Below are 57,671 nucleotides of genomic sequence, written 5' to 3' on the forward strand. Positions count from 1 at the left end.
GCGTCCGCTCGGAACGGAAATCAACGGCATTGAAGGAAATCGGGCTATTCCAGTGATTTCCCGTATTCATTTGTTAGTCTTTTCATTAAAAAAACTCCAAACAATACTAAATTGTTTAGAGTTTATTTTTTAAAAAAGGTATTGCATTAAATCGTTACGTTTAATATCTGATTGCGTTGGATTCTAATCCCGAAAGCACACGGCCGTAATTTTCTTTCGTGATTGATGGAGATAGTGACCTGTGTGAATATAGCGTCATGAAATCACGGAAAATCCTTTGCAACGGATGACCTTCATAGACATAGCCTGACCCACTGCCAAGCAGCAAGAGATCCAGTGCTTCTTTACACATCTGATTGGCATAGCCGATGTCTGCCAAAGCTCTTACCCTAGCATGGCGATCCATATACACTCCGCTTGCAGCCCATGTATCCAAGTCTTCAGCTACACGATAATAGTGCATAGAAGCGCTATCAATTTTCAATGACGCGTCCGCAATCAGTGCATGCGTGCTAGCCGCATCACGAAGATTTTCGACACCGATATGAGCAGCTTTCCGATTGGGCAATACTTCTTGGAAAAATTCAAGTGCGTGCTTCACTAATCCGAGGCCTGGCAATCCCAGCGACAAAATCAAAGCAGGAAAGAGTGCTGTATTGTATAAAGGGCTATTACGAAGATGTGTAGATTCAAAATCTCCGTCCAATGCTTTAACAAACGACGTACATCGATGATCCGGGATGAAAACATTATTCATTTTCACACTATTGCTGCCTGTCCCTTTCAATCCCATCGTATGCCAGTCATCCATGATTTCCATTTCACTGAATGGCAATGTCATCAATATTTGATCTACAATTGCGCCCTGTTCATCCAGGATTGGCATGCCGAAATATCCCCATGTTGCATGAAGTGACCCCGAGCAAAACATCCAGAATCCTTCTTCAACAAGATATCCGCCTTCTACTTTGTGTGCAATGCACTTCCTAGGTTCGTACACCCCTGCAAAAAGTACATCATCTGCGCTGCTGCCGAAAATCTCTTGATGTGTTTTTTCGGAAAATGATTCCGCTACCATCAGTTCGCGAATCGCGCATAATGCCACAATCCAGCCAGTCGAACCACAGCCACGGGAAATTTCAACAATAATATCTGCGTAGGTTTTCATATTTGTTTCATAGCCGCCGTATCTCTCAGGGCGTAGTAATTTGAAAAGACCTGCTTCTTTTAATTCATTCATCGTCGCTTCTGGGATACGACGAATTTCTTCAGTTTCTTTGGCTCTTTCTCGTAATCTTGGAATAAAAGAGCTGGCTTCATCTACTAGTAAACGTTCCTTCTGTGCGACCTTACTCATATGAACATCCCCTTTAATCTTTTGAGTAGATATGTTGAAATAAAGAATGCTACCAACAACGCTTGGCGCTAGGGGATGCCTCCCGCAATTTGCCGGACAGAAAATCACTGTCAGTCTTATTGCTTCGGTTACCCCAGTAGACGCCTGCGCTGGAGATTATATAGATACTAATTTCTATGATTTCACCAAAGTCCGCTGTTTACTAAACAGCGCTGCATTTTCGCCCGCAATCTTGCCAAAAACTGAGCCTGCCATTAAACCAGCTCCGCCAGGATAGTTGAAGTAGAATAGTCCCCCTACAAGTTCCCCCGCTGCATACAGCCCTGGAATGGATTGTGACAATACATTTTGGACCTCTGTTTTCGTACTGATTTTCAATCCACCGAATGTAAAAGTAATTCCGCATGTGACCGCATATGCTTCAAATGGACCTTCATCCAAAGTATTAGCCCAATTGGATTTTGGAACAGCCAATCCTTCAGTACTACGTCCATCCTTTATAGTAGGATTGAAGGAAATGTCCTTTCGGATCGCTGCATTGTATTGCTTGATCTCATTTAAAAATTCTTCACTATTCACACCATCAAGTTTTTCAGCCAATTCTTCTATTGTATTTGCTTTTACTTTTGTAACTTGCCTGCCTTTGTATTCTTCCCGCAATAAATGCGCAACCTTTTGATCAAAAACTTGCCAAGCAAATTGGCCTGTTTGTTCAAGAATCGTCCTGCCATACTTTGCATACGTGTAGTTGCGGAAGTCAGCACCCTCATCTAGGAAACGTTTCCCTTCCGCGTTTACTATGATGCCAAAAGGATAACTTAACTTTTGAAATCCTTCCGAGAAATCTGGCAAGTAGCGATCTCCACCTACAGAATGGGCACCTGACCAATTACCATGCGAAAGCGCACCAATGTTTAAAGCCATTCGAATGCCTTCTCCAGTGTTAAAACGACTTCCCCTTGCATGAGCGAGATCCCATTTCGGTCCTAGGTACTGCGTTCGCATTTCTGGATTTGCGTGGAAGCCACCTGAGGCTAGAATGACAGATTTTGCACGGACTTCTATTGTTTTACCTTTGTAGTTAACAAGTACTCCGTGTACACCATCGTCATCATGAATGAGTTCAGTAGCCATCGCTTCGAATAAAACCTGGATGTCTAACCTTTTTGCCTCTTCATGTAAAGTCTCTACCAATCCTGGTCCGCCACCAGCCGTTTCAGCAATCATCCCGCCCCAAAACTTGAATTTCCCATCAACTTTAAAGGCCTGGCGTCCGTAGATCGGAACAAATCTGACTCTATGTGATTGCAACCATTTCATCGTAGCAAAGCTTTCATCTGTAAGAATCGAAGCCAACTCTTGGTCTGTTCGATAATCCGTTAAACGGCACATATCTTCAAAAAAGTCTGCCTCCGTATAGGTACCGAAATCCGTATTCTCAATGTCTTCCGGCGTCAAATCAGGCATAATTTCTTTTAAATCTTCCACACTGTTATAAGCAAAGCGAACGGAACCATGGGTGAAAGTGGTATTTCCCCCTTTTTCAGCTTCAGGCGCTTTCTCGAGTACAATGACATTTGCGCCATTTTCCCGAGCCGCAAGCGCAGCACTCATGGCGGCATTACCTGCCCCTACGACCACTACATCTGTTTCATAGATTATCCTTTCACTCACATCGATTTGCCTCACTTTCAAAAATTAGCTTCACCAATGAACGAATATCCTCAAGCTTCAATTGTTTCTTTATTTAGTTCCTTGTCCATCACGGAATCGCCCCAGTAAGTGTTACCAGTCGCATGATCCTCTTCCGTCCACTCAACAGGCTCCCAATCCGGTTCGAAAATTAGGTAGGACCCGCTAAACAATTCAACGCGGCAACCGCTGCCCGGATCAATCACATAGATATACATGGCCTGACTAATTCCATGCTTACCAGGACCGATGAACTTGATGCCTTGCTCTGATAAAATATCGGCTGCCCGCAAGATATCTTGGGCATTATCGAGCCAATAAGAGATATGATGAAGTTGGTTCGGTGTTTTTGCATGTGGTCTCGTAGTGACGGCAATATCATGTACAAGTGGCGTTACACTCATCCATCCTGCAACTACTTTTTCTTGATTGTGTTTGACGTATTCACGCAGCTTAAATCCTAATTGACTACCTAAATAATCAAGAACTTCTCCCACATCCATTGAAGTAGCGATATTCACATGGTCAAATCGTCTTGGCGATACTCCGCGATTCCAAGCTTTATAGGTTTGATTTTTCAATACAGAACGTCTTTTTTCATCAGCTTTTGGTTTTTCTACATCATAATAAATTTCAAATGTATGCTCGCTTGGCAGTTGAAAACGAATCGCTTTCCCTTGTCCTGTCTCTTCTCCTGCTTCGATCCAATTGACCGGTGTTCCCGCTTTTTCCAACAACTGTGCAAATCCTTCCACGTCTTCAGGACGTTTCGTTCTCCATCCAATATGGTCCACGTAACCTCTATCTCCGGCTGTTAGCGAAAGGGAATGGTGCTCAAACTCTCCCCATGCCCGTAAATATACTGTTCCATTTTGTTCTTCGGTCACTTCTAGGCCAATGACGTCCCGGAAAAACCACAGTGACTTTTCAAGATCTGGAGTAACAAGTGCGACATGACCTAACTTAGCGATTTCTGGTAGTAACATTTCCTTTTCCCCCTTAGTAATAATGATATTAAATGCTGTTAGAAAAATATTGCTGTATCAAATTGTTGAAGCTTTCATGTTTTTCAATTTGTGTCCAATGCCCACATTTTGCATAGACATGCAGTTGGGCATTCGGCAAATGAGACAGTAAGTAATAGCTAGACTCAACAGAACAAACTCTGTCATCACGACCATGAACGAGTAATATAGGATTCTGTATCCGATTAAGCGCTGTTGTAGGTACGGGTACAGCAGCTGTCGCAAAAATGGAATCATTCGAACGTTGGACTTCAGGTCGCATAGCTGTTTCAAAACGAACATCCGTTAAAGCATCAATTTCTGATGCCATTTCTTCCGCATCGTACACAAACCAACTCATAATTTGACGTAATTTCTTAGGTGACGGATTATCGTAAAATCCTTTGGCACGTGCAAGCTCTGGACTCAATTTTGTATTTGGCGTTCCTCCAGGACCCATTAAGACAACCTTTTCAAATCGTTCCGGATATTCCAGCAATAATTCCAAAGCAATGGAACATCCCAATGAATTCCCGACAACATGAACCTTTTGAATACCCAGTTCGTCCAACAGTTCAATGAGTTGGTTGACCCATAAATCCATCCATCCTTGTCTACTTTTCGGAAGTGTTTCAGGGTGCCCGCTATCCCCAAAACCAAGCAAATCTGGAGCAAGGCAATCGTACGTTTCACCACAAGCTTTTAGGGCATAACGCCAATTCGCAAAAGCGGTAACACCTGGTCCGGATCCGTGTAGAAATAGAATTACTTCAGAATTCCCCTCACCTGACCGATTTAAATATGTTTTAAAGTTTTTAGTATTAACTACTTTTTGTGCATTGTTTGTCATTGTTCAATATTCCTCCTTCTATAAATTCACTTTTCATGAAAGCCCTTACATACATTTGTATAAAACTACTTATTGAACAAAACTTAAAACCTGGCTACTACTTAAAGTTTAGAATAGGTAGCATTCAATTCCCAGAGTAAAAACTATTTGAATACCTGTAATTTTCCAATAGTTTATTGCAGTCATTTATAAACTAGTTGTGTTCCTCCGCTCTTTCAGACTATTAAATCGTTTAAAATGGCATTGAAATTCAATTTGAAACTTCAATCGGTTGCTCTATGATTTGTTCGCTCTGACGATTCTTCTCCAGTTTCAATGTGAAAAGTGTGATCAGACTGACAAGCATGAAGCCAGCAATCACGAACATGCCTTCTCTTAACTCAACAACACCCAACAACATCGGTCCTATGAAACCACCAATTGCGGAAAGTGAGCTTACTAAAGCGATGCCTGCAGGTGCTGTGGATTGCGTAAAGAAGAATGTTAAATACGCATAGAATGAACCGGATATTCCATACAATCCTGCAGAAGTAATTGATAACATTAAGACCATTAATGGTGCAGTCGGTACTAATGCACAACCAATGAGCCCAAGCATGGCAATTGAAATACATCCATAAAGGTGCTTTTTATAGGAATTTGTTCGGTCTGCATTCCATCCTACAAACAGAATTGCCGGAATGGCGATGAGTGATGGAATCATGGCCAACCAGCCAATTTGCATGTTTGTCGTTGAAGATGAAGATAAGGATTTAAGAATCGTTGGCATCCAGTAAGCCAAGCCGTTGACAGCGACGAAGCCCGCCATATTAACAAGCGATAACTTCCAAACCTTCGAATCTTTCAACATGGCAAGATGTGAAGATTTATTGACCATGGAACTCAGTTTTCTTTCTTTTTCTAATTCGCTTTCAAGCCATGTTTTCTCTTCGATCGTTAACCACTTGGCATCTGCAGGTTTATTTGTCATGTAAAACAGAACGACAAATCCTAATAGAACAGCTGGTATACCTTCTAAAATGAACATCCATCTCCAACCGGCTAAACCACTCCATGAAATCGTATCGATGATCCAAGTTGACAGCGGCGCACCTATCAATGCACTGAGTGGCAAAGCAACGAAAAAGACAGCGGTTGCTTTCCCTCTTTCCCGTGCTCTGAACCAATACGTTAGGTAAAGAATGATACCCGGTGTAAAACCTGCTTCAGCCACGCCAAGTAAAAAGCGTAAGATATATAAATGTGTAGCAGATTGTGCAAATCCAGTTAATACGACGATAATCCCCCAGGTAACCATAATCCGAGAAATCCATAGTTTTGCACCAAACTTTTTTAACATCAAATTACTTGGAACTTCAAACAGGAAATAACCGATAAAGAACAAACCTGATAACAAACCGAATACTTCAGCCGTTAAGGCTAAATCTGCATTCATCTCCAAAGCAGCAAAACCAAGATTGATTCTGTCCAAAAAGGCAACTGCATATAAAAGTAAAATAAACGGTAAAATCCTTCTCATCGTTTTCTTAACCGTTCTTTTTTCAATGGCGGTAATTGAGTGTGTTTGATCCATTTCTTTCCCTCCGTTTCAAATTGAATATCGGATTGTGCGCATGTGCCTTTTCAAACATATCACCATAGACCTGCAAAGTTTTTTGTTGAAAACATCAGATTCACATGGAGTTTTACCCTTTTTCTGTATTTTGCATGGAGAACTACCCCCGAATCTTATTCAATGACCAAAACCCCTTGCAATAATGTATCTGCTTTCAAATATCTCTTCACAGAGATTTTCCAGACTAGAATACAACTGTTATTTCCAGCAAGAGATTTCGTATAATTCATTGCATCTGATTAAGAACCACTACATGGATTAGAATGAAAAACATGAAATATCTCCGCCTCCTTTATCTTTTTCTTTAATTCCTCAATGCATCCATATTCCAACTATTCAACAAATTCAAACTATAGTAATACTTTACGAGGTTAGCTACTCAAGTTCTAGAGTGTTAATTGGTAGTTTTTCATCGAAAACTCCGTAACTATTTTACAGTTTTTTCCGCAAAGGTGTCTTAAAGCCTGAAATTCCATAGGATTTTCTAAATTAAATAAAATGACCTTAAAACACTAATGTGTTTAAGGTCATTTTCCAAGGCCATATTGTTTTGGTGTATTGGAAGTGCCATTCTTCTACCTAGATAGATAAATTGAACTAGAGAATCCCATTAAATCCGCTACGGCGCTCGCTTAGTTTATATGGTTTTTCAATCGTTCAACATTGATAGTAATTAGAAAAAACCTTCCCTAACAAGTGAATTACAATTGCTCAACTATTTATTTCCCATAAGGCTTTAAACCGCTTTTTTTAACTTCGATTCGCCAAACCTCATTTTTAGACGACTCCGTCACATACAAATAACCTTTATGAAAAACGAGGTTGGTAGTGAATGTTCCCGTCTCTTCAGGTAGACGGATTACACCATATTTAAAACCACTCGCATCTAGTACGACAATTTCACCTGCTTGGAAATGCGCTACATACAGATTCCCCTCAGTATCGACAGCTAAGCCATCTGGTCCTATCCCACCTTCAAACTGACCAAAAACATACGGTACTTCACGTGCGTCTTTTGCAATCGCAGATGGTGCTGCGATAATTCGATTTTTGGTAAAATCGGAAATATAGACACGTTGCCCGTCAGCCGAAACGGCAATTCCATTCGGATAGGCAAGATTACTCTGAAAAAGCTGCAGTTCTGAATCCTTGCCCGGTGGTAAATAGAAAACCCGGCCAGTAGGGTTCGTTGCACTCGAATCTCCTGGTTCAGTAAAATAGAGTCCGCCCGCTTTATCGAAGACTAGATCATTAAGCCCTTTTAAAGGAGCACCTTCAAACGAATCTACAATGGTTGTCCGCTCTGATGTCTTAGTATTGAATGCATAGAGTTCTCCAGCATTATCAGTGACTATCAGGCGTCCATCCTTGTGGAACTTTGCCCCTACAGGAATGCTATACGGTTTACCAATTACAGTAACTTTATCCCCTTCAGCCTTCATGATTTCCCCGGTAGGCGGACTGACCATCCACATACCACCTTTCCGATCAAAATTAATACCTTCCATGAATCCGTGACCCGTGACAACCTTCTCCCATTCGCTTTCAGGATCTACAATTTCCGAAATCGTATGCCTTTCCTGAGGCGGCTGTGGGAATGTATGAGACACTGCCGCTACGACTGACCCTGCTACCAATATGAGAAAAAATAATACTGCTACGATTTTGGTTTTCATTCTATAACTCCCCCAGTTATTAGTTAATTGGTAATAATTAGTGTGAATCGTACAATTCTTTTAGACTAGATTTTCTTAGAAAAACACTGTGAAATCATTTGGTTAAAACTATCTTCTCTTTCGATTTGCACCCAAATAACATTTTCAATACTACAAGACTCCTACAGTAAAATACCGAGGAGTCCAAATAGATGTTACCCTTATTTACTGGCGGCAAAACTTTGTGCGACATCATAAATGAGATCCTCTTGCCCGCCAACCGCTTTCATCCGTCCTAGCTCAACCAATATATCTCTCTCATCAATACCGAACTTTTGGGCTGCAGCCTGTGTGTGTAGTAAAAAGCTGGAATAGACGCCCGAATAGCCCATTATTAAACCTGAACCTGTTACTTCCTGTGGACGCTGCATATATTTCGCGACTACATCATTTGCTACATCCATCGTTTTATACAGATCAATGCCTGTTTGATACCCTAAACGCTCTAGGACCGCAACCATTACCTCAGTCTGCGTATTGCCGCTTCCAGCACCTAACGCACGCAGACTACCGTCAATATAAGTCGCTCCAGCCTCAACAGCCGCCAACGTATTGGCCATCGCCATCGATAAATTATTATGGCCATGGAAACCGATTTCACACGATAAAGCATTCTTTAAAGCTTCTATCCGTTCCTTAACCTCGTTTGGTAGCATGTAACCAGCCGAATCTGTCACATATACAATCTCCGCACCGTAGCTTTCAAATAACTTTGCTTGCTCTACTAATTTCTCAATGGGTGCCATATGGGCCATCATTAAAAAGCCTACTGTTTTCAAGCCAAGTTCACGACCTAATCCGATATGCTGCGCAGCAACGTCTGCTTCCGTTACATGCGTCGCAACACGAACCATTTTCGCCCCTACTTTAACGGCATCCTGCAAATCCTCTTTAATGCCGATTCCGGGAATTAACAGCACGGAAACTTCTGCCGTTTTACACTCATCTGCCGCCGCTTCAATTAGCTTTAATTCACTTACCTTTGAAAATCCATATTGTAAAGATGATCCTCCTAAGCCATCGCCATGTGTCACTTCAAAATAGCGAACACCAGCCTGATCCAGACCCCGAGCCGTTGCACGTACTTGTTCCTCTGTAAAGGAATGTTGCATCGCATGACTTCCGTCTCGTAGAGTAACATCTAAAATTTCAATTGAGCGATTCGTCATTTTCATTCCTCCCTAAACATTTGCTGCTACCATTTTCTTTGCATATTCATTTGCAACCTTCGCTGCGGCTGCCGTCATAATGTCCAAATTCCCAGAGTAAGGAGGGAAGAAATCACCAGCACCTTCAACTTCTAGAAATACAGAAACTTTTTTACCGTCAAATTGTGGCACACCTCTTAAACGATAGCCAGGCACATATTCCTGTACCTCTTTTACGATTTGCTCAATTGACTGTTTAATTTCTTCTTCCTTACCTTCTTCTTCAACAAGTACAAGTACAGTATCACGCATAATCACTGGCGGCTCGGCAGGATTCAAAATGATAATCGCCTTCCCTTTTTTAGCGCCCCCAACTTGCTCAATTGCTTTTGCAGTGGTGCGTGTAAACTCATCAATATTTGCACGAGTACCAGGACCAGCACTTAAACTTGATACTGTTGCGATAATTTCAGCATATTCGACTTGACTCACACGATTAATGGCATGGACAATCGGAATTGTCGCTTGCCCACCGCATGTGACCATATTTAGATTCTGTTCGTTATGATACTCACTTAAATTCACGACTGGTACTGTAAAAGGTCCAATGGCAGCTGGCGTTAAATCGATCACTTTTTTTCCTGCTGCAATTAACTTCGCACTATGCCATTCATGTGCTTTGGCAGTAGTCGCGTCAAACACAATATCCACGAGCTCCAACTTTTCCAATAAGCCGTCAATACCATTGTCAATTACTTCATAACCACGGTCACTTGCTCTTTTTAACCCTTCCGAGCTCGGGTCAATCCCAACCATTACACTCATTTCAAGGGCATCACATCGTTCAATTTTATACATTAAATCCGTTCCGATATTTCCCGAACCGATAATCCCCACTTTAAGTCTTGTCATCTTCTATTCTCCACCCTCTGAAAATGAAATCGACACCGATCCTAGCCCTTCAAAATCCACCTTAAAATGATCTCCAGCTTCAAAAGTGACGGCTTTTGTCAATGCTCCCGCTAAAATCACTTCTCCAGCAAGTAAAGAGATGCCATACTCAGCAACTTCATTCGCAAGCCATGCAACTGCAGTAGCTGGATTTCCCATGACAGCTTCTCCCTTTGCCCCGTCTAAATACGCTCCGTTTTTATAAGCTTTCATCTCGACTGCAGCTAAATCTAGGCCATCAGCAGAAGTCTTCTGTTTTCCAATAACAGCACCAGCAGAAGAGCCATTGTCCGCAACTGTATCTTCAAATTTAAACTTCCAATCTTCAATGCGGCTATCAATAATTTCAATTGCAGGCACTACATAATCCGTCGCAGCAATGACATCCGCAGCTGTAACGTTCGGGCCTTTTAATCCTTCTTTTAAAACGAAAGCAATCTCAAACTCCACTTTTGGTTGTATGAATCGATCGATTGAGACTGTACTTCCGTCTTCATAAATCATATTATCCAATAAATGCCCATAATCAGGTGTTGTGACATTAAACATGTCTTGCATGACTTTACTCGTCAACCCAATTTTCTTCCCTTTGATCTTCGCGCCATTTTCAACCTTTTTGTTAATTTGATAGAGTTGAATTTGATAAGCTTCCTGAACGGAAATCGAATCCTTTGAAGATGTAAATGGTGCAATCGGCTTTTTATCCGTTTCTGCTTGTAACAATGCTTCAGCTGCTTTTTGAATCACCATATTTATCATCTCCTTACGAATTAACTAGCGCATCTTCAACTAAATTACGATACTTACCATTAAAGAAAATGAGTGGTTCTCCTTCTTCCAGCTTAATATCATTCACTTTGCCTATGAATAATGTGTGGTCGCCTTCTACATATTCGGAAACAACCGTACAGCTGACTTGTGCGAGTGCACCCGGCAATACAGGTACACCTGCTAACTGATCAAATACCACTTCGACGCCGTCTTTAATTTGTCCGGCAAATAGCTTGGAGAAATCTTGTTGATGATCCGCTAAAATATTCACTGCAAACTTTTGACTTTCTTTAATTCTTTCGAGTAAGCGCGCTTTATGGCCGATTGAAATTACCACAAGTTTCGGATCCATCGAGACAGACATGAAAGCATTCGCGGTCATTCCATAGTTTTCGCCTTGAAGTTCTGTCGTTATTACCGTTACACCCGTAGCGAATTTCCCCATTGCATTTCTAAATAGTCGATCATCCATTATAATTCCTCCTCTTATTTTTCCGTTTTAAGCTTTAATCGTCGGGTTATTTTCAGCATTTGCATCCATCTGATCTCCCCAATATGTGAATCCAACGTCCATTTCGTCTAATGTCCATACGATTGGTTCCCAGTCCGGTTCAAAAATCAAGTAACCATTCGTGAAAATTTCTACACGAAGTCCACTACCCGGGTCAATTGCATAAATGTACATGGCCTGTGAAATACCATGTTTACCTGGACCTTTGAATTCGATACCATGCTCTGTTAAAATATCTGCTGCACGAAGTAAATCTGACGAGTTATCTAACCAATACGAAACATGGTGAATTTGATTTGGCGTTGGAGATTGCGGGTCATAACTAACAGCGATGTCATGAACCAACGGCGTCACGCTTAACCATGCTCCCACCAAGCTTTTATCAGGTGCTTCTATACATTCACGCATTTTGAATCCTAATTTCTCCTGTAAGAAATCTGCAATGACATCTGCTTTAAGCGACGACAGTAAATTGACATGATCAATTCGTCGAGGTGAAACACCACGTGCCCATGATTTATATGTCTGGTTTTTTAATACAGAACGTTTAGATGGCTCTGCCAAAGTCTTCTCCATGTCATAATAGATTTCTAATGTATGCTCGCTCGGCAATTTAAATCGGATTGCACGACCTTGACCCGCTTCAGTACCTGCTTCGACCCATGTAACTGGTGTTCCTGATTCTTCAAGTAATGTTGCAAATCCTTCTACATCTTCGGGACGCTTCGTCCGCCATGCGATATGATCGAGTCGGGCTTCATCTCCAGCTTGAAGTGACATCGTATGGTGTTCAAAATCTCCCCACGCACGTAAATACACGACGCCATCAACGGTTTCTGTTTCTTCAAGCCCTATAATTTCTTTGAAAAACCAAAGTGACTTCTCTAAATCTGTTGTAATTAAAGCGAAATGACCTAATTTTGCGATTTCTGGTGCGTACATTCCAATTCCCCCCAAGTTTTCTATAATTTTTATTTGACACTACATTTGCACTGTAATTTATTACACAAAATACGTATTCGGTTCCATTCCACAGATCACTCGTCCATAGGTTTCTATTAAACTTGATGGCGTAATGAAACCGTGTAAATGCATCGTTAAGAAGTCACGGTAAATGAGCTGGAATAGATTGTTCTCATAGGCGAAAACTGAACCCGCCCCATCTGCCATTAAATCGATCGCTTCTTTACACAGTTGGTTGACATATCCAAAGTCTGCCTTCATTTTAATGGACTCTTCCATCGTAAGCTTTTGCCCTTTTTTCGAGTATTCGTCCAACATGTCAACTGCACGATATAGATGCAATTCAGCAGAATCGATTTTCAATTGCGCCTGTGCGACCTGCAAATGTGTAATCGGTGCTTCACTCATTTTGTTATAAAACGTATTACCGATCCCTGCCTTTTTCACACGCTCCATATGCACATCCATCGCAGCCTGTGCTAGACCAAGTGCAGGTCCTACGATGGAAAGTGTCAAGGACGGTACGAAAGGTGTTTGATATAGCGGTTCATCTTTTAGTTCGTCGATGATATAATGCCCTTGGGTCGCAAGGCGGTCCAGTGACACACGATGATCAGGTACAAAGACATTCTTTGCAATCACACTGTTACTGCCGGAGCCTTTGAGTCCGACTACATGCCAATCGTCTAAGATTTCAAGCTCGTTGCGTGGCACAACCATAATGGCCATCTCCATGCCGCCATTTCCGTCGTCTATTGGAAAACCGAAATAGCACCAGTCTGCATGTGGACTTCCCGAAACAAATGGCCACTGCGCTTCTTCTATTAAATAGCCACCATCCACTTTCTTAATGTCACATTTAATAGGTTTGAAATTCCCCGCCAGTACAACATCTCCGCCATGACCAAAGATTTCTTCTAATGCTTCTCTACCAAATGCATACGAAATCATATAATCACGAATATTACTTAAAGAGACAAACCAACCAGCCGATCCATTGCCACGTGAAATTTCAGTTACAACTTCGGTATATGTGCGCATATCCGTTTGATATCCACCAAACATTTCAGGGCGAAGGACCTTTATTAAACCTTCACTTTTTATTACATCGATTATTTCTTTAGGAAGATTACTCGTTTTATCTATTTCTAAGCTACGTTCCCTTAGCATTGGTATTAGTCCTTTTGCGCGTTCCCTTAGCATTGCCTTCGTATCTAGTACAGCTTGTGTCATTTTTATTCCTCCCTTGTAATGATGGTCTGTAATGCAGGAACCAGTAACACGATGCGCTCCGGCTAGCTTAGTTCACGAGGCTTGGTACAGCATTTCTTTCAAAAAAGTCTTTTGTTAGTTTGATAAACTGATCTTTTTGTTCCACTTGAGCCCAATGCCCACAACGCTTGAAAATATGAAGCTCTGCATTTTCTACATAATCCAACATATACAAGCTACTTTGTAGGGGTACAAATCGATCCTGATGACCATGGATCATTAAAAACTCATTTGTCATACGCTTCAATGCTGAAGGCGGCACGAGCATGTCAGATAAACTTGATTTTGTGAAGTTTTCTTCATATGATTTGCGAATATCAGGACGTGTAAACAACTCATAGCGTTCTGCCACAATCGCATCTAATTTTTCTTCCATGCCATCCAAGTCATACAGAAACCAGCTTAATAAGTTTTTAAATGCCTTTGGCGATGGATCCTTATGGAAGTTTGCTAATTTGGCAAGCTCAGGTGTCGGTTCAGTTAAACCTCCGCCTGCCCCCATTAATGTGATTTTGTCAATGCGCTCTGGTGAATGCATATTCATATGAAGCGCGATGACACCACCTAATGAGTTTCCAACAAGATGCACTTTGTCTAGTTTTAATGTATCCATTAGATCTAGTACTTGCTCAATGCGACGATTCATCCATTCCACACCATTTGCAGGATACTGTTCTGGATGGTCCGTATCCCCAAAGCCTAAAACATCCGGTGCAACAACATGAAACCTGTCCACGTAATGTGGTAAAACATCTTTCCAATTCGCGCTTGCACTAGCCCCTGGACCGCTGCCATGAAGGAAAATGATTGTTTCCGCGTTTTTTGTACCGCCTTCATGGATAAATGTTTCGTAGTTACCTGTTTGAACTCTACGTGTAGTAATTGACATAATTTTCAACACTCCCCTATTATGATTTGAACAATATAATACTGTTTTCTTGCTGTATGAACATGCTTAATCAGATAATTACAATCGTCTGAAATGCTAACATTTCAGTTAGAGCAAAATAAATGCCCTTTACACGTACTGCATTTTTCTTACAACGTTTCGTTGCGTACCTAAGTCAATTTCCCGATTGCGACTATATATGCTTGTTTCAATTAAATCGCCTTCTTTTAAATAATTGGCTAGACCTAACTGACGATTAATCACCTGCTGCTTTTCCTCATTACTTGCAACTAAGCTAGTCATGCAGTTCATTTCATCACTTGTTAACTGCATCGCTACTCCACCAGGTGTCCCAGTTAACAATAAATCGCCCGGCTTCAATTCCATAAGTTGTGAAAGCTCTGTTAAAGTCTCAGTTGGCTTAAATAATAGTTGGTCCGTATTTGCAGATTGACGAACCTTTCCATTGACCTTTAATTCCAGCTCTAAATCGTATAAGTAAGCGTATTCATCTTCATCCATTACGTAGAAGTAAGGGCCCACTGGACAAAATGTACGATAGCTTTTTCCCTTTAACCATTGAAGCTGTGTTAGCTGAACATCCCTAGCCGACACGTCATTTCCAATGACTAAACCCGCTATATATTCATGTAGATTATCTTCTGTCACTTGCATTTCACTCGTAATCTCTTTCCCAATCACCAAACCTAACTCAATTTCGTAATCGAGCAGCTGGACATGATCTGGCTGAATGATTGTTTCAAACGGTCCACAAAGTGAACTGTCTAACTTACTAAAAATCATATTAAAGGCTGGCCTTCCAGAAGACATGCCCGACTCTTTTCGATGCTGTGAATAGTTCACACCCTGGCAAATGATGTTTGCCGGTTTTGTTACAGGACTTAACAACTCAATTTCATCGAGTAGAATCATTTTGCCATTGTTCACTTCTAGTTTATTTTTTGCTTCCTGAATACCCAATTTTAAAAAGTCCGCTAACGTATCTGAATCATTGTCCAATGCAATAACTGCATTGTCATTGACTACGCCCCATTGAATTCGTTCGTCCTTTTGAAATCGTACAATTGTAGTCCCCAAGTATTTTCATCCTTTCAAATGAAGTGGGCTTGGCCATCGTGTTGCGAAATTATGCTAACGATGGCTCGTCCCTTTTCTCCCCGTTCCCCTGCAACAATGGATACTTTATCTTGTAATCGCTTCATTCTATACAACGCATAAAATCATTTATTCTATAGAAACCAGTACTTCTTCATTAGGCTTCGGCATTTTAACAGCTAAATACCAAATTAGTGCGAGTAAGAGCAACCCTACTGTACTGATTAATAATGGGAATCTTCCGATGTCCTGATTGAAAATGTTCATAATCACGCTGAAAGCGAATGGACCCATAATCCCACCAAGTCCTTGCCCTACTACGACTAGTCCAACATAGGATGTACCAGAATTTGGCGGTGTAGCTTCAGTAACGCGTGCAAACACCCCTGGTAATCCAATTCCCATACCTGCTCCAGCTATAATACTTCCGACAAAAATCATCGGTAAACTATGCGAGAAGTAACAGATCATCATACCTAATCCAGTCATTAACACGGCTGCTGGTAAATAGGAAATTGGCAGCATATGCTTAACTTTTCCAAACACAAAGCCTGCTAGTAAAGTTCCGAATGTAAAGACAGAAATCGCCATACCTGCTTCTGTCGCATTTCCTAACTGTTCATTTTGAATCACTACAGAAATATTTGTGACATATCCAAAAATCAAAGCCGAATAGAATACTTGACCTAATGTCACTCCATAAATGACTTTCGGAACTTTAACTTTTGCTTTCTTCACACCTGGTTCATGTCCAGGCCGTTTTGCCGGCTCAGGTAAAAACAGGAACGTTAAAGCTAAAATCCATATTGGGAATAAATACGTTAGGAACCCATATTGCCAACCATACGTATCAGCAAGAATTCCGCCACCTAATTGGAAGAAAATCGCTCCGATACATGCAATCGTTGAAGTTCCAAAACCAATCAAGAAATCACGTTCCCGATTATCGAAGAAATCCGAAATGATATCAACGGATAATGGAATCGTAATTCCAACGCCTAGCCCTAACAAACCGCGGAATGCAATGATTAACGGCAAGCTATCTAGGAAAAACGGCATTACTCCACCAATCATGAATAAAATTAGACCCGTAAATAAGAGCGATCTCTTCTTAAATGTCCTGGAAAGTTTTCCATAAAACAAAGCAGGTATGATTTGCATTAAGCCCGGGAATGTTGCTACGAGCATTACAATCGTTGGATTATAATCTGGAAATGCTGCGATAATATCCGCCATGATTGATCCCGCAACACCAGCCGCGACATCTTGGAAAGCAATAATTACAATTAAAAATTTGAGGAAGTTTCCACTGACCCTTCTCTTCATCAATCTATCCCCTTTGTTTTTTAGTAAAAGCTTCCGGATAATGCATCTACAGAGAACCAAAATTATCTAATTGGCTTTGGAATCACCACATCTTTCAGATTGAGGATTTCGCAAGCAAGGAACAACCTACAAATGAAAACCCTTACATTCGATAAGTAAATAATAATCCCAATTTTCTATTTTCTCAACAACTTTAGAGAACTCCGTATATTCATTACTAAATTACAAGCGTTTACTATATAAAATTCACGGAAAAGATTGTCGACTGTTTTTCATTTGATAGATTCACCAACAAATAGTTTGTACTTTTCACTCACAGAATTGACAATACGATACAAGTGCTTCTCCATCACATTTCTTGCAAGCAGGACATCTCGGTCTTTTAATGCATAATAAATTATCCAATGCTCAATTTGTGATTGTTGCCTTAATTTCCCCATAAATACTTCGTCTGACATGCGAACATAATTCAAGTAATCCCAGTTCACACTATTCATCTTAAAAGCATATTCAAGGTTTGATGCTTTATAAATTTGAGTGTGAAAACTTGTATTCAATTCCTCATAATCACTCGCCGTTAAATGACTATTATCCATTTTCTCAACAGTCTTTAATAGCTTTGCTAACTGCTGATCATTGATATTTACCGTAGCTAGTCCTGTCATTAAAATATCTAACGTCGCACACACGAGGAGTCTTTCGTGAACATCTTGATGACTTGGCCTCTTAACAAACACACCAACTTGAGGCGTAATAGTTATATATCCTTCTAATTCAAGTTGCGTTAATGCTTTATGAATTGGCGTTCTACTCATTTCTAATTCCTTTGCCAATAGATGTATATCTATTGCCTGTTTCTCTGAAAACCGTCCCTCTACTATTAATTTCTTGATATATCTATAAGCTTCTTCTTTTTTCAAATTAACCATCCCCTTGTAAATTTGCTAACCCATTTTCACAGATCAATATCACCTATTGCATTTAGGCCATCCAAAATAAGCAATAGCTGAAAACCTTCGACTGGATCTCTTAAATCTTTTTGAATCAGTTCCTCAATCTTAGTGATTCGATACATTAACCCACTCATTGACAATGACAAGTCAGCCATTGACCGTTGTAGATTGCCACCATTGCTTAAAAAAACATGCATCGTTTTAAGAATTTCAACTTGTCTTGATGCTTTTAGTTCAAAAATAGCCTTCAATTCTTGCTGTCCTATTTTCCTGATTTCGTTAATGTTTTTCGAATTGATTAATGTCCCCATAATCCCAACGTCTTTATAGTGGCAAATTTCATCTTGCGACTTCATGCGAAGTGAAATTTGTGATTCCTCTAAGCTGTCTTGAATTTTATCGATATTATCTATGCTATTACTCACTCCAATTTTAAATTGGTAGGCTTGAAATGATTTCTTCAAGTGCTGCACTATTCTTTCTATATTCTCTACATAGTTCTCTGTTTTAGGGAGCAACAAGACGATATTTTCCTCGAATTGGCATATGAGCACTTTGTAATCTTGCATATCTAGAAATTTAATGATGGACGTTAGCACCGCTCTTTGCTCTATAACCGAAAGCAATCCATCTGGCTTAATCTGACATGAAATCGTTGCGATATAAAATGGCTGCTCAAAGTTAATACCAATATAGTAACCTTGGGAAATTACATTCGATTTCGAATTATATTGCTTCAGTAATAGTTGCTCTAGAAAATAGCCTTTCATTTTTTCCAGTGCTTCAAAACTGGTTTTCTCATTCAGAAAATATAATCCTGCTACATTAGCTGCTCGTTCAAGGAACATTGAATCACTTTCAACATATGAATTTTCATGTTTCAAATAAATAAATGTACAATAACCGATAATCTTTTTCTGCACGATAATCGGAGTAATGAGTCTTTCATGAATGGCTCCTTGAATAACGGTTGTCTTTTTAAACAATGGCAGTTCTTTATTTCTATTTTTTAACTTAAGAAAACTTTTTTTCAAATCATCAGTGACTTCTTCATATTGTTCCTCAGTTAAACCAACGTATGTCTTATTGTGAAATGTTAAATCCACAATTGAAATCGGAATCCCAAGTACTTCAAAAACCCTATTCGTGATGTCAAAAATATCATTTCCATCTGATACCATTTGTGTAAGAACACTATGGAATTTCGCTAGCTTTTCAATGTAATTTCTTTGCTCAAGCAATTGTTCATATGAAACTTTTAGTTCATCAATAATGTTTGGCTCATTATAAGAAGAGATTTCTTCATCCATCGAAGCGTCCCACTCTTCTTCAATGCGCATTTCATAGCGACACTCTTTGTCACCCATCGCTTTGCAATGAGTTTCTTTAACAAACATTTTCCGCTCACAAATTTTCGACATGTAACCGCTTGCAAAACCAGATAACATATGACATACAGGGGTATCTGAGATACCCAGGTTTTTTAGATGTTCATGGGCCTCGACAGAATCAATCCATTTCCCTGTTGCGTAAATATGTTTAAGTTTATTGGAGTCCGTCATTTCAATCTTTCGCTCCGACGTTACATTACTAACTTGTCCTGTGTTTAAATGTAATATCGACGCTTGTGTGATCAGTTCCTCAAAGTCTTTCGTATCTTTCATGGCTTCATTTGCATTCGTTTCCCCCAAATGCCATCCGTAACGCAATAAAAATCCTTTTGCACGCTGCACACCAAGATTTTCAATCAACTCTTTTCTTAACAATCCAAAGCTCGCAGATGTCATTAACACTTTTCTACTCTCAAAATATTCCGTCTCTTTTTCGAATACGTTCACTTTGATCACCCCTACTATAATTTTAGATTGTCACTTATTGTGCGATATAGATGGAAATCTTCTAAAAAGTGCGTAAAAATCATGATTTATTGATTTGTTATAATTTTACTTAGTAGTATAGCATGAGTAAAGGTCTAAGTATTCATTATTTTAGAATAATTAGTTTATAAGGAGTATTACTTCTTAACTATTTTGTTAGTAAAAAAAGGTGCCTGGCTCAGATTGTATGTCTGAGTCAAGCACCAAAATATGAAAGTAGCTGTTTAATGATTCACAAGCAGAGAGCTTAAAAGTTTACCAACGAGACTTCTAATTAGGAAATTTCATGTCGCATATTTATTTGCATATAACGCTGGAAGAAGGACTTGTATACCGCCATTTTTCACTAGACTATTTCCAGCCCGCTTTCGGCGAATTAATAACGATAACTTTACTGAGAGGTATGCGTGTCTAGAAGTGACTCCGTCATTCTAGACACACTCTTGGGGTAGGAATTGCAGTTCATTCCTCCCTTAGTCATCCTGTTGTGGATAATTGCCTGCCGTGTTCCTACAATATTCAATTGAAAAATGCGATTTCTTTGATAGAAAAGAATAGATTACTTTATATAAAGAATGCAAGTGCCCGAATATATAATTTCGGACACTCTAGCACATTGTATATTGTATTCTCTTCTTAATTTCAGTCAAAAAATATGCGATGCTTTATAAGTAACTCAACTTTCGTTCGTTTTTGATTAGCTAAGTCGTTGATCTTTGATATTACATGCGAACTTAACATGAGTAGGAAGCGTCGCCAAGCATATTTGGAGTGGTTTAGGAAACGGTAAACAGCGTCTTTGGCTTGGACTCCATCCGCCTATTTTGAGTCAAGTATTGGATTAAAGGAACTTACTCAGGTGCTAAAACTGAGATACTAATATTATCTTCAGGAATATCCTCGTTCACTGAATCCTCCAACGGCTTCGATTTCGTTTCTTCTCCTAATAGTATTACCATAATCATTCCAAAGAGCAGAACACCAGTAGTCATAATAAAAACTCCGCTAAATCCGTAAATCGGATACATAAAACCAATATAAATCGGAGCAGAAAGCCCACCTAATCTTCCAAATGCGGAAGCGCTCCCTGTACCAGTTGCACGAATAATTGTTGGGTATTGTTCAGGCGTATACGTATACATCCCGCCCATTGACCCTACCATAAATAACGATGTAAAAAATCCAGCAATTAAGATTTGTGTAGGCGAAGTAGCTTGTCCTAAAAAGATTGCGGCTACTGCTGCAAATCCTAAGTAACCGACGATAACCTTTTTTCTTCCAATTCTATCAACTAAAAAAGCGGCAGAGAAATATCCCGGAATTTGCGCCGTATATATAATGAGTGAAAACATGAACGACTTAGATATTTCATAACCTTCATTAAAAAGTAAGGTTGGCAGCCACGTAAAAAATCCATAATAAGAGAAAATAACGGAAAACCAGAGAGAAAATAACATAATCGTTCTTTTAATGTATCGCTTTTTAAACAAGGTCAAAACGTTCCCTTTGTCCTCAGTTGTTCGAATAACTGATGTCTCTATTGGCTTAGGAAGCTTTTTACCTAAATGATATTCGACATTCTCTTCAATTCTTGTCATTTCTTTGTCAGCTTCTTCTAATCGCCCTTTAGATTCTAACCATCTTGGTGATTCTGGCAGTACCCTTCTCCAGTAAAGAACTATAAAAATTGGTAAAGCGGTTATAATAACTGCAATCCTCCAGCCGTAAACAGCTGACATAGGAATAATAAAGAATGCAAGGACCGCGGCAGCTACGTAACCAAATGAATGGAAAGCTGTTAATGAAGCAACATATTTCCCACGGTATTTACTCGCGATCAACTCTGATAAGTATGGTGCAAGGATCGCACTTTCTGCACCTGTACCTAATCCAGCAACAACCCGCAACCAGAAAAATTGTTCCCAACTGGACGTAAGCGCACTACCGAGGGTTGCAATAGCATAAATAATGAGAGCCCACATAATCACATTTTTTCTCCCGAATTTATCCCCAAAATATCCAGCAAAGAAAGCTCCAAAAAAGTAACCAATTAATACAGAACTCCCTAAAACTCCAGCCTGTTGAGATGATAAACTCCAAAGCGCGATAACGGACGGTAAGATAAACGCGACCATTGCCATATCCATGGAATCAAACGAATTACCTAATCCAGTCCTAACCAATAACTTCCTATTGTACGGATTGTTAGGAAGTCTTTCAATTCTAGCATTAATATTTGCCAAGGTAATACTCCTCCTCTTGAAAAAGTTTATTGTTTTCGATCTAACTCACAGCAAAATGGAATCAAAGTTATCTTTATTATCAGCTGTTCCTCGGCTATACATAATATCGCTTTCAATTACCCCCTCAAGTGGAAGAAGATTCTAATGAACAAAATCTACTACTGGAACCTAGACTAGGAATTTAAATTAACTTTTTGGGGGATCACCTTTCATTAACTCTTCTCGATTATCTTTTAAATCTCTTACATTGCTAGATAATGCTGTTGTCAATATACATACTCTTCATTTCTTTATTTTCAAAAACAGTAGTCCCGCATCTATTACATTGAATATACAGTAGATTCCAAATAAAAGGTATACTAAGCATATATTAACAACTTTCATATTTCCAATACTTAATAGTATAGAGTTTTAATACTTAATAAGTATGGTGATTACATGTTTCGCCCCTAGTGGTGAATACCATGGATTTTTGATTAGTCATCATCTACTTCGCCACTTGGAATAGATCGAATAAAAAGGTATTAATTGTGTGCATCGAGTAAATCGCAGATGCTTAGATAAACTATACAAAAACTGTCATAACAATAATCCTATCATTTTTAAAAAGAATAAAACCACTCTATCTAATCAAAAAGACTTTGATCAAAAAGAGTGGAATAATATTTAATGATAATGCCATGATTCTATTCTTTTCTTTAAGAAAGTACTGGTATTTTTATCTATTCACCAATAGAAGACGCTCACTTTGAAGTAACCCTTGTTTCTATCGTTATGATGTAGTCGTTCAAATCCACTAGATTATATAGGATATCCCCTACTGTAACTAGTTACGCTTTTGCATTTGATGCTTCTCTTCATGTAAGAAGCGATCTATTCTATCGTCCCGAAAATCTTCGACACTTCTTGTAACTGTGTCTTTGGAGTGCGGCGGATGAACAAATATCATGCGATCATCAAAAAAAGTAAGTAGGGATGCGACAATTCGCATCCCTACTTACTTAAACCTCTCGATAAGCTTATATAAGTTGTCCAATTCGAAGCAATCCAATAACAACTATACAAGTAGCGCACAGTCTGTGTTCAAGTTATTTACTGGCTGATCAGCAGACCTGCTCTTTTGAACAATATTCTAAGGCAGTAACTTATTTATATTGGTTCGAATGCGTTTGTTTCTTCTTGGCCGCGGATGCAGTTGAGCGGAACTCAGCTTCCACTTTTGCATTCAGCCTGCGCTCAAAATATTTGCCGACGAGCCATAGCAAAATAATAACGACTACGACAATCCCTGTTCGGATTGGATTTGTAAATAATGCTTTAATGTCATAGCCAATATAGCTAATCATGAAAATCATGACGAATTTCCCCGCCATCAATGTGACTAAATAATTCTTTTTCTTCATATCCGACATTCCGGCTACAAGATTAACCAGTGCGGATGGAGTAAACGGGAAACAGAGGAAAAGAAATAAAGGTCCGAAACCGTTTCGCTCAACCCATTTGATCAACTTTTGGATACGTGCATTTTTTGTTAGAAATTTTAAAAATCGGTTACGTCCATATTTTCGGACGAGAAGAAAAACAGCATAAGAGCCTACCACAGTCCCAGCCCACGACAGCAGGAATCCATACCAGAGACCGTACGCTCCAGCATTTGCCATAACAAATGCGAATAGTGGAAGGAACGGCAAAAACGACTCGAGAAATGGCAAAAGCAAACCGAAAAGTGGTCCTAGTGATTTATAGTGCTGTGCTAATTCCATAATTTTGTCCGGATCCAGCCATTCATTCATCTGAGACAACCTCGCTTCAATTCAGTTTTCGTGTCATCTAATGTCCGTTATTTATAGTTTTCCTTTAATAGTGTCCATTTAAACCCTAAAGTATAGTATAATCGCTTAAATATACTTTGGGAAGACGTGAATCGCATATGAAGGATAACCAGTTTTCTGCCGGTCTAAAAGCAGGTACAAGCATTGCCATCGGATATTTCCCCGTCGCACTCACATTCGGATTGCTTGCAAAAACAGCAGGCCTGTCCATTGTTGAAGCGACGGCAATGAGTATGTTTGTTTACGCAGGCGCTGCTCAATACATATCGCTTAGCCTCATTACGTCAGGTGTCGATCCTATATTGATCGTCATAAATACATTCATCGTCAACATTCGACACTTTCTTATGACGGCTTCGCTCAATGAAAAGATGCAACCTGCTAAGAAATGGGTCAAATCGATTTATGCTTTTGGCATTACAGACGAATCGTTTACAGTGCTCGCGACTGGAACGAAAGGGAAAATCTCGACAGCTTTTGCATTTGGGGTTGCGCTCATCGGTTACGGCAGCTGGGTCATCTTCACAACAATTGGTCACATTATCGGCGCCAATCTACCAATCTTTTTGCAAGAGGCAATGTCAATTGCACTCTACGCCATGTTCATCGGACTGCTTGTCCCTTCGATGAAAGGAAATCGTAAAGTTGTTATGCTCGCTGCAGTTGCTGCGGCCATTCATTGTGCATTGTACTTTACAGGCGCATTGTCGACAGGTTGGTCAATCCTTGTCGCCACGCTGGGGTCATCGATTCTTATTGAAATAATCTATGCGCGGCGCGGTAAAACTGCTGAAAAAATGTATGTACGGGAGGAGGAATTCTAATGGGACCCACTTATTGGTGGATGCTCCTTGGCATGGCGCTCGTTACATATTTACCACGTATGATTCCGTTGACTGTTTTAGACGGCAAAGAATTACCGCCAGTCGTTCAAGGCGTCTTACGCAACATTCCATACGCTGTTCTGGGTGCCTTAATTTTTCCGGCGATCCTGTTCGTTCAGGAAGGAAATATCCTATTTGGTGTACTTGGAGCGGGAGCGGCATTTCTAATCGCTATCCTAGGCGGTGGTCTCATGTCGGTTGTTCTAGGTACGATTGCTGTGCTCGCGGTCTATAGTTTGTTTATGTAATGATTGACCGCTTGGGTGCGGTCTTTTTTTATGCTATGTTAAGGATAAGGTTGATTTATCCAAAATGGTAGAATGACGCCTGTCCTACAAAAAATAGTTAAAATTAGTGATGAATCCCAAGACTTCACGGATAAAAGCAGGAGGATGAAATGATGAATGAATATGGTACACTACATGAGTCAAACGGTCGTTATGCTTTAAGATTTGAACGGTTTTTCCCTTATAATCCAGAAGATGTTTCCCTAGTTATTACGAATCCCAGTTACTTCTCCCAATGGTATCCTTTCGCAACAGGCGAGATGGATCTCAAACTTGGTGGCAAGATTGCCTTCGATGACGGTGAAGGAACGACATATAATGGTATCATTACAGAGTTAGACAAGCCATATTTATTTGGTTTCCGTGAAGTTGATGATCTGATAAACATTTCATTGCAAGATGAGGATAAAGGCTGTCGAATGATCTTTACCCATACTTTTAACGATGATTCATGGGCAGTTAATACTGCAGCAGGATGGCATAGATGTCTGGATGTATTGGCACAAATCGTCAATGGTAAATCAATTAAGTGGCACGATAACGCAACTAAACTGCGTAAAATCTATAGTGAAGCATTTAATATGGAACGTTAAAAGAATATAAAATGTTATTCCATTATAGGGAGCTTTACTTCAAGAAGGAGTAAAGCTTTTTTCTTATTGAACTAAAGGGGCAGTTTAATTCAAGAAAAAAAGTTTTTGCTACTCCTTTTTTTGATTTAGTATTGATATAAATTGAGAACTCTGAGGGGGAATTAATTTGAAAGTTAATTTAAGAACAATACCTATTGATAAAAAAGAAATTCAATACACACATATTGAAAACGGAAGTTCAGTTGTTTGTTTTATGTTTTCTGGGGTGGGATACACTTATGAGAAGCCTTTATTTTATTATTCAACAATGACGATGCTTCAGAATCAATATGATGTAGTCCATATTCATTACTCTTACGAACAGAATATATTAAAACTTCCTGTGGAAGATATCACAAAGATTATGATTAATGACGTTAATCCCATCATTGCTAAAGTGCTTGAAAATCATCAATACCAAGAAACTATGTTTTTAGGAAAATCACTTGGTACAATTCCTATTATCAATGGACTTATGAAAAGTGATATGTATATGAATTCCAAAATGGTTTTGCTAACACCCTTATTAAAGTTAGATTCAATTATTGAATCATTATTGAACTGTAATCACTCAGCCCTCATTGTTATAGGGGAAAAAGACACTCATTTTATTCATGGCAGGGTCGAAGAAATTCAAAATAAAACAAATATAAAAATTCAAAAATTACCCTATACTAATCACTCTTTAGATATTGAACCATTTAATACGGTAATGTCTATCACAACCTTAGAAGCAGTAATGAAAAGATTAAACCAATTCTTAATAGAATAACCCTTGTGAACTAACGAGTGCTTTAGTTTAAGAAAAGGCTGCCTTTCATGGGCAGCTTTTCTTATTGCGTAATGGAGGTAACTATTTCCGTGAACTGGCGTTATGTTAACGTAAGATGCATGGCGTTAACAAGGTCGTCTAGCGTTCGAATTTCTTCTTGCACTAACTGTGTGAGGAACAAGTTACAAAAAGAATAAAAGCAATTAATTGGAGCAAAATACCTGCAAAGTACGATAAAAGAAAGTAGGTATTGATTTGAGAAAAACCCTTGTGATTACCTGCCTTATTTCCTGTCTTATTATCTTTATTATTTTACCCACACAAGCTGAGACAGAGAGTACACGATATGAAATGACACTTGAAGATATAATCTATACATTTTTATCACCGTTAGAATCAAAAGCAATTAAGGAACATTTTGGAAACGGTAAGTTATCCTTTTTTTGTAAATTCATTGAGGTCAAGACGAATCCAGATATGGAGTATAGATACGAAATAACGTATCAATTCTTAACGTATGAAAGAGCAATAATGCCTCCATATCATTTGTTTACTTTAAAGGTTGAGAACAAATCTAGAATAGACTGGGTTATTAAGGATGTAAAAGTAAGAAAATTAGCCGAGAATGAAGATTATACAAAAGAGTGTAGGAATCCAATAAGATAATCATATATTAGGGAATGTACATATAAGCAGATACTTCCCTAAGTATCCTTCTTCAACTAACGGAGTGCTTTAGTGTAAGAAGCTAAGTATGAATATTGTGAAATGCTTACTATAGTTGAGAGGAATTTAGATATGTCTAAATTTTTTTATAATGGAGAGAGTTTTTGGGATGAAAAGGAACCACCTGTTATTGCTGAAGTAATACTAAAAGCAGAGAAAATGTTGGGAATAAGGTTTCCCGAAGAATATACTTCATTACTTAAAGAAAGTAATGGAGGTACATTATGCTATTATTATGTGGATAATGAAGGTTTTGATGAATACAACATGCCGGAAATGGCAGGAATTGATTTTGAAAATCCAGGAGAGGGGATATTCTCCTTTTGCAATGATATAAAAGAATATTCACTTCCTGAAAGCATTGTATTACTTGCTTGGGAAACTTATCCTCATTCTTGTTTTGCACTTGATTATACACATTGTACAGAAAATCCACCAGTAGTGTATTTTTATGAAAATTATCCTGAAGAGGGGATAGTTTACTCTAAAACAATCGTTTCACCTACTTTTAAAGAATTTTTGAAAATATTATTTTATCGACCACTATTAACCCCATCGCAACTTAAGACAAGTTGGAATAGTAAAAATAAGACAGAGTAATCTACTTCAACTAACGGGTGCTTTAGTAAAAACTGAAGAATAAAACATATGAGCTCGGAGATACATTTCCCGGTTCATTTTTTATGTGCATTTTTATTACCTATTTGCTTTTCCATGCTCTAATCGCTTTCCAATTTCCTATTATCAGTATTTTGCTCGGGATCGTAGCCACCCATGATTAACCGCATTCCCTCTATTTCATTCCACAAGAAAACCGCTTCTATACAAGCGAGCGGTTTCACGATTCAATCCTCTTCTTGGTGTTGTCTTGCAATCTTCACCATTCGTGTTGCGTACCAAAACCCGACAGTGAGTGACAGCGCGTCTGCCACGTAAAGCAACCAGTTGTGCGTGTAACCCGCGTAGACCGATGCGGCAATCAAAGCAACCGTCAAAATCAACCCCACAATGTGATGAAAAGTCACGCGGGTAAATAATATAACAAGAAGTCCCGGTAGAAATAAGGCGAGCATCAGTTTAGTTTCAAGTGAATCCATTTTACACATCCCTTTCCGAGTGGCCTCGCACCCGATTACCGAACGACGAGAAGTCCAAGTCGGTGATGGTCGTGCCGGTAGACAACCTGCTGCATAAGCCGTACTTCTCCATTGCGGTCAATCACTTGCAACCGACAATGTGCAGCGTTGAGCTGGATTGCATCATATAGTTCTTTTTCATTGCTAACCCGCAGTCCGTTTACAGTTCGGATACATTCTCCGGGCAACAGACCCATTTTTTCACCCGGTGAACCCGGTACGACGCCTGCTACGACGACACCTGCGGGACGAGGAGCTACTGCAAATCCGCCTCTACGTTCCCCAAGGTAAGCATGTATGGAGATGCTAGCCCGGCAAACGACTCCGATTAGTAGAGACAACCAACCGAGCATGGGCAACCACAGTGCAGCGAGTCCTATAATGATAACCGCTGTGCCTGTCCAAACGACGGCACGGCCAATTTTAGGATATAAAACATCCGGATACAATGTACGCGCTACTTGTGAAAACCCAATGATTACTGGCACAGGAACGAAACTGAATGCATTTCCTCCTAGTGTAAACTGCGGCCAATAAGGGACAACGGACGTAATCATATCTCCCGGAACGAGAAAGACAACTGGCAACAGCCACAGCCGCTTCGCCTTGAAGGCAGCGGCCCGAAGTCCACGGTTCGTATGCATCAAGAACGGTGACGCATAGCGGACCGAATGACGACTTATGAGTTGTCCTTCTACAATTAATAATAAACCGGCAATAACCGGAATCGTTACAGCGAGGTCACCTAGCAGGTCTGCTTGTCCCGGAGACCAACCTCTAAAAGTGAAATCCGCCATATACTTTTCCATGAAATACAGGGCGAAGAAAGCCACTGCTGTAAAATAAATAGGTGAAGTGATTTTGTAATAGAAAGAAAGCAAGCCAACGAGCGCGGCTGCTGAAAACAACACCAACCAACCCGAATCCACTGACAATCCTACTCCGGATATCAAAACAGACAAAACGAGCGCATAAGGCCACGATTCGGCTAATAGCTTTTTCAATTCGGTTAAACCTGGTAATAAACGAACTTTGAAATTCCGGCGCTCCTTCTTAACACGGAAATACCCGACAGCGACTGCTGTAAAAAGCGCAGCTATAAATAATGGATTTAGGAAAAATAGCCCTAGCACCTCTACTATGTTCAACATCATTTCCTTAGACAAATCCGTCACCATCCAATCTGACACAACTTCATTCTCTCATTGTACCAAAAGTTTGGTATCCAATGTGATTGCGAATGGAATTTTCATAAAATGGGAGATTTCGCTTATAGCTGAAGCAGTACATTCTATATAGATCAAAAAAACTCCCGACGGCTTGCGTCGGGAGCTCGTTGTTACTTCGTCAACATTTTGTGGTGTATATAGCCAATTGCCATTTGCAGTTGTTCGTCATTTTTCCGTTCAGTTCTGAATGCTTCCACTTTATCTTTCAGTTTCGAGAAAAATAGTCGATCCATGGTAGACACCACTTCCACTTTGGCATTGTCGCGAAATGCACGAACAGCGCGTGATGTTGATTCGTCATAGAATCCATCTGTCCGGGCCACGCTATAACCTAGTCCTGTCAACAACTTCTGAGCATAAGCTACATCATCGTGGTAGTCACCTTCTGTGTAAATTTCTGTTACGAGTCGGATGTGCTCACTAAATAATTCACTTTGAACAACTTCGAGTTGCGCTGTTACACCTTTAGCATGAATCCACTTCTTTTTCGGCGTCAGCCATTTATGCGTAGACAACTTCATTTCCCCGCCATTCGACAAATCCATCGTTTCTTGAACTGTCCCTTTTCCAAAACTCGTTGCACCGATGATGTAACCTCTTTTTAAATCTCTCAAAGCGGCACTCAACACTTCACTCGCGGAAGCACTGCCTTTGTCTTGCAGCAATACAACGGGTATCTTTTTCAGTTTTTCATCATAAGCCAATTTCTCTGAGTTTTCGGTCGCTAATGGCTCTAGGTTTCCAGCTGCATCTTCCATATAGGCGAAAATTGTATCATCTTCCACTAAACTGTCTATGATACTGCCGACAGCATGGAGATATCCACCCGGATTCCCGCGCACATCGATAATCAGCGACCCCGCTCCGTCACTAATCAGCTTATTTGTTGCATCCAGCCATTCTTTCGGGCTTTCATTGCCAAACATCGTAATCGATATGTAACCGATCTTCTGTCCGCGCTCTTCAAGCACTTCAGTTGCTACAGTTTTCACGGAAATGCTGTCTCGCATGACGGTCAGTTCAAGATGTTTATCCAAATCTGGTCTGAAGATTGTCAGGGAAACCGCTGTCCCTTTCTTACCCCGTATGCGCTGTACAACGTCTTGTAGTGATTCTCCATCGATGCGCTTGCCATCAATGCGGACAATTTCGTCATATGGCCGCAATCCAGCTTTTTCTGATGGTGAACCTTTAACAGGTGCAACGATGATAAATTTTCCATTTGAACGTGTAATTTCAGCACCAATTCCGATACGTTCCCCTGCGAGTGACTCCTTATGGGCAGCTGCCTCTTCCTGCGTCAGATACGATGAATACGGATCTCCGATGACATCCGCCATTCCGCGAAGTGCACCCTCAACCAACCTGTCCTTATCCACAGGGTAAACGCCTTTCTCTTTGATCACGTCAAATGCTTCGTCAATTACTGGAAATGATGCACTAATGGCCCCTTCCTCTATTTTCCCACTTCCTTCTCCTGCACATCCGTCTAACAGAAGAAAGACGACCGTCGCCAAAGCGGCCAGAATCAAGAATAGCAAAAACCGGCTTCTCCGCATATTGCAATGTCCCCTCCTTTGTCCACTATATGAATGGAAAAGGAACATTACGACAGCAGAAAACCGGTAACTTTAATCTGAATTCTCTATAATTGTTTCCAATATCTTTTCATCCATCGGTCCGACGACTCTTTGACTAATTTTCCCGTCAGTCCCGATGATATAGGTCGTTGGAATGATGGCGACTTGATAGGCATCCGAAACGGTACCCTCGCTATCTAGCGGAATTGGGAACGTCAAACCGTAACTTTTGATGAATTCTTCAACGCCCTTCATGCCACGCCTTTCTTCCGTCGTCATATTGACCGCAATGATTTCAACATTGTCGGATTCCTTGTTTTTCTCGTAGTAATTTTGCATATGTGGCATTTCTGCTTTACATGGCCCACACCAAGATGCCCAGAAATTTAAAATCACTTTTTTTCCCTTATAATCGGATAGCTTGATAGTCTCTCCAGAAGGCGTGGCAAGGTCAAAGTCAGGTGGAGTTTGACCCTTTTTCAAACCAGGCAATGCATCCGTTGAATTGCCATTTTCATCAATCAGATGATTGGTAATCGGTTTTACAGTATTCGTATTTGACTTCACCATAATGATAACCAATGTGCCAATAAGGAGCGTGGCGATTAGTATACCTAACGTTTTTTTATTCATGTCTGATCCTCCAATTTACCTTTTATACGGCTTTTCTGCAAAAACAGTACCGTAAAGCAGACACCAATGAGTAATGTAGAACCGAGCGGTGTCTCAAAAAGTCCCGTCGGTTGGATGGCAGCTACGAAAACGTGAACCGCCATGAACAATAGGATAAGTTGAAACGACCAATTTTCCGCTTTTTTGCTAGTAATCCAGAAAAATAGAGTAAATAGCACAAAAATAGCAACCGTCATCACTTGCACAATGAGCGCACCTTCATTCAAAAAGACCATCATCACTTGAAATACGCCTTGAATTAAGACAGCACCAGTAAAGAGCGCTCGAATTCCATCTACATCCAACCGACCCTTTTTCATGTCCCATAAAATCTTTCCTAAAATAAAGAAGAGACCTAAGTAAAAGCCAACAATCCCTCCATGGAAATAAACAAACGCGAGGGGAGAACGCAGAATCGAATCGAAATCAGTAATGAATAGACTTAACTTCCAAACAATTACTAAGTAAAAGAATGCATCCCCGATGTGACCTGCATGGACTTTCCCAAAACGAACCCGAATTAGAGTATATGCGAAAACAAATGCTGCAATGAGGGCAATCCAAGACGACGGCATACTCAGGCCACCCAGGGTGAAATATGTAGTAATTGGCATCCGCGCAATACTCCTTCGACTATATTAATACTACAATGGTATATAAAAACCGGTATGAAAGCTATCTATCGAATTGAAAATAGACAAAAAAAGTCCGCCTAAGATTCTAGGCGGACACAATTGATTAGAAAGAAACGTAACGTAACGGATTCACGGCACTTGGTCCATAGGCTGACCAATTTCCGACATGCATTTCGAAATGCAAGTGAGATCCGGTTGATGCACCTGTAGACCCCATACCGCCAATGAATTGACCTTTGGAAACTTGTGAACCAGCGCCTACGCCAATGCTAGATAAATGAGCGTAGACTGTTGTGAAAATTTGACCATTGACGGAATGCGTAATCATAACGACATTTCCGTATGTGCCCATTGGACCTGCGTGACTAACAATACCGTCTCCTGCAGCCACAATAGAAGTTCCTACACTATTTGCAATATCAGCTCCACGATGCTGTTTTTGCGTACCGTAGATTGGATGTGTTCTCCATCCGAATGATGATGTGTACGTTCCGGAAGCAGGTTTCGTCCAAGTACCGTTTGATACGGGTGGAAGATAAGAAGATGTGCTTGCACTACTTTTACTTGTGCTATTACTTGTATTCGCTTTTGCTTTTGCTGCCGCTGCAGCTGCCGCTTCTGCTTCTGCTTTTACTTTTGCTTTACGTTCATTTTCAAGTTTGCGAGCAATTTCAACGAGACGATTTTGCTCAGCTGAAATCTTACTTGCAAGCTCTTCACTCACTTTATATGTTTCATCTAAATCAGATTCAAGCTGACTCTTTTCGTTAGCCAATTTCTTTTGTTCGGCTTCCAATTGATCAATCAACTTATCCTTGCTACTCTTTTGCGCCAGAAGTGAGTCCTTCAACGCTTGAAGTTTTTCTTTACTCGCTACTTGTTCCGCAAGCTTTGATTCGACAAGTGCTTTTTCTTCTTCAAGCTGTGCAATATCATTCGCTTGTTGTTCCATAATATTACGGTCTGCATCCATCAATGATGTAACAGCGGAAAAACGGTCGATGAAATCTGCAAAGCTGTTTGCACCGAGGAGAACGTCAAGATAGTTGACTTGTCCGCCCTTCACTTGCATCGCGCGTACGCGGTCACGCAATACTACATCACGTTCTTCAATTTTCTTTTCAAGGTCAGCGATGGAAACGCGCAATGCGTCGATTTCATCTGTCGTTTTGTTTATCTCAGTGACGACACTGTTAATTTTTTGATTTGACTCTTCTATTTTCGCATTCAATTCCAAAATTTGATCCGTTATATTTTCGATCGTTGTTTTCTTCGTTTTTATTTCGGAATTTTTTTCATTGATGCCCGTATTCAATTCGTTTTTCTTCTGGTCTAGTTGTTTCTGTTCTTCTTTCATGTCATCCAATGGGTTTGCTGTAACGCTCGCTCCACTAATAACGGTTGACAAGAAAACAATCGCAAATGCACTAGAAAGCAACTTTCTGTATTTACTCAATTTCTCAGTTCCCCTTTCAAACTCTCTATATATGGTTCAGACGTTAAGGAATTTACGAACAGACATGAAACTGCCCCAGATGCCAATGAAAATACCCATGAAAAGAATAAGTCCATTTAACTGGTAAATGAAAGGCGTTGTATTCAGCAATTGGAAGAGTTCTCCTTGCAGTCTCGGTTCCCAATGTTCATAAAGTTTGTAATAGGATATAGAAATGATAACCATCGGAGCAAGAGCACCTAAAATACCAAGCCAAATCCCTTCCAAAACAAACGGAATACGTACAAAGTTGTTCGTCGCTCCAACTAATTTCATGATTTCAATTTCTCTTTTTCTTGCCACAATCGTGATACGGATTGTATTCGAGATGAGGAACATCGCCGTGAATAAAAGAGCCAATATTAATACGAGGCCGATATTGCGGCTTGTGTTCAGTACATTGAAAAGCTTTTCAACCTTTTCTTCACCGTATATGACCTCATACGTGTAGTCATATGTATCGATTTTTTTAGCAATGGTCGCAGTCTTCTGCGGATCCTTTGCTTTTACATACAAAGCATCGCCGAGAGGGTTACTTTGTTTATATAAGCTAAGCTCATCGCCGAATGATTTAATCATCTTGTTCAATTCCTGGTCGCGCGAAGAATAGACGACTTCGAGGATTCCAGCTGTCGAGCGTACTTTTTGTTCCAACTCTTTAATTGCTTTCTCGTCTGCTGCAGGATCTGCAACGACTTTAATTTCAACGTCATTTTCAATATTGTCAGCCAATTGATTTAAGTTCATCATGATAACGATGAATACGCCAACGAGTAGAAGAGTAACAGTGACGGCACTGACTGATGCAAATGTCATCCAGCTATTACGGCGAATGCTTTTGAAACTTTCGCGCACATGCCGACCGAAAGTTCTAGCCTTCATAGTACTCACCTCCGTATTCATCACGGGTAATGAGTCCGCCTTCAATAGCAATAACGCGGTGTTTTATCGCATTTACAATCTCCCTATTATGGGTGGCCATGACAATCGTCGTTCCACGAGCATTAATCTGTTCGAAGATCCTCATGATCTCCCATGATGTTTCAGGGTCTAAATTTCCTGTCGGTTCGTCTGCAATGACAACCTTAGGTACATTGACGATTGACCTTGCGATGGAAACACGTTGTTCTTCCCCACCTGACAATTCATTCGGAAACATCCGCGCTTTTTGCGTGAGTCCGACAAGCCCAAGGACATCATTCACTTTTTTCCGGATTGATTCGGGGGATTCTTCGATAACTTCGAGTGCAAATGCCACATTCTCGTAAACATTCAGTTTAGGTAATAATTTGAAGTCTTGAAAAACGACACCAATCTGCCTGCGTAAATGGGGAATACGTTTATTGCGAAGTGTGGCAAGGTTTATACCATTGATGATAATGTCTCCGCTAGTAGGTGCTTCTTCACGGTACATCATTTTAATGAACGTTGACTTACCGGCTCCACTTGGACCGACCACATACACAAACTCTCCCGGATCGATTTCAATGTTTATGCCATTTGCTGCAACGACGCCATTCGGGTACTTTTTGTAGACATTTTTCATCACAATCATTCTAAAACCACCTGATTATTAATATCTCGCTTTTTTTCCAATAGCCCAATTATAGCATGATTCGACTCTATAAACATTACAGTTGTGTTTCATTTGAGACTTGAAAACTATGTCGGTAATGTTCTTACTTATTACTAATGACATAGCCGTAAAATGTGACAGAGTAACTAACTTATTTGTACTATTCGATCTTTACGGGGGTAATTCCTCCTTTAAAGTCAATTGTGTAACGTTTGTTTTTGTCTATTGCTGTATATGTATACGCATTGTTACAGAAGTATGTGGTTGGGGTGATTTTGAATGTAGTTGTGTGTTGTAATTCGCGTGTTGATTATCCATTCAATTGCATAACAGGCTGGCGAGAAGGGTTTGTCGGTCGCTGTTTTCACTGGACTATTTTCGGTTCGCTTTCGGCGAATTAATCACGACCGTTTTACCGGGGGGGGCATCTGTTTCTAGAAGTGACTTAGTCACTTCCAGAAACACATTTTTCGCTAATCCTGTTGTGATTAATCGCCTGTCGCGTACCTACAATCTTCAAGTGAAAATTGCAGCTGCTTTGAAAGAAAAGAATAGATGGTTTTCTATAGAGTGTGTAAGTGCCCGAAGATGCAATTTCGGGCACTCTTGCACGCTGTATATTACCATTCTCTGCTAGCCTTTTAAGAGATTGATACTTTCTAATAATATAATAGAGAAACTATAGCAGAAGGCATGAGAGGCCAAAATTGTATCTTTGGCCGCTACTCTCTAGATTAGAATCGAGCTATTCTTTCGTCCCGAAAAGCGACGATACTTCTTGTACTATTGTATTTGGAGAGCGTCGGATGAACAAGCGCCATACGATTACCGAAAAAATAGGCAGGGATGCGACTTTGTCGCATCCCTGCCTATTAAAACATTTCGATAATGATATAGTAGTTTGTTCGATTCAAAGCGAACCAAAAGTAATTTTACAAGAAGGTCCCAGTGTGTACTCAAGTTATATACTGGTTCTTCCTGGTTATTCAACAGATGTGTTAGGAATTCGACATTGAATCATGAACTCCTACTCAAGCACAAAAAAACCGCTGTCAGGAAAAACCCTGACAACGATTTAATTTATAACCTTATTTTTTCGCTGCAAGCCATTTAGAAACTGCGTCGATTTCTGCTTCATCTTTAATAAGTCCGCCTGGCATTCCGCCTTGACCGTTAATGATTACGTCTTTGATTTCAGATTCGGACAAACGTGAACCTACGTCACTAAGTGCAGGTGCGCCTCCAACACCTTCGAGGTTACCTCCGTGACATGTGATACAGCTTGTACTAACCACTGCTTCTGCATCTACTGAAGCTGTTTCACTACCTGTATCCGTACCTGTGTCTGCTTCGTCTGCTTTATCGTCGCCGCCGCCACATGCGCCGAGGACAAGTGCAGCTCCGAACATAACTGCTAAAAACTTGTTTTTCATTTTTCTTACCTCCATCTGTTAATTGTTATACTTCATACCACAGTATACCAAAATAAAATACGTTTGAATCACCTGACGGCTTACCGATACTTACAAAACGATGACAATTACCGCATTTTCCGTCTTTTTTCGTCGACGACAGGCAAACAAACAGCAATTCCTGTCTATATCTTTTACTATACACATAATTGAATGCTTCAAAACCTGTTTGCTCAAAAAAAGCGCACCGAAGTGCACTTCATTTCCTTCCATTCAATTACGAAATACGTGACCTTAAAAAGGCATTGATGAACAAATCGATTTCGCCGTCCATGACTGCACTTACGTTTCCTGTTTCTGCACTCGTACGGTGATCTTTCACCATGGAATACGGATGGAAAACGTATGAACGAATCTGACTTCCCCAACCAATTTCTTTTTGATCTCCCCGTATTTCAAGAAGACGCGCTTCTTCTTCTTCGACCCGGATCTGGTAAATCTTCGCTTTCAATAAATTGATTGCACGATCACGGTTTTTAATTTGCGAACGTTCGGTTTGGCATGTAACGATTGCACCTGTTGGTATATGTGTCATACGGACAGCAGAATCTGTCGTATTGACGTGCTGACCACCCGCACCGCTTGAACGGTACGTGTCGATTTTGACGTCTTCCATTTTAAGGTCAATGTCTACATCGCCTTCGAACTCCGGCATTACTTCTATAGAAGAGAATGACGTATGGCGACGGCCTGATGAGTCAAACGGAGAAATCCGAACGAGACGGTGAACGCCTTTTTCCGCTTTTAAATAACCATATGCATTATGGCCTTTAATCGATAGCGTTACGGATTTCACGCCGGCTTCATCCCCTGCTTGGTAGTCGAGTGTCTCGACTTTAAAGCCGCGATGCTCAGCCCAGCGTGTGTACATGCGCAGCAGCATGGATGCCCAGTCTTGGGATTCCGTACCACCCGCCCCCGAATGGAGTTCAAGCACTGCATTGTTACTATCGAATTCATCGCTCAGAAGCATTTGCAATTCAAAAGCATCCAATTTTTTCTTGAATTCTTTCAACTCAGCCACAAGATCTTCTTGCATCTCTGCATCGTTTTCTTCACGCAAGAGTTCTTGTGTCATTTCAAGGTTTTCCTGTTCATCTGTTAACTCTGTATACTCGCCGACAACGTCTTTCAACGCGTTTGATTCGGAAATTACTTTTTGTGCAGCTTCCTGGCTATCCCAGAAACCGGGCTCCAGCATTGCTTCATCTAACTCTTGGATTCGTGCCTCTTTGTTTTCTAAGTCAAAGAGACCCCCTAAAGTCCGCTAATTTCTTAGCTGATTTGTCGAGCTCGTTGCGTACATCGGATAATTCCATCATAATAGTTTCCTCCTGAATTTTGAGTTGCTAGGTAGCTTACGCTTTGCCGTGGCAGTTTTTGTACTTTTTTCCACTGCCGCATGGGCATGAATCGTTGCGTCCGATGTTAACCGCACGTCGTACTGGTTTCTTGCGTACTTGCTCGCCATCCTCTTTCGGATTAACGGCTTGCGCTTTCACTACTTCCTCACGCTCAAGGTTGTCGCGAATTTCTGCCTTCATTACGTATTTCGCTGAATCATTTTCGATTGAAGCGACCATTTCCTCGAACATTGCAAACCCTTCCGACTGATACTCACGGAGCGGATCGGATTGTCCATAGGCGCGTAAATGGATACCGTGACGTAATTGGTCCATTGCATCGATATGATCGGTCCATTTCGAATCAATGGCACGAAGCAGGACAACTTTTTCGAATTCGCGCATGCGCTCTTCCGACATTTCCACTTCTTTTTCATCATAACGCTCAATGACCGCCTCATGAATGAATGCCGTCAATTCTTCAACGGATTTCTCTTGCATACTAACAACTGTCACACGGCCATCAGGAAGCAAGTTGGCACCTAGGAAATCTTCGAGCCCCTTTAAGTTCCAATCTTCTTGTTTTTCTTCTGTCGTATGAATTGCCACTGCATTGCCGATGACATTTGACAACATTTTTTCTAATACTTCACGGATGTTTGCAGACTCCAGAACTTCATTACGTTCTTTGTAGATGATTTCACGTTGAAGACGTAGCACATCATCATACTGAAGCAATCGTTTCCGTGCATCGAAGTTATTCCCCTCTACCCGTTTCTGTGCAGCTTCAACCGAACGCGATACCATTTTCGATTGAATTGGCGTCTCGTCGTCCATACCAAGTTTTGTCATCATCGATTTCATCTGATCGGAGCCGAAGCGACGCATTAATTCATCTTCAAGCGATAAATAGAACTGTGTGATACCAGGATCTCCCTGACGTCCAGAACGTCCACGGAGCTGATTGTCAATTCGGCGTGATTCATGTCGCTCGGTACCGAGAACTGCCAGACCGCCAAGTTCTTGCACGCCTGTTTCCAATTTAATGTCCGTTCCCCGACCTGCCATGTTTGTCGCGATTGTAACAGCGCCTTTATGACCTGCTTCCAAAATGATTTCGGCTTCTCGGCTATGGTTTTTAGCATTTAATACATTATGCTTCACACCGTATTTCGTCAAGTGGCTCGAAATGATTTCGGACGTTTCGATCGCTACCGTACCGACAAGGACAGGCTGCCCTTTTTCATGACGCTCTTTAATGTCTTGAGCGACTGCTTTGTACTTGCCTTCCATCGACGCGTAGATTAAATCTGCGCGGTCATCACGGACAAGCGGACGGTTCGTTGGAATTGCAATGACGTTCATGTTGTAAATATTGCGGAATTCCTCTTCTTCCGTTTTCGCTGTACCCGTCATACCGGAAAGCTTATCGTACATCCGGAAGTAGTTCTGGAATGTAATTGTTGCGAGAGTCATTGTTTCGTTTTGCACTTCTAGGCCTTCTTTTGCTTCGATTGCCTGGTGAAGTCCATCACTGTAGCGGCGCCCTTTCATAAGGCGTCCTGTGAATGAGTCAACGATGACGACTTCGCCTTCCTGGACAACATAATCGACATCGATATGCATACTCGCTTGCGCTTTCAACGATTGGTTAATCGCATGGTTGAGTGTCGTATGTTCCAAATCGAATAGGTTTTCGATACTGAACGCGGCTTCCGATTTCTCGATTCCACTTTCTGTCAGTACGACACCTTTCGTTGACTCATCATATGAATAATCTTCCTCTTTTTTGAGCGATTTCGTAAACATATTTGCTAAACGGTATAACTCGGCCGCTTTGGCGGCTTGTCCCGAAATGATAAGCGGTGTACGGGCTTCGTCAATTAAAATGGAGTCAACCTCATCGATAACCGCGTAGAATAGCGGACGTTGTACTCTATGTTCACTGTAAAGCACCATGTTGTCACGCAAATAGTCAAATCCGAGTTCGTTGTTCGTCGTGTACGTAATATCTGCACTGTACGCTTCCCGTTTCTCTTCTTTTGATAAACTATTTAAGTTTAATCCAACAGATAGACCTAGAAACTCATAGAGCAGTCCCATATCTGTTGCGTCACGGCTTGCTAAGTATTCGTTGACTGTTACAACATGTACGCCATTACCAGCAAGCGTATTCAAATAAACCGCTAGAGTCGACGTCAATGTCTTCCCTTCACCGGTTTTCATCTCTGCAATATTACCTTCATGTAAAGCAGCAGCTCCAATGATTTGCACGCGGAATGGATACATGCCAAGGACACGTCGCGATGCCTCTCGTACGACTGCAAATGCTTCTGCCTGGAGGTCGTCGAGCGTTTCTCCGGCTATAAACCGTTCTTTGAATTCCACCGTTTTTGCTGTCAGGTCTGAATCTGTTAGCTGCTCCATCTGAGTTGCGAGCGCTTCAACCTTGTCCGCAATTTTGTCGAGCCTTTTCAAATCTCGTTTGTTCATATCAAACATTTTATTCAATACGCCAAGCATTCAGGTCACATCCTCATTAGGTTCACCCTTTATTTTAACACTGAGAATTGCACGGTGCAAATGGTCTACCTAAAACAACTCTTTTTTAGTGCGGAGAGTTGGATATTTCCCACGGTAACGTTGTGAGTAATCGCATGGGAATGCCTTTCAGAATACGTGGAATGAATAAGAATTCCTACTAGTATCGCTTTGCGCTTTGTGGATGCCTCCGAGGGCACTGGAAAAGTCCGATTTCCTTCAATCCCGTTGATTTCCGTTCCGAGCGGACGCTTTCCGCGGGCACGGCTTCAGCCTCCTCGTCACTGCGTTCCTGCGGGGTCTTCAGCCAGGGAAGAGTGAACTTCTTTCTCTTCCTAGCTGTTCCCGCTGGAGTCGCCGCTCTCCACTACAATCAACTAGTTCTTACTATAATAAAGAACTTTTTCAGTGGCCTCGATGCTTCTTACTTCAATGAAATTAGTATCAAATAGTAATCACATTATAATCTCAGTGCACACCTCTTTGAATTACTTTCAATAATGGGAAACTCCAGCGCAAGCGCGACAAGGGGTAGCCGAAGCCATGAGACTGGATGCGAAGCGTTAATCCTGGCTCAGGGCAAGAGGCATCCCCAAAGCGCCAAGCGATCTAAAATGTACACTCTGAATTAAATCTCTATCGATAATGTACACTCCAGCGCAGGCGCGGCAAAGGGGTCGCCGAAGCCATGAGACTGGATGCGAAGCGCTAATCCAAGGCTCATGGCGAAAGGCATCCCCAAAGCGCCAGCGATCTACAACCAACTCACATAATAGAAAAACAAAATAGGAAGACTATCCTGAAGAGTTTCTTCTCTTCTTCAAGATAGTCTCCGCAATTACCTACTATATTCACACACTATTTCCGCTATCGCTTTTGCTGCTACCAATAATGCGTCTTCGTCGATATCCCATTTCGGATGATGATTGAAGTATGGTTCTTCTACTCCTTTTGGTGCACTTCCTATAAAGAGGAATGCGCCTGGGAACTTTTTTGTATAGTAAGCAAAATCTTCGGAACCCGAGAACTGTTGAAATTCTAAGACTTCTTTTATTTCTTCTTCCTTAGATAGTTGTAATATCTCTACTATTTCTTGCACAACACCCGGATCATTATAAAGTGGCGGATAGTCTGTGACATAGTCTAGCTCGCATGTAACGCCATACTCTAGCTCAAGCCCTTTTACGATATGGCGAATTTCCTTTTCAATCAGCGCTTGCGTTTCACTTGCCATGTAACGTACATCGCCTTCAAGCACGACACTGTCTTTTATGATATTAAAAGTACCTTTTCCATCAAATGAACCAATCGTGATTACACCCATATCGAAGGGATTTATACGACGACTAATAATGAGTTATTACAAAGTGAGCCCCTGCGATAATTGGATCTTTTGCCATATGCGGAGAAGAACCATGACCACCTACACCTTTAATCACTAGTTTAAAGTAATTACGACCTGCCATAGCTAACCCACTTCGGTATCCTACAACACCGGCGGGATGCGTTGGAAATAAGTGATCCCCGAATACGGCATCTACATCGTCTAACACGCCTGACTCAACAATACTTTTTGCTCCTCCTGGAGGCGTTTCTTCTGCGTGTTGATGAATAATTTTAATCGTTCCAGAAAGTTCATCCTTCAATTGGATCAAACAGTCAGCTAAAACGAGTAAATAAGCCGTATGTCCATCATGTCCACATGCATGCATGACGCCTGGATTTTTGGATTTGAAAGGCACATCCGTTTCTTCTTCGATAGGAAGTGCGTCAAAGTCTGCACGTAAAGCGATTGTTTTCCCAGGTTTCGCTCCTTTAATAGTGACAATTATTCCATAACCGTTGCCGACATTTGTTTGAATCTCTACATCCTTTCCGGCGTAGAAATCGATAATATACTGAGCGGTTTGTTCTTCCTGAAATGACAATTCTGGGTTTTCATGAAGGGTACGACGAATCGAAATCATTTCATCACTTCGTTCTTCCAGCATTTTCATCAAGCGTTCTTTCACGAGAGAATGCACTCCTTTTTAGTTGAAATTGATCAACAAAACAGTGAAAAAAATCTTTACAATGAAAATAAGACCTTCAAGTAACGGTGCTACTTGAAGGTCTCTCTCATTTTTGATTAGCTTGTCTCAATAACACCATATTTTCCGTCACTGCGTTTATAGACTATATTTGTGCCATCTGAATCTGCATCAGTGAAGATGAAGAAATTGTGACCTAACATATTCATTTGCAGAATCGCTTCTTCTTGGTCCATTGGTTTCAAATCGAAATTCTTTGTACGAACGATCGGGAATTCCTGATCTTCTTCAACTGTATCTCCATTTTTTTCCTCACTTTTATTGACGGAAGCGAAGAAAGCAGCAACGCCTTCGCGTTCACGGAATTTACGGTTCACTTTTGTTTTAAATTTGCGTATTTGACGCTCGAGTTTGTCTACAATTAAATCGATGGCTGCATATAGATCGTTATGACGCTCTTCAGCACGAAGAGTCAAGTTCTTCATTGGAATTGTTACTTCCACTTTTGTTTGCTTATCGTTGTACACTTTCATGTTTACATTAGCTGTAGCATTCGGGCCATCAGTAAAATATCTTTCTAGTTTTTGCAATTTCTTTTCGACGTGTTCACGAATTGCTGGAGTTACCTCAAGATTTTCACCGCGGATATTAAAATCAAACATATGAACTCCTCCTTTATTTAAACCGATATAGTACTCTTCTACATGTTCCCCATAAAACCCTTCTAAAAACATTTTGAATTTTAAATTAATGTCGATTTGTGACGAAAAGATGCAAAAACGTCTGATATTTAACCATGAAAGCGCTTCACGAGTCGATTTCAGATTTCCGACGAAGTTTTAGCTCTTCCACAATTAATTTTTCAAGCACAGCATTTTCGTCGAAATCGTAGCCGTACATATACCCATCACTATATGGCTTCTTCCAGACAATTACGCCTAGCAAATCAATCATTTTTTCATGCAACTTAAATTTGAGATGCAAACGCACAGGCTGAGTCCCATCGAGTGGGATATCGAAATAGGAAAAGTTCTTTGCACCGCCCGGACTGATATCGATAAGTTTACAGTCTCCAGGGCTCGATTCCCTGTCCACACCATTATTAACAACAATCCGCGTTTCAGCTTCAAGCGGTTTCCCAAATGTCTACCTAAAATATTCAGTCCGTTTATAAAGCATGTTCCACACACCGTTCCATCGCACTGCGATTAGTTTCTTCTATTGATAGCAGACAAGCATGTTCCTTCGGAGATTTCTAGCTCTAGTATTTATTTTGCCTAAAAATAATTGAACTATCCAACAGCTCTTTGTAAAGGCCCTATTATATGACTCTGTTAAAAGAGCCCGTTCTCATTTGATACTCCCTATGATAAAGTATATTTTAAGAATTAACAAAATAATAGATTAATGGTATCAATCAATCATTGGTATGTAAAATATTTATAGAAAGGTGAGGAATTTATGGGTTCAAGAATAATGCATTTGATTATTGCTAATCGAATTGCAGAATCACTTTCAATAGTGGATAGAACTCCATTTTTACTTGGAGGTCTTGCTCCAGATGCTGTTTCCCCTAAAGCCTTATCACATTTCTTTAAAGGTGAAGTACAGGACTATTCAAGAAACATTGATTATGAAGGATTTTTACAGAAATACAGTTCGCAAGTAGCAAGTCATTATATATTGGGCTATTTTACACATTTAATCGCTGATGATCTATGGCTGAAAGGTTTTTATCTCCCATGGTTGAAAAACAGAATGGAAGTAAATAAAGACATGGCTGACTTATACCATAATGATTTCCGATTACTGAATGGAAAGTTACTGGAACACTATGGTTTTACCGATGAATTGAGAATAATTTTAGGTGATTCTACTGCAACCATTGATTTGCAAGAAGTTACGTTTAGAGAAGTTGAAGAATTCATTCCTTATGTAATAGGCGATATGGAATACGATAAGGAAGTGATCCATGAAAAACTTAATGTATTTACGTTTGATCAGATAGTTGGCTATATCGAGACATCCGTTGATAAGGGGTTAATGAATATAAAACCTATATTTACTGACTAAAATACCCGCTTTAAAGGGACGACGCGTCATGTGTTTCTGATCAGGACCGCTTCCTCATGTGTTTCATTAATATATAGTGCAATTTGTGTTTGCTCTTCCGTCAGTTCGGTTAACGTTGCATACAACTCTTCGACTGCAGCTGTACTTTGCTCGACAATGGCCGCGAAATCCATCGTACGCTCCTGAATTAATTCGCTATCAGTCGTTATCTCGCTGAAGTCTTGGATGAAAGATGATAATACATTTTGTAGCGTGGTCATTGTCTCAAACAGATCCGTAAATGACGCGCTGGATTGGTCCGCGACTGCCGTTTGCAACGTCACTTGGTCCAAGCCATCTGCAAGTTTTTCAACCGCAAGTTCATTGTAGCTATTCACTTCAGCCAAGTTGCTGTCAATTTTAGTTAATGTCTCTCTCGTGAGGCCGGCTAATTTCCGAATTTCATCAGCGACGACCGCAAACCCTTTACCATGTTCCCCCGCCCGAGCAGCTTCAATTGATGCATTCAGTGCAAGCAAATTCGTCTGTTCGGTTATCCCCTTAATGGAACTTGCGAACGCATTCGTCTCCTCAATTTTCCTAGAAAGTACATTAAAGGTTTCGTTGAGGTCCGTAAAAAATGTGGAGAATGAATCAATACTATCTTTTAACTTGGATATTTTTACTGTGCCGTCTTCCGCTTTTTTGCCTGCCTCGTTCGCTTGAATCACAACTTGACCAAGGCCTACCGCTATACCTTGAACAGATTCATATGTGCGTTCCGCATTTTCTGCAATTTCTGAAATGTGGTCCGCTTGCTGTTGACTACCGACGCTCACTTCATTGACAGCAATAAGCATTTCTTGCTGAGACGTTGCAGTTGTCTCCGCATTTGAACGAAGATGCGACAAGTTCCCGGTAATCTTCTCGACTGCTCCGTCAAGCTTTGCGGCAAGTGCCTCTTCTTCGCGTACTTTGATTTCCGTCAATTCGACAAGCTCTTCCACATGTGTAAACAACCGCCCATTTTGACGAACAAGCAGGAACAAAACAAGCCCCGTTAGGAAATGAAGGAGTAAAAGATTCGTGCCACTTCCTTCAACGAGTTCAGGTGCAGTAAACAAGAGATTATTCGTGATCATGGCGATGAAACTTAAAACAAAACCAAACGCCATAATCATCATCTTGCCATGGATTGACCCAATTACCATAATTAGAATAATGATTCCAATGGTCCCTAGGTTAGCTTCAGAGAAAAAGATGACACCCATGGCTACGGCAAAATTCAGTATGATTAATAAATAAGGAAGTATTCGTGAAAACAGCTCCATTTTTTTGCTAATAAAATAAAATAAAATTGCAAATACAAAAGGAATGGCTACAGACAGCTGAATGGCTAGAGGCGATTGCTGTATAATCTGAGCAAGCAATCCAAGTCCCGCGGCCAGAGCGAATCCAATCATCATAATTTGGTTTTTCCGAAGCCAATCTTGCTGCTTCAACTCCGTAATATTCATTGTATTATTCCCCCTGTTGTGAATTGATACTCTATGTAAAATGTATCATTAATGAATGGTCATTCATATGGGTTGAATTCACTAATTAATCATTGAATTAATAAAAGCCCGAAAAGAATAATATCCTTTTTCCGGGCATCCAATTATTGCTTTGTATCGTAAAACGTTCCGTCACGCGTTACATTGCTGTAGGGATTGACGTAGTTTTTCATCGTATCTTTTTTTGCTTGTGCTTCAGTAATGTCCATCCGTATTAATTTCGAAAAGGAGGCCAGTTTTTGCTGAACGACTGTTTCAGTTGCGACAAGTACTTTACCGAACGCTTCTTCTTCAGGTGTGAACGGGCCAACGATCTGCGTTTGCAGTTTATCGCGATCATCGAGAAGTGCTTCGATTCGTGCAATCGTTTCGTCTCGCGTGTCTTCTGTCGTTGCTTTTGTCAATTCTAGTAACTGTTCGGTCACCTCACGCCAAGCGATTAGTGCAGGGCGAATCATATTTCTTCTACATTCGCGTATTGTTTCTGGCGGTTAATCTGAATAACCTGCTTCCACGTATCGCGAAACTCCGTAATAATGGCAGAGGCTTCATCGAACAGAGCACTGTCGTTTTGTATATTACCATCCACCAGTCTGCTGTTTGCAAATTCATAAAGAACCAGCATATTTTGAGCAACAGGGTACGTTGTATCGAGCGTCAGCATCAATTCAGAAATGATTGCCTGCGCTTTTTGGATAGACTTGTTTTTCTCTTCAATGTTGTTGTCATTCATCGCTCTTTTCGCCTGCAAAATGAATTTCAGACAGCCATTGTAAAGCATAAGCGTCAGTTCTCCAGGAGTTGACGTGTTGACTGTATTGTTTTGGTAAGTTGCATAGGGATTGTTGATAGCCATTTATATTCGGTCTCCTTTTAGGTCATTGCTGTAGTTAATAATTATTGAATGCATTCATAAGGCTCGCGGACTGTGAGTTTGCACGACTGATTGCCGTTTCCATTGCCGTAAACTGTTTCCAATAACGGTTTTCCATCATTTTGAGACGTTCTTCGAAACGTTCAATCTGATTGTTCATGTCTTTGAGTGAACGGCCAAGTGAAAACGTATCATTGACAGACCCTGTTTTCCCCGCGCGCTGTGCGATTGACGTTTGCGTACTGTCAACGATTGTTCGGAGTCTCCGTGCAAATCCTAGTTCCTTCACATTTTTTCCATCGGCACCAATAACAGGGTTTCCTAATTCATTTAACTTATTCCCATCTTTTGCGAACATTTCATGCACTTTATTTGCATCTTCACTGATTGCTTTCTTTAATTCTGTTTCGTTAATAACAAGTTTACCATTGGCTGTATAGTCATTTGACGTTGTAATACCGAGGCTTTTCAATGTTTGTCCATCTACAGTCCCCATAAGAGCTGTCCTCATTTGCGTCAACATGCTGGAAATAGTGGGGTCTCTACGAAGCGTACCACTTTTCGCTTTTTCATCCCACAACTCGATATCCTTTTCATTCATTTCCTTCCGCTGTTCAGCTGAAAGCGGTTGGAAATCACGGTATTTAGGTTCACGAATTTGTTTGTTCAAGTCCTCAATCAGTTTGTTGTACTCGTCCACGTATTTAGTGACAGAGTCGAAGATTTTATCGGTGTCTGGGGCGGAATTGAATGTTATTGTTTTACCGGTGACTCCAGCTGTATCAGGCACCCCCGTTACCTGCTTTAATGAAAATTCAAAACCGCTTAGTTGGAATGTATTTGATGAACGTTGTGTTCTGAGTCCATTAATTGTGATGTCTGCATTTTGACCCGGAATATTAGTTCCGTTGTTCAACCCTAAAGAAATACCTAAATCACCATCAACTTTAATAGTTCCTACTCCACTATTTTTAGCAGTCATTGCAATTTTCCCAGTATGTGAATCGTAAAATGCATTTACACCAGTTTCTTTATTTAGTAAATCTAAAACGGATTTCAATGTATCAGTTTCTTTGAATATTAATTCTTTTGCATCTGTTGTCATCTTACCAGTTGCATCAATTGCATTAATCGTTATTTTTGTACCAGTAATACCCAGTTCCTTTAAAGTAGAATTCACCGATGCCGCTTTAGTTAACTGATTCTGTTCAGTTTGTGGTTCTATACTTTGCAAAGAAGCATTTTTAGCCAACTGATGAATCTGAATAGACCCCGAAAAGTCACTAGTAGATCCCATATTCCTAATCGCTACATCATCGGGTGATGAAATATTCACTGTCTTCGCCGCAAACGATGTCGACAGTATCATATTATCGAATGTATTTTTACTGAAATCAAACAGCTGACGGTTGGTTGAGCGGTAATCGTCCAACTGCCATTCTAGGTATTGTTTTTTCTGTGTAATTTTATCAAGTGGAATACGGTGTGCTTTCATTAAATCCGTTACCATTGACTCCGTATCCATGCCTGAAGCTAGTCCACTAATTCGCATTTAACAATCACGCCTTCCTTAAATTTTTCGATCGACAAGCAAGCCGACAAATTCACGCATTTCGGCATGGATGTCTAATAGTTTTTTTGATGGGATTTCTCGGATGACTTCGTCTGTGGTTGAATCAACGATTGTTACATAATATTCGTTGAGCTTTTCATGGAATTTGAAACGCAATTGCGTATTAGCAGTTTCTAAAAACTTGTTTATGCTATCCGTCATTTGCATCGCTTTGTCCAGTGGCAGTTGTTGTTCATTGTCCTGATGCTGAACGCTCTCCTGAATTGCTTGCACTTGAACGACTGCAACATCCATGTCCGATGCCGTTTTTTCTGCTGATGCACTCGCTGGATTTCGCACTGCTTCCCCATTCATCCGACTCACCATCCGCCAAACCTCCCTAAGTTTAAGATCATTCGTTATGATTTATATCGGCTATGTAAAATGGAAGTTGAGTCAATTGGCAATAAAAAGTATTACAAATGGAATTATGGCTACCTGTTTTTTAAGATTGAATTGTCACGTCTGTTGATTTACCATTTAGTTGCATAAAACGGTGGAGAATATGGCTAGAAAACCACTATTTTCACTGGATTATTTTCGGCCCGCTTTCGGTGAATTAATCACGACAGTTTTACCGAGGGGCAAGGTGTCTAAAAGTGACTTCGTCACTTCTAGACACAGTCTTTCAGGCAATACTCTTGTGATTAATTGCCTGTCGCGTTCCTACAATATTCAAGTGAAAAATGCAGTTACTTTGAAAAAAAGAATAGATGAGCTTCTATAGGGAGTGTAAGTTCCCGAAGATGAAATTTCGGGAACTCTAGCACCTTGAACATTGCATTCATTACTTTTCTTTATAAGAAAGTAACACTTCCCTAAAATGAAAGAGACAGGATATTAGAAGGATTGAGCGGTCAAAATTGAATCTTTGACCGCTTCTCTCCATGTGAGAAGCGAGCTATTCTTTCGTCCAAAAAAACTTCGGCACGATTACCAAAATGAGTAAGTAGGGATGCAACAAAGTCGCATCCCTACTTACTCAGACCTCTCGATAAGCATATAGAAATTGTTCATTTCAAAGCGATCCAAAACCAACTATACAAGTAGTGCCTGGTGTGTGATCAAGTTATTTACTAGTTACTATTAGTTAATTAGCAGGCGTGTTTTATTGTCAGATTTTTCTTAGTAATAAAATTTACTACAGACCCTTAATAATCGCTAAAAAATACCGAAGTACTTATAAGTGAATTCATTTAAAAAGAGAAAGAGAAGGTGCTATATGTTCAAGTCCATCAAGACAAAAATCATCATGACGGGTATGGTGCTTTTTCTAATTGGCATAGCCATTATGACTGCTATCAGCAGTACACAAGTAAAAAATAAAACCGAAGAAAACGTGGTCTCGTCAAGCGGCTCCCTCATTAATGAAATGGGCTTTGCGATTGAGAACTATCTTGGACAATACGAACTGGGTCTTGCTCAACTATCGACATCCCCTTTAGTGACAGAGTTTTCAACCGCAACGGGAGATGAACCGGCTGACGATCCACTTCCAAAACTCAATGAATCTTTCGAACATTTTATGGAATTATACGAAAATACTTCCGGAATCTATTTTTCTCTTCCTACTAAAGAGACCTACATTATGCCAGTTGCCGATTTAGGCGCTGATTTCGATCCTACAACACGTGAATGGTATATTCAAGCGGTTGCAGATCCGAGCGCTGTTCAATGGACGAAACCTTATATAGACCAAGCAACTAGTGAATTTGTAATCAGTGCTTCAAAAGCGGTACAAGCAAATGGGAAGGTCATTGGCGTTGTCGGCCTCGACATTCAACTTTCCGCGTTAACAGACAAGATTTCATCCAGCGATATTGGTTATGACGGTTACCCCGTCCTATTCGATACGGAAGGAACAGCGATTGCTCACCCGACATTACAGGGAGAAAACTTGATGAAATTCCCATTTATTGCTGAGATGTACAAAGAAGGCAACGAACAAGGCTCGATTCACTATGAATATGAAGGTACCGATAAAGCCAATATCTACTCAACGATTCCAAAATTCGGTTGGAAGATCGGTGCGATCTATGATGAAACAAATATACACGCACTGGCAAGTGACTTGCGTAACTCTATGCTAATTGTGGCTTTAGTAACACTCTTGATCATTTTCGCAGCACTTTATTTCATGATTAGCCGTACCATTAAACCACTCGGTACATTGAATTCACTTATGAATTCTGTTTCAAAAGGCGATTTAACAGTTCACTCAGACATTAAAACGAACGACGAAATTAGTGAACTTGGGAACAGCTTCAATACGATGATTGACAATATGCATTCCATTATCACTGTCGTTAATGGCTCTGCATCGAATGTGCGTGCGAGTTCCGAGAGTTTAAGCGCTGTCGCAGAGGAGACAAGTGCATCAAGTGAAGAAGTCGCACATGCCGTTTCCGAAATTGCACATGGCGCGTCGAAATCAGCTGAAGATGCAGAACTCGTAACCGAAAAGGCCGACATCCTTGGCCAACAAATTAACGAAATTACAACGAAAGCCGGTGTCATGTCTGATATCGCAACAAGAGCCGGTGAAATGAACACCAACGGCCAAGGTCAAATGCACGAACTAAAACTTTCCTTCAATGACTGGGAAACCAATTTACAGTCCATGTCTGAAGTAATCGGAACCCTTGAGAATAAAGTCAAAGCAATCGGCGGCGTCATGGAAACCATTACACAAATCTCGACACAAACAAATTTACTTGCGCTAAACGCGAGCATCGAGGCGGCACGTGCAGGTGAACATGGTAAAGGGTTTGCGGTCGTTGCAGATGAAGTAAGAAAACTCGCTGAACAATCAGCTAGGTCAACAGATGAAGTAAAAGTGACCGTCCAGGAACTGCAAACTGAATCTAGACTCGTCTCTGAGCAAATGAACGAAACACGCGAAAACTTCCTGCGTCAAGGTACGGTCGTAACCGACACGGAAGTCACGTTCAGTGAGATCTCGACTTTGATGGTTGATATGCAAGACTCGATTGACGCAGTGTATGAAGAAATACAAAAAGTAGCGACACATAAAGACGACGTCGCAGAAACAATCCAAATGATGGCAGCAACTTCGCAAGAAACAGCCGCTGCTTGTGAAGAAGTAAGTGCTTCAACGGACGAACAGCTTCGCGCGATTCAATCAGTAACGGATGCGGCGGAGACGTTGACGGAGTTAAGTGAAGAATTGAGCATGGCGGTTAATCGGTTTAAAGTTTAAGTAATTTAAAACCACTTAGGACATATTGCCCTAAGTGGTTTTTGGCATCTAGAACATTTTTCATCATACTCTTCCCATAAATAACTCAATTGTCTAGCATTTTCTGTAACAGTCGGTCATATACATAATTTATTGCACATATACATAGTAAAAGGGTTACTTATATCGTTTTTTAACCCTTTAAAAATGGCAAAGGCAGTTTGACAGTGCCTAATGAATGGAGGTGAAAACCAGTGACAACATACGAATTACTAAGCTTACTCATCCAACTATCAGGTGGATGGATTGCTTTTATGTCGGTGTCGTTGTCAGTCATCTTTTTCTTATCAAAAAAGAAGTAACCGTCCCTTCCATCAGCGGAAGTGTGAACAACAATTACTTCTTTCTTGTTGACCAAATGCTTTTCTACCAACTGATTACACCATTTTACTTTGCGCAAAATCGCCACTGATTTTGCCTTGCAGATTACTACTTCCCGGCTGAGTGCTCAAACACTCAGTCCTTTTTATTCTATGTCGTGTTTTTTATAATATGATAGATTTCAAGAGTAGTGCAACACATAGTGAAATTGTGGATGATCAAGTCTGCATATTTAGGACCTACTGCAACGCACTTTGTAAGGTAAGTTCAATTATTATATGTAACTAGCACTACAAATAGAAACAAATCTAGTAGTATATCCCCCGTAAACCTGCCTTAATGCTAGAAAAATTTCTTTTAATGTATCCATATCTTTTGTGTTAGTACCAAAATAATCAAAAAAATCGTTCTGACAATAAAATGTCCAGAACAATTCTTAAGTTACATTGCAATTTATATTAGATTTCCACTAGATGTATTGTATGTATGTCCAGCCGACATTTTCTTATCAAGAAAGAAGTAACTGCCCCCCCATCGGCTGAAGTGTGGACAATTACTTCTTCTTTTCCATACAACAATTTTCACCGTCGTACGATGTACAAAATCGATTAGGATTTTGTAGTTACAGTCTACCATTATAGGACTGAATGTTCAAACACTTAGTTCTTTTACATTACTTGATGAACTATCAACAGAAGTGCAATAGTTCATTTCAAAATGAGTCTCGATAACAAAACCTGACTCATCTCACTTTTATTATTTTGTGCACATTGGATCTGCTATGAGTCATTATGTTAGTTAGAATCATATGTATATGTAGCATGTCCTATTAAATGGAATCTTTCTTTTAGTTTCTTCTCCTACAATAGTGACTAAGCGCTAAAGCACGCATCTTTTCACTAAGTCTTCTGAATCTATTATTCAAATCTTTCATTATTCATTGGACTGAATAGTTAAATAATGGTACGATTTGTATAGAAGTAATCCTAAGATAGATGTATCTTCTCTTACAGTGTGTAAGAATTAGTTCTCCAAAATCTCCCCCCTCCCCCATAACAATTTTACATATACATAACGGTTCACATACAACAATTGGATAACTCTTTAATTGTTTTTTCACTTTTCAAGAAATACATTACAATTTCAGTATAGTTATAAGAAAGGTATAACATACACGTTGACACTTTCAAATGAAAGGAGGTGAAAACCAGTGACAACATACGAAATACTAAGCTTACTCATTTCACTTTCGGGTGGATGGATTGCTTTTATGTCGGTGTCGTTGTCAGCTATCTTTTTCTTATCAAGAAAGGAGTAATTGCCCCCCTATCGGCAGAAGTGTGGACAATTACTTCTTCTATTTCCATTCTGGGCCAACTGTTTTTTCAGCCCGGCAATTAACACCGTCGGCAATAAATAGGACTGATTTTCTATCACTCAGTCCTATTTATTCCGATTCAAGTTTTTCATTCTATGCAACAAGTACTGCCAATAGAAACAAATCCTTCCTCCAGTGGCAGCAAGTCGCAAAAAAGCTTTTGATTCGTTTTTTGTATCAATTACGCAGATATCCAATCCAATGAATAGGAGGTTTAAAATGGAGAACTATGCTCATGTAATTCCATACGAAATGATCGGACAAGTAGCGGATACAAATGAAATTCCCGCGGGTGTAGAATTAATTCAAGCACCAAGTGTTTGGAACAAAACAAAAGGAAAAGGTATTACGGTAGCGGTTTTGGATACAGGATGCGATAGTCAACACTCCGATTTACAAGAACAGATAATTGGGGGTCGGAACTTTACGGACGACGATGGCAACAATCCCGAAATTTTTCTTGATTATAATGGACATGGAACTCACGTTGCTGGAACGATTGCTGCTCGACAGAACGATAACGGTGTAATTGGAGTAGCCCCTGAAGCAAGTTTACTCATTGTAAAGGTGTTGAATAAAAAAGGCTCGGGACAATACGACTGGATCATCAACGGCATTAATTATGCGATCGAGCAAAAAGTGGATATTATCTCCATGTCACTCGGAGGGCCTAATGATATGCCAGAACTTTATCAGGCGATCAAAAAAGCGATTGCCAACAATATCCTCGTCGTTTGTGCGGCTGGAAATGAAGGTGACGGCGACGATTCTACCGATGAATTTGGCTATCCGGGTTGTTATAACGAAGTCATAAGCGTTGGTGCGATTAACTTGAAGCGACGCTCTTCCGATTTCACCAACTCTCACAATGAAATCGATTTGGTCGCTCCGGGTGAAAAAATTATTTCTACGTATTTAAACGGAAAATATGCTACGTTAAGTGGAACTTCAATGGCCGCCCCACATGTTTCGGGAGCACTTGCCCTTATAAAGACTATGGTCAACGACAGTTTCGGGCGTCAACTTTCAGAGCCAGAGCTATATGCCCAATTAATCAAAAGGACCGTTCCGCTAGGATTCTCACCGAAACTAGAAGGCAACGGACTCATTTATTTAACAGTCCTTGAGCATTTGACGAATGTATTTGAGCAAGAAAATAAAACGTTAGTCTTGAATGCATAATAATGTGAATCAAATATATAACCGAATTTAGTCTTTCAGAAATTAACGATAGCCGCACAAGGATTATTAATTTCCTTGTGCGGCTATCGTTTTTTGGCGGTATCGCTAGTAAGGAAGCTTACCTCATATCTGAAACGATTTCACGGAGTAACTTCGAACAATGGTCTGACATTTGAATCTGCGGCAACATGTTCCGGGAAAATAAACCCCATTGAATCACGCAAAATCTCTATTCCCAATTCCTTGAAACATTCGTCAACAAACTCCGAACACATATATTCAAAATCATCGCTATGTCTCCCAAGTCCTAAACTTATACGTGCAACAATCTTGGCTATCTCGTCTTTGTCATAATTTCGATTAAGCAAATCAATCGCCTTACCACACATTTTCTTTATTTTTTCTTGATCAAAATCAGGACTATCAACTACTTCATGTCGGGCTACATACATTTCCCCATTATACTTTTCCATACTATTTTCATAATTGTAAAGATAATGATATAGGGGGACGACCCTGATACCGTCGTCTTCCACACTTTCTAATACGAGTACATGTTCATCCCAATAGACTAACACGGCTATATGACTAAATTCAGAGTTTGACAGTCTTTTTATCATCTCACTGACTAAATAACGACCGCTGCAAAAAAGGAGGTCTCCTGTCTTGATTTTACTTTTTGCTTGCTCATAAGAAATTTGGTTTATACCGTTAAATTTATCAGTTCCCATTACCAATCGCTCCTCTACCTATTAGTATCTACCTATTTCTAGGATTATAGTAGGTGCAGTGACAGCGTCGCTTCCACTTAGGTGAGCAATAGCTAAATTTCAGAGTTTAATATCCCCGGGTACATCAATGACATATCCTATTGTCGATTCTAATTGATTGAGTGGGTCATGATTACGTATATCTTCAAAATCAAGACCCGTAATCGCTTCAACTTTTGAAATAGGCACTTGATACGTTTTATATTCTCCATACGCAAATTCCAAATCCTCAATAAGGTTCTTTTGAGTTTGCAAATAAGCAGTTGCAGATAGATTTCCATCTTTCTTAACAATGACAGCTATTTTCCAAAATTCTGCCGGTATTTGAACGCCCCTGTAAATAACGTCATCCAACCGAAAAACAGGCCCAGTGAACACGGTCACTTTAAGATTCGCGTTTTCGGCATTGTCTAAAATATAATTCTCTAGATCCAACCAACTTTTCTGATTCAGTTTACTTTGCTGTGGCGCACAATTTGGAAAATGGAACGTATCCTTATTCGCCTTTTCAGCCGAATCTCCCCAAACAGGATCCAGCCTGCGGACAAGATGCCCTCTATCAAGTGAATTATCTTTATATAATTCTGGCCCACACTGGTACTCTGTTTCGATACGGGAATCGAGATACCATTTGTCATTACGGCCAATCTTCACTAATTGATTGCCATCAATATTCACCACCGTATAATACGCTAAACGACGTGACTTGCTCATGACAATTGAAAAATGCGTATACTGTAAAACATTGCTTCCGTCCTTTAACAAGGTAATATCCTGTTCAAGATCCGACCGGAATTTCGGATGAGGAACTTCATGGGCTTCACCAAGAAATTGAGTGTCATAACCGGTCGCCCCTTCATACCACGAACTGCTTAACTCCTCAACGACCATTTCTTCACTAGTATGGTCAAGGACTCCCCACTCTTTCACAATGTCATTCAGCAACACTTTTTGATCATCACTAAAATCCGCGCCTTGCTCCACGATAAACTGGATAATACTGCTGATACGAATCCCTTCATTGGCAATAAATTCAGTCCGGTTCTTTGGATCTGGAACCCCTGCATGGTGGAGGGAAACGACAATCCATTCGTCATTATAGACAGGTGAACCGGAGGAACCTGGCATGGTATCTGTTGAGTAGTGAATATAATCGTCAAATACATCCATAATTTGATTCTCTCTAATTGCTACAGCTTTCGGTGCCCCCGAAGGATGCTGAATGATTGATACGCATTCACCAACCAACCCTTTGCCCGTTTGCGGGATGAGCGGCAAGAAACCAAATTCACTTATATTTGCGCCGTCAGCAGATACTTCCTCTATCGCAACTAGCGTAAAATCAAGATTTTGATCCGTTATAAATAAACGCTTTGGTGTTAGACGGAAGCTTTTCATCGGACGCTCTTTTAAGTCAAGACCGACTTCAAAGTTGAATTGTGCGACGCTGAACTGGGCCGTATCGACGTTTTCCAACACATGATTATTCGTAAGCAATAATGAAGGTGAGACAAGAAAGCCTGTAGCATGTCCGAGAACTCTGCCGATACGATCACGGATTTCGATTCTGCA

At 40.4% G+C, this 57,671-nt stretch carries 49 protein-coding genes and 1 pseudogene (1 of these 50 running past the window's edge); 10 read left to right on the plus strand and 40 right to left on the minus strand.

The features are described 5' to 3' along the window. Positions 1 to 160 precede the first annotated feature (160 nt). From AC25Y5_RS15535 to AC25Y5_RS15625, 19 genes are all read right to left on the minus strand, one after another. A complete protein-coding gene (locus AC25Y5_RS15535) occupies positions 161 to 1,357 on the minus strand; it encodes an acyl-CoA dehydrogenase family protein (protein ID WP_488141089.1) in 1,197 nt (398 codons plus the stop codon). A gap of 174 nt (positions 1,358 to 1,531) precedes the next feature. Beyond that, complete coding sequence (tcuA, locus tag AC25Y5_RS15540; RefSeq protein ID WP_488141090.1) at positions 1,532 to 3,031, minus strand: FAD-dependent tricarballylate dehydrogenase TcuA; 1,500 nt, start codon at positions 3,029 to 3,031, stop codon at positions 1,532 to 1,534. 50 nt (positions 3,032 to 3,081) lie between these two features. Further along, positions 3,082 to 4,035 (minus strand): VOC family protein, encoded by a 954-nt coding sequence (locus tag AC25Y5_RS15545; RefSeq protein ID WP_488141091.1) that lies wholly within the window; start codon positions 4,033 to 4,035, stop codon positions 3,082 to 3,084. A 28-nt stretch (positions 4,036 to 4,063) separates the two neighbouring features. Beyond that, a complete protein-coding gene (locus AC25Y5_RS15550; RefSeq protein ID WP_488141092.1) occupies positions 4,064 to 4,903 on the minus strand; it encodes an alpha/beta fold hydrolase in 840 nt (279 codons plus the stop codon). A gap of 250 nt (positions 4,904 to 5,153) precedes the next feature. Then, complete coding sequence (locus AC25Y5_RS15555; protein WP_488141093.1) at positions 5,154 to 6,476, minus strand: MFS transporter; 1,323 nt, start codon at positions 6,474 to 6,476, stop codon at positions 5,154 to 5,156. A 761-nt stretch (positions 6,477 to 7,237) separates the two neighbouring features. Beyond that, entirely contained in the window at positions 7,238 to 8,194 is a 957-nt protein-coding gene (locus tag AC25Y5_RS15560) for an SMP-30/gluconolactonase/LRE family protein (RefSeq protein ID WP_488141094.1), read from the minus strand. Positions 8,195 to 8,394: 200 nt separating this feature from the next. Then, positions 8,395 to 9,402, minus strand: a complete 1,008-nt coding sequence (gene dmpG, locus AC25Y5_RS15565; protein ID WP_482103778.1) for a 4-hydroxy-2-oxovalerate aldolase — start codon at positions 9,400 to 9,402, stop codon at positions 8,395 to 8,397. Between the two features lie 12 nt (positions 9,403 to 9,414). Further along, positions 9,415 to 10,293, minus strand: coding sequence for an acetaldehyde dehydrogenase (acetylating) (locus AC25Y5_RS15570; protein WP_488141095.1), 879 nt, complete (start codon positions 10,291 to 10,293; stop codon positions 9,415 to 9,417). Positions 10,294 to 10,296: 3 nt separating this feature from the next. Then, positions 10,297 to 11,082 carry a 2-keto-4-pentenoate hydratase gene (locus tag AC25Y5_RS15575; RefSeq protein ID WP_488141096.1) on the minus strand — a complete coding sequence of 262 codons (786 nt, stop codon included), beginning with the start codon at positions 11,080 to 11,082 and terminating at the stop codon, positions 10,297 to 10,299. 13 nt (positions 11,083 to 11,095) lie between these two features. After that, positions 11,096 to 11,575, minus strand: a complete 480-nt coding sequence (locus tag AC25Y5_RS15580; protein WP_488141097.1) for a flavin reductase family protein — start codon at positions 11,573 to 11,575, stop codon at positions 11,096 to 11,098. Positions 11,576 to 11,602: 27 nt separating this feature from the next. Next, a complete protein-coding gene (locus tag AC25Y5_RS15585) occupies positions 11,603 to 12,556 on the minus strand; it encodes a VOC family protein (RefSeq protein ID WP_488141098.1) in 954 nt (317 codons plus the stop codon). A gap of 60 nt (positions 12,557 to 12,616) precedes the next feature. Further along, the gene (locus AC25Y5_RS15590) at positions 12,617 to 13,810 is read right to left on the minus strand and encodes an acyl-CoA dehydrogenase family protein (protein WP_488141099.1); all 1,194 of its coding nucleotides are present in this window, start codon (positions 13,808 to 13,810) and stop codon (positions 12,617 to 12,619) included. Positions 13,811 to 13,877: 67 nt separating this feature from the next. Beyond that, positions 13,878 to 14,738 (minus strand): alpha/beta fold hydrolase, encoded by an 861-nt coding sequence (locus tag AC25Y5_RS15595; RefSeq protein ID WP_488141100.1) that lies wholly within the window; start codon positions 14,736 to 14,738, stop codon positions 13,878 to 13,880. A 129-nt stretch (positions 14,739 to 14,867) separates the two neighbouring features. Beyond that, positions 14,868 to 15,836 (minus strand): fumarylacetoacetate hydrolase family protein, encoded by a 969-nt coding sequence (locus AC25Y5_RS15600; protein ID WP_488141101.1) that lies wholly within the window; start codon positions 15,834 to 15,836, stop codon positions 14,868 to 14,870. A gap of 147 nt (positions 15,837 to 15,983) precedes the next feature. Continuing rightward, positions 15,984 to 17,180: an MFS transporter gene (locus AC25Y5_RS15605; RefSeq protein WP_488141102.1), complete on the minus strand. Its 1,197-nt coding sequence runs from the start codon at positions 17,178 to 17,180 to the stop codon at positions 15,984 to 15,986. Between the two features lie 272 nt (positions 17,181 to 17,452). Further along, positions 17,453 to 18,100, minus strand: coding sequence for a GntR family transcriptional regulator (locus AC25Y5_RS15610; protein ID WP_488141103.1), 648 nt, complete (start codon positions 18,098 to 18,100; stop codon positions 17,453 to 17,455). Between the two features lie 35 nt (positions 18,101 to 18,135). Further along, positions 18,136 to 19,971 carry a XylR N-terminal domain-containing protein gene (locus AC25Y5_RS15615; protein ID WP_488141104.1) on the minus strand — a complete coding sequence of 612 codons (1,836 nt, stop codon included), beginning with the start codon at positions 19,969 to 19,971 and terminating at the stop codon, positions 18,136 to 18,138. Positions 19,972 to 20,861: 890 nt separating this feature from the next. Next, entirely contained in the window at positions 20,862 to 22,253 is a 1,392-nt protein-coding gene (locus AC25Y5_RS15620) for an MFS transporter (RefSeq protein ID WP_488141105.1), read from the minus strand. A 1,145-nt stretch (positions 22,254 to 23,398) separates the two neighbouring features. Further along, complete coding sequence (locus AC25Y5_RS15625; protein ID WP_488141106.1) at positions 23,399 to 24,046, minus strand: TVP38/TMEM64 family protein; 648 nt, start codon at positions 24,044 to 24,046, stop codon at positions 23,399 to 23,401. Between the two features lie 137 nt (positions 24,047 to 24,183). On the opposite strand from AC25Y5_RS15625, the gene AC25Y5_RS15630 reads away from it, so the two are divergent. The 6 genes from AC25Y5_RS15630 (at position 24,184) to AC25Y5_RS15655 (ending at position 27,986) form a co-directional block, all read left to right on the plus strand. Then, positions 24,184 to 24,909 (plus strand): AzlC family ABC transporter permease, encoded by a 726-nt coding sequence (locus AC25Y5_RS15630; RefSeq protein ID WP_488141107.1) that lies wholly within the window; start codon positions 24,184 to 24,186, stop codon positions 24,907 to 24,909. Then, the gene (locus tag AC25Y5_RS15635; RefSeq protein WP_482100181.1) at positions 24,909 to 25,217 is read left to right on the plus strand and encodes an AzlD domain-containing protein; all 309 of its coding nucleotides are present in this window, start codon (positions 24,909 to 24,911) and stop codon (positions 25,215 to 25,217) included. The genes AC25Y5_RS15630 and AC25Y5_RS15635 overlap by 1 nt, the downstream gene beginning before the upstream one ends. 152 nt (positions 25,218 to 25,369) lie before the next feature. Further along, on the plus strand, positions 25,370 to 25,849 hold the full coding sequence (locus AC25Y5_RS15640) for an SRPBCC family protein (RefSeq protein ID WP_488141108.1): 480 nt from the start codon (positions 25,370 to 25,372) through the stop codon (positions 25,847 to 25,849). Positions 25,850 to 26,015: 166 nt separating this feature from the next. After that, the gene (locus AC25Y5_RS15645; protein ID WP_488141109.1) at positions 26,016 to 26,660 is read left to right on the plus strand and encodes an alpha/beta hydrolase; all 645 of its coding nucleotides are present in this window, start codon (positions 26,016 to 26,018) and stop codon (positions 26,658 to 26,660) included. Positions 26,661 to 27,011: 351 nt separating this feature from the next. Next, positions 27,012 to 27,326 (plus strand): DUF3888 domain-containing protein, encoded by a 315-nt coding sequence (locus AC25Y5_RS15650; protein WP_488141110.1) that lies wholly within the window; start codon positions 27,012 to 27,014, stop codon positions 27,324 to 27,326. Positions 27,327 to 27,458: 132 nt separating this feature from the next. Beyond that, positions 27,459 to 27,986 carry an SMI1/KNR4 family protein gene (locus AC25Y5_RS15655; RefSeq protein WP_488141111.1) on the plus strand — a complete coding sequence of 176 codons (528 nt, stop codon included), beginning with the start codon at positions 27,459 to 27,461 and terminating at the stop codon, positions 27,984 to 27,986. Between the two features lie 245 nt (positions 27,987 to 28,231). Here AC25Y5_RS15655 and AC25Y5_RS15660 read toward each other — a convergent pair whose 3' ends face one another. The 8 genes from AC25Y5_RS15660 to ftsE all read right to left on the minus strand — a co-directional run bounded on the left by AC25Y5_RS15660 (position 28,232) and on the right by ftsE (position 35,688). After that, positions 28,232 to 28,483, minus strand: coding sequence for a CsbA family protein (locus tag AC25Y5_RS15660; protein ID WP_488141112.1), 252 nt, complete (start codon positions 28,481 to 28,483; stop codon positions 28,232 to 28,234). Positions 28,484 to 28,518: 35 nt separating this feature from the next. Further along, on the minus strand, positions 28,519 to 29,712 hold the full coding sequence (locus AC25Y5_RS15665; protein WP_488141113.1) for a PDZ domain-containing protein: 1,194 nt from the start codon (positions 29,710 to 29,712) through the stop codon (positions 28,519 to 28,521). A gap of 149 nt (positions 29,713 to 29,861) precedes the next feature. Then, positions 29,862 to 31,292 carry a S41 family peptidase gene (locus tag AC25Y5_RS15670; protein ID WP_488141114.1) on the minus strand — a complete coding sequence of 477 codons (1,431 nt, stop codon included), beginning with the start codon at positions 31,290 to 31,292 and terminating at the stop codon, positions 29,862 to 29,864. Between the two features lie 90 nt (positions 31,293 to 31,382). After that, positions 31,383 to 31,964, minus strand: a complete 582-nt coding sequence (locus tag AC25Y5_RS15675; RefSeq protein WP_488141115.1) for a peroxiredoxin family protein — start codon at positions 31,962 to 31,964, stop codon at positions 31,383 to 31,385. Further along, positions 31,961 to 32,617 carry a hypothetical protein gene (locus tag AC25Y5_RS15680; protein WP_488141116.1) on the minus strand — a complete coding sequence of 219 codons (657 nt, stop codon included), beginning with the start codon at positions 32,615 to 32,617 and terminating at the stop codon, positions 31,961 to 31,963. The genes AC25Y5_RS15675 and AC25Y5_RS15680 overlap by 4 nt, the downstream gene beginning before the upstream one ends. A gap of 124 nt (positions 32,618 to 32,741) precedes the next feature. Next, on the minus strand, positions 32,742 to 34,094 hold the full coding sequence (locus AC25Y5_RS15685) for a murein hydrolase activator EnvC family protein (protein WP_488141117.1): 1,353 nt from the start codon (positions 34,092 to 34,094) through the stop codon (positions 32,742 to 32,744). Positions 34,095 to 34,130: 36 nt separating this feature from the next. Next, positions 34,131 to 35,015 carry a permease-like cell division protein FtsX gene (gene ftsX, locus AC25Y5_RS15690; RefSeq protein ID WP_482103757.1) on the minus strand — a complete coding sequence of 295 codons (885 nt, stop codon included), beginning with the start codon at positions 35,013 to 35,015 and terminating at the stop codon, positions 34,131 to 34,133. After that, complete coding sequence (gene ftsE, locus AC25Y5_RS15695; RefSeq protein WP_482103756.1) at positions 35,005 to 35,688, minus strand: cell division ATP-binding protein FtsE; 684 nt, start codon at positions 35,686 to 35,688, stop codon at positions 35,005 to 35,007. The genes ftsX and ftsE overlap by 11 nt, the downstream gene beginning before the upstream one ends. An 827-nt stretch (positions 35,689 to 36,515) precedes the next feature. Here ftsE and AC25Y5_RS15700 point away from each other — a divergent pair. Then, positions 36,516 to 36,725, plus strand: a complete 210-nt coding sequence (locus AC25Y5_RS15700; RefSeq protein WP_488141118.1) for a hypothetical protein — start codon at positions 36,516 to 36,518, stop codon at positions 36,723 to 36,725. A gap of 72 nt (positions 36,726 to 36,797) precedes the next feature. Here AC25Y5_RS15700 and cccB read toward each other — a convergent pair whose 3' ends face one another. The 6 genes and pseudogenes from cccB to AC25Y5_RS15730 form a co-directional block, all read right to left on the minus strand. Continuing rightward, positions 36,798 to 37,142 (minus strand): cytochrome c551, encoded by a 345-nt coding sequence (gene cccB, locus AC25Y5_RS15705; RefSeq protein ID WP_488141119.1) that lies wholly within the window; start codon positions 37,140 to 37,142, stop codon positions 36,798 to 36,800. Positions 37,143 to 37,398: 256 nt separating this feature from the next. Next, a protein-coding gene (prfB, locus tag AC25Y5_RS15710) for a peptide chain release factor 2 (RefSeq protein WP_482100597.1) occupies positions 37,399 to 38,500 on the minus strand; the annotation gives its coding sequence in 2 pieces (ribosomal slippage) (positions 37,399 to 38,427 and positions 38,429 to 38,500; 1,101 coding nt in all). Positions 38,501 to 38,539: 39 nt separating this feature from the next. Further along, positions 38,540 to 41,047: a preprotein translocase subunit SecA gene (gene secA, locus AC25Y5_RS15715; protein WP_488141120.1), complete on the minus strand. Its 2,508-nt coding sequence runs from the start codon at positions 41,045 to 41,047 to the stop codon at positions 38,540 to 38,542. 856 nt (positions 41,048 to 41,903) lie between these two features. Then, a pseudogene (locus AC25Y5_RS15720) lies at positions 41,904 to 43,077 on the minus strand (amidohydrolase). Positions 43,078 to 43,193: 116 nt separating this feature from the next. Then, positions 43,194 to 43,757, minus strand: coding sequence for a ribosome hibernation-promoting factor, HPF/YfiA family (gene hpf / locus AC25Y5_RS15725; protein WP_482100169.1), 564 nt, complete (start codon positions 43,755 to 43,757; stop codon positions 43,194 to 43,196). A 145-nt stretch (positions 43,758 to 43,902) separates the two neighbouring features. Continuing rightward, the gene (locus AC25Y5_RS15730; protein WP_488141121.1) at positions 43,903 to 44,190 is read right to left on the minus strand and encodes a PilZ domain-containing protein; all 288 of its coding nucleotides are present in this window, start codon (positions 44,188 to 44,190) and stop codon (positions 43,903 to 43,905) included. Positions 44,191 to 44,556: 366 nt separating this feature from the next. Here AC25Y5_RS15730 and AC25Y5_RS15735 point away from each other — a divergent pair, with 366 nt between their 5' ends. Continuing rightward, on the plus strand, positions 44,557 to 45,168 hold the full coding sequence (locus AC25Y5_RS15735; protein WP_488141122.1) for a zinc dependent phospholipase C family protein: 612 nt from the start codon (positions 44,557 to 44,559) through the stop codon (positions 45,166 to 45,168). A gap of 26 nt (positions 45,169 to 45,194) precedes the next feature. Here the strand turns inward: AC25Y5_RS15735 and AC25Y5_RS15740 are convergent, their stop codons facing one another. From AC25Y5_RS15740 to flaG, 5 genes are all read right to left on the minus strand, one after another. Beyond that, the gene (locus AC25Y5_RS15740; RefSeq protein ID WP_488141123.1) at positions 45,195 to 46,664 is read right to left on the minus strand and encodes a methyl-accepting chemotaxis protein; all 1,470 of its coding nucleotides are present in this window, start codon (positions 46,662 to 46,664) and stop codon (positions 45,195 to 45,197) included. A gap of 143 nt (positions 46,665 to 46,807) precedes the next feature. Beyond that, on the minus strand, positions 46,808 to 47,161 hold the full coding sequence (fliT, locus tag AC25Y5_RS15745) for a flagellar protein FliT (RefSeq protein WP_488141124.1): 354 nt from the start codon (positions 47,159 to 47,161) through the stop codon (positions 46,808 to 46,810). Beyond that, a complete protein-coding gene (fliS, locus tag AC25Y5_RS15750; protein WP_482100165.1) occupies positions 47,158 to 47,559 on the minus strand; it encodes a flagellar export chaperone FliS in 402 nt (133 codons plus the stop codon). Before fliS ends, fliT begins: the two co-directional genes overlap by 4 nt. A gap of 34 nt (positions 47,560 to 47,593) precedes the next feature. Beyond that, complete coding sequence (fliD, locus tag AC25Y5_RS15755; protein ID WP_488141125.1) at positions 47,594 to 49,129, minus strand: flagellar filament capping protein FliD; 1,536 nt, start codon at positions 49,127 to 49,129, stop codon at positions 47,594 to 47,596. Between the two features lie 18 nt (positions 49,130 to 49,147). Further along, on the minus strand, positions 49,148 to 49,516 hold the full coding sequence (gene flaG / locus AC25Y5_RS15760; RefSeq protein WP_488141126.1) for a flagellar protein FlaG: 369 nt from the start codon (positions 49,514 to 49,516) through the stop codon (positions 49,148 to 49,150). Positions 49,517 to 50,411: 895 nt separating this feature from the next. Here flaG and AC25Y5_RS15765 point away from each other — a divergent pair. Further along, positions 50,412 to 52,409, plus strand: a complete 1,998-nt coding sequence (locus AC25Y5_RS15765; RefSeq protein ID WP_488141127.1) for a methyl-accepting chemotaxis protein — start codon at positions 50,412 to 50,414, stop codon at positions 52,407 to 52,409. Positions 52,410 to 54,366: 1,957 nt separating this feature from the next. Beyond that, on the plus strand, positions 54,367 to 55,329 hold the full coding sequence (locus tag AC25Y5_RS15770; RefSeq protein WP_488141128.1) for a S8 family peptidase: 963 nt from the start codon (positions 54,367 to 54,369) through the stop codon (positions 55,327 to 55,329). A 140-nt stretch (positions 55,330 to 55,469) separates the two neighbouring features. Here the strand turns inward: AC25Y5_RS15770 and AC25Y5_RS15775 are convergent, their stop codons facing one another. Next, entirely contained in the window at positions 55,470 to 56,060 is a 591-nt protein-coding gene (locus AC25Y5_RS15775) for a YiiX/YebB-like N1pC/P60 family cysteine hydrolase (RefSeq protein WP_488141129.1), read from the minus strand. A gap of 99 nt (positions 56,061 to 56,159) precedes the next feature. Next, positions 56,160 to 57,671: the 3' portion of a DNA/RNA non-specific endonuclease gene (locus AC25Y5_RS15780; RefSeq protein ID WP_488141130.1), read on the minus strand. It continues 288 nt past the right edge of the window; 1,512 of the gene's 1,800 nt are visible here — the last part of the coding sequence; its start codon lies off the right edge, out of view; it ends in the stop codon at positions 56,160 to 56,162.

The organism is Sporosarcina sp. Y1011 (genome assembly GCF_057669885.1).

What these genes read in the sequence shown, in the direction of transcription:
- AC25Y5_RS15535 (WP_488141089.1), bottom strand. Translation starts at nt 1,357, where the DNA reads ATGAGTAAGGTCGCACAGAAGGAACGTTTACTAGTAGATGAAGCCAGC.
- AC25Y5_RS15545 (WP_488141091.1), bottom strand. Translation starts at nt 4,035, where the DNA reads ATGTTACTACCAGAAATCGCTAAGTTAGGTCATGTCGCACTTGTTACT.
- AC25Y5_RS15550 (WP_488141092.1), bottom strand. Translation starts at nt 4,903, where the DNA reads ATGACAAACAATGCACAAAAAGTAGTTAATACTAAAAACTTTAAAACA.
- AC25Y5_RS15555 (WP_488141093.1), bottom strand. Translation starts at nt 6,476, where the DNA reads ATGGATCAAACACACTCAATTACCGCCATTGAAAAAAGAACGGTTAAG.
- AC25Y5_RS15560 (WP_488141094.1), bottom strand. Translation starts at nt 8,194, where the DNA reads ATGAAAACCAAAATCGTAGCAGTATTATTTTTTCTCATATTGGTAGCA.
- dmpG (WP_482103778.1), bottom strand. Translation starts at nt 9,402, where the DNA reads ATGACGAATCGCTCAATTGAAATTTTAGATGTTACTCTACGAGACGGA.
- AC25Y5_RS15570 (WP_488141095.1), bottom strand. Translation starts at nt 10,293, where the DNA reads ATGACAAGACTTAAAGTGGGGATTATCGGTTCGGGAAATATCGGAACG.
- AC25Y5_RS15575 (WP_488141096.1), bottom strand. Translation starts at nt 11,082, where the DNA reads ATGGTGATTCAAAAAGCAGCTGAAGCATTGTTACAAGCAGAAACGGAT.
- AC25Y5_RS15580 (WP_488141097.1), bottom strand. Translation starts at nt 11,575, where the DNA reads ATGGATGATCGACTATTTAGAAATGCAATGGGGAAATTCGCTACGGGT.
- AC25Y5_RS15585 (WP_488141098.1), bottom strand. Translation starts at nt 12,556, where the DNA reads ATGTACGCACCAGAAATCGCAAAATTAGGTCATTTCGCTTTAATTACA.
- AC25Y5_RS15590 (WP_488141099.1), bottom strand. Translation starts at nt 13,810, where the DNA reads ATGACACAAGCTGTACTAGATACGAAGGCAATGCTAAGGGAACGCGCA.
- AC25Y5_RS15595 (WP_488141100.1), bottom strand. Translation starts at nt 14,738, where the DNA reads ATGTCAATTACTACACGTAGAGTTCAAACAGGTAACTACGAAACATTT.
- AC25Y5_RS15605 (WP_488141102.1), bottom strand. Translation starts at nt 17,180, where the DNA reads ATGAAGAGAAGGGTCAGTGGAAACTTCCTCAAATTTTTAATTGTAATT.
- AC25Y5_RS15625 (WP_488141106.1), bottom strand. Translation starts at nt 24,046, where the DNA reads ATGAATGAATGGCTGGATCCGGACAAAATTATGGAATTAGCACAGCAC.
- AC25Y5_RS15630 (WP_488141107.1), top strand. Translation starts at nt 24,184, where the DNA reads ATGAAGGATAACCAGTTTTCTGCCGGTCTAAAAGCAGGTACAAGCATT.
- AC25Y5_RS15635 (WP_482100181.1), top strand. Translation starts at nt 24,909, where the DNA reads ATGGGACCCACTTATTGGTGGATGCTCCTTGGCATGGCGCTCGTTACA.
- AC25Y5_RS15640 (WP_488141108.1), top strand. Translation starts at nt 25,370, where the DNA reads ATGAATGAATATGGTACACTACATGAGTCAAACGGTCGTTATGCTTTA.
- AC25Y5_RS15650 (WP_488141110.1), top strand. Translation starts at nt 27,012, where the DNA reads ATGACACTTGAAGATATAATCTATACATTTTTATCACCGTTAGAATCA.
- AC25Y5_RS15655 (WP_488141111.1), top strand. Translation starts at nt 27,459, where the DNA reads ATGTCTAAATTTTTTTATAATGGAGAGAGTTTTTGGGATGAAAAGGAA.
- AC25Y5_RS15660 (WP_488141112.1), bottom strand. Translation starts at nt 28,483, where the DNA reads ATGGATTCACTTGAAACTAAACTGATGCTCGCCTTATTTCTACCGGGA.
- AC25Y5_RS15675 (WP_488141115.1), bottom strand. Translation starts at nt 31,964, where the DNA reads ATGAATAAAAAAACGTTAGGTATACTAATCGCCACGCTCCTTATTGGC.
- AC25Y5_RS15680 (WP_488141116.1), bottom strand. Translation starts at nt 32,617, where the DNA reads ATGCCAATTACTACATATTTCACCCTGGGTGGCCTGAGTATGCCGTCG.
- ftsX (WP_482103757.1), bottom strand. Translation starts at nt 35,015, where the DNA reads ATGAAGGCTAGAACTTTCGGTCGGCATGTGCGCGAAAGTTTCAAAAGC.
- ftsE (WP_482103756.1), bottom strand. Translation starts at nt 35,688, where the DNA reads ATGATTGTGATGAAAAATGTCTACAAAAAGTACCCGAATGGCGTCGTT.
- AC25Y5_RS15700 (WP_488141118.1), top strand. Translation starts at nt 36,516, where the DNA reads ATGAACAAGCGCCATACGATTACCGAAAAAATAGGCAGGGATGCGACT.
- cccB (WP_488141119.1), bottom strand. Translation starts at nt 37,142, where the DNA reads ATGAAAAACAAGTTTTTAGCAGTTATGTTCGGAGCTGCACTTGTCCTC.
- secA (WP_488141120.1), bottom strand. Translation starts at nt 41,047, where the DNA reads ATGCTTGGCGTATTGAATAAAATGTTTGATATGAACAAACGAGATTTG.
- hpf (WP_482100169.1), bottom strand. Translation starts at nt 43,757, where the DNA reads ATGTTTGATTTTAATATCCGCGGTGAAAATCTTGAGGTAACTCCAGCA.
- AC25Y5_RS15735 (WP_488141122.1), top strand. Translation starts at nt 44,557, where the DNA reads ATGGGTTCAAGAATAATGCATTTGATTATTGCTAATCGAATTGCAGAA.
- AC25Y5_RS15740 (WP_488141123.1), bottom strand. Translation starts at nt 46,664, where the DNA reads ATGAATATTACGGAGTTGAAGCAGCAAGATTGGCTTCGGAAAAACCAA.
- fliT (WP_488141124.1), bottom strand. Translation starts at nt 47,161, where the DNA reads ATGATTCGCCCTGCACTAATCGCTTGGCGTGAGGTGACCGAACAGTTA.
- fliS (WP_482100165.1), bottom strand. Translation starts at nt 47,559, where the DNA reads ATGGCTATCAACAATCCCTATGCAACTTACCAAAACAATACAGTCAAC.
- fliD (WP_488141125.1), bottom strand. Translation starts at nt 49,129, where the DNA reads ATGCGAATTAGTGGACTAGCTTCAGGCATGGATACGGAGTCAATGGTA.
- flaG (WP_488141126.1), bottom strand. Translation starts at nt 49,516, where the DNA reads ATGGTGAGTCGGATGAATGGGGAAGCAGTGCGAAATCCAGCGAGTGCA.
- AC25Y5_RS15765 (WP_488141127.1), top strand. Translation starts at nt 50,412, where the DNA reads ATGTTCAAGTCCATCAAGACAAAAATCATCATGACGGGTATGGTGCTT.
- AC25Y5_RS15770 (WP_488141128.1), top strand. Translation starts at nt 54,367, where the DNA reads ATGGAGAACTATGCTCATGTAATTCCATACGAAATGATCGGACAAGTA.
- AC25Y5_RS15775 (WP_488141129.1), bottom strand. Translation starts at nt 56,060, where the DNA reads ATGGGAACTGATAAATTTAACGGTATAAACCAAATTTCTTATGAGCAA.